Genomic DNA, 56,575 nt, shown 5'->3' on the forward strand with positions numbered 1-56,575 from the left:
AATCGTGCTGGGAGCCCGGTGCAATGCCTTTGCAATGGCCCTGGCACTCTCTCCCTGCTGTTTCATTGCCATGATGAACCCGCGTTCTTCGGCACTGAGGTGCTCATAAGTTCTTTGCATGCAACAACTTAACCTTTAATTGGTTGGTGTTGCACTTAGCTCTTGAAACCGCCGTACTTTCTTTTTTGGCGAAGCAAAAGAAAGTACCTCGCCGGCGGGGCGAGACCCGCGAAGTTGTATTTGTCTTTGCTTTTCGATGGTTTTCTTGATGCACAAAGGACAAACATCCGCTCACGCGGATGATAAGAACACCTGTCGGAGCTGCCATAGGCTGCACACCCGCCTCCCCAGCAAAAAGCCCCGACCAGAGCCAGGGCTTTCAAAGGTGCGCTACCGATTAAATCAGTGACCCAGTGCCTTGTTCACCGCAGCCAGGCCAGGCTTGCCATCCAGCGTGGTGACACCAGCCAGCCAGGTTTTCAGGATGTCCGGGTTCTTCTTCAGGTAATCACGCGCAGCGGTTTCCGGCTTCACCTTGTCCATGATCGGACCCATCACGCGGTTTTCGATGCTGGTGGTGAAGTGCAGGTTATGCAGCAGCTTGCCCACATTCGGACAGCGGGTTTCGTAATCCGGGCTGATGGCGGTGAACACCTTGGCTTCACCCAGGTTGGGGCCGAATACATCGTCGCCGCCGGTCAGGTAGGCCATCTTGTATTTCACGTTCATCGGGTGCGGTTCCCAGCCCAGGAACACCACCCACTTTTTCTGGCGGATGGAGCGTTCCACTTCGGCCAGCATGCCGGCCTCACTGGATTCCACCATCTTGAAACCAGCCAGGTTGAACTGGTTTTTCTTGATCATGCCGTCGATCAGCAGATTGCCGTCATTACCCGGTTCGATGCCGTAGATCTTGCCATCCAGCTTGTCCTTGAACTTGGCAATGTCCTTGAAATCCTTCAGGCCACCGGCAGCCACGTAGTCCGGCACTGCCAGCGTGTACTTGGCGCCCACCAGGTTGGGGGTATCCAGCACCTTGATCTGGCCGGCCTTGACGAAGGGCTCGATCACCGGGGTCATGGACGGGTTCCAGTAGCCCAGAAACACGTCGATCTGCTTGCTCTTGATGCCGGAAAAGGTAATGGGCACCGAGGCAATGGTGGTGGTCGGCTTGTAGCCCAGGCCTTCCAGCACCACGCTGGCCATGCCGGTGGTGGCGGCGATATCGGTCCAGCCGACATCGGCGAAACGGACATTGCGGCATTGCGCCGGGTCATTGGCCAGCGCACTGCCACAGGCAGCCAGCAAGAGCGAACCCAGCATCAGCTTGCGAATTTTCATTACACCACTCCCGTATAAATGTTTTGATCAACCCGGTGACAGGATTGCCGTGCCAACACAAGGGTGTTGGTCGCGGAGAACAGGTGGAAAACCAAGGTCTTACACAGGGTCAAGATTGCCATGTGCGACAAGGACTAGTTGCGCCAGCACGACCGCCACTTGCATCAATGCGCCGTAGAAAAAAAACCAGCCCTGCAAGGAGTAACAGAGCTGGCTGTGCGCACAAGCTGCCGGTTTTGCCGCCCGGCGGCTCAGGCAATGACGGCGGAGTCCACCAGATACTGCTGGCGCTCGCGGCTGGGCGGGTAGCCGAACAGGCCGCGGTAGGATTTGGAAAAGTGCGAGGACGACAGGAAACCACAGGCCACGGTGACTTCCATCACGCTCATATTGGTTTGCAGCAACAGCTCGCGCGCGCGGCGCAGGCGCAGGTCCAGGTAGTACTGCGCCGGGGTGGTGTTGAGATAACGCTTGAACAGGCGCTCCAGGTGACGCAGCGACACGCCCAGTTCATCCGCCAGATTCTCTAGCGAGCGCGGGTTTTCGATATTGCTTTCCATCGACAGCGCAGCGTCCACCAGCGTTTCGTGGCCGGTGCCGATACGCGCCAGCAGCGGAATGTGCTGGCGGTCGCCATTGTCGCGCAGGCGGTCGACGATGAACTGCTCGGACACGTCCGCCGCCAGGCTCTTGCCGCCCTTGTGGCGGATCAGGTGACACATGAAGTCCAGCGGCGCGGTGCCGCCACTACAGGTAAAGCGGTCGCGGTCCAGCACGAACAGATCGGAAGTGAACTTGGTTTTGGGGAATTCCTCGCTGATGGACAGCAGGTTTTCCCAGTGGATGGCACAGCGGTAGCCATTGAGCACCCCGGCCTTGGCCAGGGCGAAGGTGCCGGTGCAGATGGCACCCAGCGGCACACCCTGGGCGGCAAAACGGCGGATGACGGAAATGGTTTTGTCGTCCACCGCTTCGCGCACCTGCCAACCGCCACAGACAATCAGCATGTCGTATTGCTGCGGGGCTTCGGGTGCGGTGATGGGAGAGAGTTCCAGACCATTGCTGGCGGCGACCGGCTGGCCATCGGCCGACAGCAGGCTCCAGCGATACAACTTCTTGCGTGACAGATAATTGGCCATGCGCAGCGGCTCCACGGCATTGGAGAAGGCGATCATGGAAAATCTGTCGAGCAAGAGGAAACCAATATGCGACAACGATGCGATTTGTTGCGGACCCATGGTGACCTCGGCATGTGATGTGTGTTGATCTGTTTTTGTATGAAGGTGGCCGCAGCGGTGTGGCCGCGGCCCGGCGGGTGGCTCAACTGCCACTAGCTGCCCTGCTCGGCCGCCCGTGTGGTGGGCGTATGGCCGAAACTCTCGGTAATGCGGTCCAGGATGATGGCAAGCAACACCACCGCCAGGCCGCTTTCAAAACCCAGGCCCACATCCAGCCGCTGGATACTGGCCAGTACGTCGTTGCCCAGGCCGCCCGCTCCCACCATGGAGGCAATGATCACCATGGACAGCGCCATCATGATGGTCTGGTTGACCCCGGCCATGATGGAGGGCAGCGCGATGGGCAGCTGCACCTTGAACAAGAGCTGCCAGGAGGTACAGCCAAAGGCATGGCCGGCTTCCACCTGCTCCTTGTTCACCATGCGGATGCCCAGGCTGGTCAGGCGCACGGCCGGCGGTACGGCAAACACCACGGTGGCCAGAATCCCCGGCACCCGGCCCAGGCCAAAGAACATGGCGGCCGGAATCAGGTAGACAAAGGCCGGCATGGTCTGCATGAAGTCCAGTACCGGGCGTACCAGCATGCCCACCAGCTTGTTGCGCGCACACCAGATCCCCACCGGCACCCCCAGCAGCAGGCTGACACAGGTGGCGGACAGGGTCAGCGCCAGCGTGGCGATGGTCTGGCCCCAGAAGCCGGTGGCCCAGATCAGGCCCAGTGCGGCACAGACAAACAGCGCGAACTTCCAGCCCAGCCGCCAGAAACCGACGGCGGCGAAAATCGCCCCCATCACCAGCGGCGGAATGCCCAGCAACAGGAATTCCACCATGGTGGCAAACCAGTCGATGGTGTTGCCGATGGCGTCGAAGGCCCCGGCGTTGTGGTCCAGCATGAAATGAATGACCTTGTTGACCCAGTCGCCAATCGGCAACATGTCTTGCGTGCTGATATCAGCCATGACGGCGTACTCCTTCGCTGCGGCTCACACACCATCCCGGCACGGGGATGGCAGGGTGCGCCTGTTGTCCTGTTCAGTGGGTGGCGGTGCTTTGCAGGCGGTGCTGGGAAATCTTGCTCAGCACGCTGCTGGGCGTGATCAGCCCCAGGCACTGGCCCTGATCGTCGCGTACCTGCAAGGGTTCGCTCTGCCCCAGCAGCTGTTGCAACACATCAGGCAGGCTGCAGGACGGCGGCACATGCAGGCCGGGCCGGCCGGCGTGCGGCGGATTGGCCACTTCGATCAGGTCCTTGGCTTGCAGGTAGCGCGAGGTGTCCACGCTCTTGAAGAAGTTGCGCACGTAGTCGTCGGCCGGGTTTTCGATGATTTGCTGCGGCGTGCCCACCTGCACCAGGCGGCCGCCTTCCATGATGGCGATGCGGGTGCCGATGCGCAGGGCCTCTTCCAGATCATGCGACACAAAGAAAATGGTGCGGCGCTGTTCGCGCTGCAGGTCGAGCAGGATGTCCTGCATTTCCGCCCGTTTGAGCGGATCCAGCGCCGAAAACGCCTCGTCCATCAGCATCAGCGAGGGGTTGACCGCCAGTGCACGCACCAGGCCCACCCGCTGCTGCATGCCGCCGGACAACTCGTGCGGATACTTGTGGGCAAACGGGGCCAGGCCCACTTGCTCCAGCACCTCCATGCCACGCGCTTCGCGGGTTTTGCGGTCCACGCCGGAAATCTCCAGGCCGAAAGCCGCGTTGTCCAGCACCGAGCGGTGCGGCATCAGGGCAAAGCTCTGGAACACCATGCTCATGTCGCGGCGGCGCAGTTCCACCAGTTGCTTGTAATTGAACTTGGTGATGTCCTGGCCATCCAGGATGATCTGGCCGTCGGTCGGGTCCATCAGGCGGTTGATCAGGCGGATCAGGGTGGACTTGCCGGAGCCGGACAGGCCCATCAGCACGAAGATCTCGCCCTCTTCCACTGCAAACGACACGTCGTTGACCCCCACGACGCTGCCGGTTTTCTTGAAAATATCATCCTTGTGCTCGCCGGACTTCAGCATGCGCATGACGTCCGCGGACTTCCCTCCGAATACCTTGTAGAGGTTCTTCACCACTATCTTGGCCGACTGCATTGTCTCTTCTCCTTCGTAGCGATCGCACGCTGGCCCTGTCCTGCTGCCTGCTCCATTCACCGCTGTCCGGGGTACTGGAATCTTGTGCAACAGGAAGTCATCCATCGTGTCCGGCACGGCAGCGCTGCTGCCGGCCAGTACTGTGGTCTACCCGGATGCGTCGTGCCTTGCTCCGGGCCATCTCATACATGCGTGCCAGGCTGGCCTGGCAGACCGGTGTGGGCCGCAGCGTGCTTGCTGCGCGCTGTCTGCGGCCCATCCGGCCTGTCGTCTATTCCCCATGGCCGTCACCCGTGCGACAGGTGCTGCCGCGAGCGGGTGCAACGCGGCAAGCAGATACCTGGCAACAGCCAGCCGGGCATCTTTTGCGCAGCAGACGATTTCGAAGAATATTTAATGTAAATCAAGGCTCACCTTAGGGAGTTAGTGGTATTCAAAATAACCGCATTCCGACATCAAGCTGTCTTGAAACGACATCAGGTCGAAAAATGACAATTCTTTATCCCCGCTAGCAAAATCAAGCCCTTGGCCGCCCACAGATAGGCATCAAGTAGCGCTGATAGCTGTCGTAAAAAAACAGCAACATTGCTGTTTCCGCCAGCCGCCCGCCGGTGAATGGCACTGACGCAATGCAGCAAATCGCCCGCCCAGAGCAGGCTGCGCAGCTAAAAGGTGATTAGCAAGAAAAATGCCTGCTATCGCAATGACAGACAGGCATCAAGGGAGCCACACGGCGGACCTGCCGGGGGAGCAGGCCCAGGGGAAAATCAACGATCCACCACCAGATCACTCAGTGGTTTACTACAGCACGGCAGGAAATAGCCCTGATCCACCTCGCGCTGGCGGATGCCACCTTCGTGCTGCATGTCCACCTTGCCTTCCAGCAATCTGGTCTTGCAGGTGCCGCACACGCCACGGGTGCAGGACGCCGGCAGGCGCATGCCCTTGGCCAGCGCCGCCGCCAATACCGTTTGCCCAGGGGCGACTGACAAGTCATCCCCCATCTTGGCAAAGTGCACATTAAAGCCGCCGCCCTCGCAGCTGGCGGAGATTTCGTCTACGGCTGCATCCGGCGGCGCGGCATTCAGCTCGGCAAAATTGAAGCTCTCTTCGTGGTAGTGCTGCATGTCAAAACCACAGTCCTGCAGCAGCTGCCGTACCGAGGCCATATAGGGCGCCGGGCCGCAGCAGAACACCTGGCGCGCCATCAGGTCCGGCACCATGTGCAGCAGGCGCGCGGCGTCCAGCCGGCCGGTAAAGCCCGGCCATTCCGGCTCGCCCTGGCGGTTTTCACAGACAATGGCCTGGCTGAAGGTGGGATGGCTGCTGGCCAGCTGCGCCAGTTCCTTGCGGAAAATGATGTCGCGCGGCGAGCGCGCACTGTGGACAAACACGATGTCCGCGCCGCTGGCCAGGTCGGTCAGCGCCCGGCTCATCGACATCAGCGGGGTGATGCCGCTACCGGCCGACAGGAACAGATACGGCGTGCTGGCATGGCGTACATAGGTGAATTCGCCGGACGGCCCCAGCACATCCAGCTGCATGCCGGGACGCAGGGTGTCATGCAACCAGCCGGACACCACGCCACCGGGTATGCGCTTGACGGTGATGCTGACCCGGTCTGGCCGCGTGGGGCTGGAGGACAGGGTGTAGCAGCGGTTGACGCTCTCCCCGTTGATGTCCAGCTCCAGCGTGATGAACTGGCCGGGCTGGTAATGAAAGCGGCGTGGCGGTTCGGCCCGGAACACAAAGGTTTTGACGTCGTGGGTTTCCTCACGCACCTGCACGCATTGCAGCGTGCTGTCTTCGCCCGGCTGCCACCACGGCAGGTCGGCGGCTTGCGGGTGGGTATCCGGATGTGTGTTGACGCTGCTCATGGCGATTCCTTTGCTGACTGGCTGATCGCCCGTTGGCGGGCTGTTGCTGTAAGACCCGATAACAAAACCCCCGCGCCCCGGGTTCTCTACGCGGTTTTGTTAGCGGTTCTATGAGTGGCAGGCCGCGCCAGGCAGCCCGCCGTTTGCTACAAGTCTGATGCAAATAACGGGATCAACCCTGCTCCAGCCCAGCCCCCAGGCGGCCGATATACCAGTTGGTGAATTTCTCCACCAGCTCTTCGGTATACGGCGAATACGGGCCGGGGCGGTAGGCGCTGCTGTTGACGCCCACTTGCGACTCTTCCACCAGATGGCGGTCCTGGCCGTTGGTGGCATTCCATACGCGGGTGAGGTTGGCCACGTCGTAATCCACGCCTTCCACTGCGTCCTTGTGCACCAGCCACTTGGTGCGCACCAGGGTGGTGTCCGGAGTCAGCGGCAGCACGGTGAAGGTGACGATGTGGTCGGCCATGAAGTGGTGCCAGGAGTTGGGCTGCGTCCAGAAGGACAGGCCACCGGAGTCGGCATCCTTGATGTCGCCCAGCAGCTTCTTGCAGGCTGCGCCGGTGTCCATGGTTTGCGACTGGCCCTTGCGGTCCAGCGGCATGCGCATGGTGCGGAAGCCGGATACATCGGACAGCTTTTCGATTTCCGCCGACGGCAGGCCACAGGCCTCCCAGCGCGCATGGCTGTCCTTGACGATTTTTTCATAGTTGGCCAGGCCCGCGGCCAGTTCGGCCTTGGGCGCAAAGCCGTAGCTGTAGGCATACAGCGAGATGGTCAGCTCGGGATGGTTGCCGGTGCAGTGGTAGCACTCGCGGTTGTTTTCCATCGTCAGCTTCCAGTTGCCCGCCTCGATGATGTCGATCTGGGCGGCCACCTTGGTGTTTTCAATCTGGTGCGGGGCGATATAGGGGCCCATCTGCTCCAGCATCTGGTCGATGTCGGCCGGCGGCTCGTCGGCCAGGCAGACAAACAGCAGGCCCTCCAGATTCTTCAGATGCACCGGTTTCAGGCTGTGATGCGACAGGTCGAAGCCTTCGGGCATGTGGTCGGCAAAAATCAGCTTGCCGGCCAGGTTGTAGGTCCACTGGTGATAAGGACAGACCAGATTGCCCACCGAACCTTTTTCATCGGCGCACAGGCGCGAGCCACGGTGGCGGCAGACATTGTGGAAAGCCTTGATCTGCATGTCGTCGTCACGCAGGATCAGGATGGGTTCCTTGCCGATTTCCACGGTGACATAGTCGCCCGGTTCGGGGATTTCCGCCGCCACCGCCACATAGATCCAGTGACGCTGGAAGATGTATTTGAGGTCGGCCTCGAACACTTCCTGCGAATTGTAAAACGGCGCTTCCAGGCTGTGGCCCGGCTGGCGGCGGGCGACCAGCTCGCGCAGTTTGTGCACCGGCTGGAAGGTAATGGCGCTTTCTTGCATTTCACTCATCTCCAAACAAGTCTTGGTTGGCATCCTGCTAGCCGGTGGGTGGGGTGCTGGTCGGATGCGGCGGGGTTGTTGTCAGAAATCGACGAGTTGATGTTGCCTGAGGTAATCCAGCACAACTTGCGCTTTCTCGACAGAATCACCCTGTTTTACGACCACGCCGGCAGCCTTGGCATCGCCCCCGGCAATGGCACCTTGCATGCGGGCATGACCACTGACCTTGCTGGCGGCCACCAGCGCGCGCGCACGGCGGGAAGGCTCCAGCACCACCGGGGCCAAAGCCGCGCCAGTAGCGGCTTTGCGGCGGATTTTCCCCTGTTGCAGCCGCGCATAACTCCAGCCCGGCGCAGTGGCGGCACGCGGGTTGACGCTGGCCACCAGCGGCAGGCTGGCCTGCAAGGTGCGCCGCACGCCCTTGGGCAGCGCCTGCACCGCCCGCCATTGCCGGTCGGATTTGGACAAGTCCAGCACATCCGGCAGCAAGGCTGCGCCCAGTTGCTCGGCCAATTGGTAAGGCAGCAGGCCGGAACCATCACCACCTCCGGAACGGGCACCACACAACACCATGTCGACACCCTGCAAGGCCGAGCCCAGCGCAGACAGCACATCGCTGTCCGGGCTCAGGTTCAGGCTGTGGATCGTGCCGGCACCGCGCGCCAGATAATCGGCCAGCGCGGCATCGTCGGCAGCACCGGCATACCAGACTTGCAGCTCACCGGGCAGGCGCTGTGCCAGGGCCAGGGCGGCCAGATCGGCCTCGCCGGCACAGGGACGGCCGCTGACCGGATGCACGGCGGGGGAAACCAGGACGGCTATTTTCATACTTGCTTCTCCTTGCGCTCACGCCGCACCAGTTGTTCAAACGCACTGATGAAGGACTGGCAGTCGTCGATGATGCTGAGGTCGGCCCGCTTGATCATGGGGGCGGCGGCATCCAGGTTCACCGCAATCACATGGCGGCAGGACTTGATGCCCTGCAGATGCTGTACCGCCCCGGAGATGCCCAGCGCGATATAGGCACTGGCCTGCACCGTCTTGCCGGTGGCACCCACCTGCTTGTCGCGGGTGAAACGGCCATCGTCCACCGCCACGCGCGAGGCGCCCACCGCCGCGCCCAGCGCTTCGGCCAGCGCCAGAAAGCCCGGCACATTGCTGACGCCATTCCCGGCGGACACGATCAGGTCGGCCTCTTCCAGTGCCAGCTCGGAGGCCGGACTGGCGGCACTGCCCAGGTCCTGCACCTGTTCGCTGACGGCTGGCAAGGCAGCGCTTTGCAGCCGCTCGCCCTTGCCGACAAAAGGCAGTTTGGCTTCGGCCACGCCACGCGCCAGCAACAGCAGCTGGGCACGTTCACGCAGGCTGAAACCGGCACCGGGCTGGCGACGGCGCACACCATCGGCGGCGATTTCCACCACATCGGTCACCACCGACAGCCGGGCGCGACAGGCCAGACGGCGGCCCAGGTCGGCATCTTCGCCACGGTCGGCAAACAGCACGGTATGCGGGCTTTCCTGCTGCAACAGTTGTTGCAGCAAGGCCAGTTTCTGTTCCGGCGCATAGCCGGGGTCGGCCACGGTCAGGGCGCGGTCTACCGCCAGCTCGGCCAGTGCTTCCGGCGCAGCATCTTCCATGCCGTACAGCAAGGCCAGCACTTCACCGTCCTTGCCCGCCAGAATGGCGGCGGCGGCAATGGCTTCGCGCGCGGCATCATCCAGCTGGCCGCGCTCGGCATGGGCTACCACCAGCAGACGCTGGTTGAACGGCCCGTTACTGCGCAGCGGCTTGTGGGCCGGGCCGTGAGCCAGCATGGCGGCGTCGCGGCTGCCGCTGTCATCGCCCAGCACAATGCGCTTGAGGCCGCTGGGCCCCAGCACCCACGGGCGACGCGGGTCGATGCGCGGAATGGCCTGGGTAGAAAAATCCATCACTTTCTCCTTGTAAGCAGCAGCGGACGGGGCAAAGTCTGTGCTTCGGCCCCGGCTCGCCTCAGGCCAGGCGTTCGGCCACCAGTTCGGCCAGTTCGATCACGTCTGCCCGCTCACCCACCACGCCTTCCAGCATGGCCGTGCAATTGGGGCAGGCCACCGCCACCCGGCCGGTGCCGGTTTCGCGGATGTCATCCATGCGCATGTCGGGAATACGACGCTGGCCGGGAATATCGGTAAAGGCCGCGCCACCACCCCAGCCGCAGCAGCGGGCATCGCGCCCGGAGCGCTGCATGTCCACCACTTTGATGCCAATGCCCTTGAGTACATTGCGCGGCGCATTGAAGCCATCGTTGTAACGGCCCAGATAGCAGGGGTCGTGGAAGGTGAGCGGCGGCAGCGGCGTGGCATCGGCCTTCAGCGGAATGGCACGGCGCGCCAGCAGGTGTTCCAGCAGCTTGCTGTGGTGCCACACCTCGAACTGGCCACCGAAGGCCGGATATTCATTGGCCAGGCAGTGGAATACATGCGGGTCCGGCGTGACGATGCGGTCAAAACGGTATTGCGCCAGCGTGGCGATATTGGCCTTGGCCAGCCGCTGGAAACCGGCTTCGTCGCCCAGACGGCGCGCCACGTCGCCGCAGTCGCGCTCGGCTGCGCCCAGCACCGCCACTTTCACGCCAGCGGCTTTCAGTACTTTCACCAGCGCGCGCAATGCACGCTGGTAACGCATGTCGAAAGCGCCCTCACCGGCCAGCAGCAGCCATTCGGTTTGATCGCCCGGCTGCAGCACCGGCAGGTCCAGATCAATCGCCCAGTGGTAACGCACCGCCAGCGGGTAGCCGCCCACGGTGTCGGTATTGCGCAGATTGGCCAGCGCCTCGCTGCCCTTGCCCGGCACTTCGCCACGGCTGAGGGTGACGTGACGACGCAGGTTGACCACGGTGTCCACGTGCTCGATCAGCATCGGACAGTTTTCCACGCAGGCCCGGCAGGTGGTGCAGGACCACAGCGTTTCTGCCGCCAGCACGCTGCCGACGATGTCCTCGCCCGGCTTCACCACCACAGCCGCCTCGCGGCCCGGATGCGGGTTGCCGGCGTAGGCCGGGTCGGTGCCACGGCTTTGCGCTGCCACCATGTCCTGGATCAGCTTTTTCGGGTTGAGCGGCTGACCGGCGGCATAGGCCGGACAGGCGGCCTCGCACTTGCCGCACTGCACACAGGCGTCAAAGGACAGCAGACGGTTCCAGGCGAAGTCCTCCACCTTGGCCACACCCAGCTCGCCCGCGGCCAGATTCAACGGCTTGAGGTCGGAGGATTTGCCGGCAAAGCGTTCGGCACGCGGATGGAAAGCCAGATGCAGCAGGCCGGCCACCGCATGTTTCATCGGCCAGCCCAGGCCAATGCCCAGCGCCAGCTCGGCACCGCCCAAGGCCAGCATCAGCAGCGCCGCAACAGCAATCAGCTGCCCGGCCATGCCCATCTGCGGCCCGGCAAACAGCAGGCCGGCGGCCAGCAAGCTGCCCAGCGCAAACAGGCGCAGGCGGGCGGGCAAGACTTGCCAGCGGCCTTGCGACAGCCGTGGCGGGGCTTGCAGGCGTCGCGCCTGCATCATGCGCGCCCCCAGCAGCATCACCGCGGCCATCAGCACCAGCAGCACGTCCAGCCAGCCCTGGTACAGCATCAGGCCGTAGTTGAGCGCCGACAGCAGCAGGATGGCCACGCCACCACCGGCTGCCGCCACGTGGGCACGGGCCACGGCGGGCTCGCGCGCCACCACGTGGTGGATATCGACAAAATAGCGTTTGGGCATGGCCAGAAGGCCAAGCCAGGACACACTGGCGCTGTGCCCCTGCTGCCACAGGCTGGCGCGTCTGGCCAGGCCACCCAGTAGCAGGAGCGCACCCAGCCAGAACAGTCCGGTCAGGGCATGGGCAAGGGAGAAGCTCATGTCAGAAATCCTTCACCAGACGCAGGGCGTCGTAGATGGCACCGTGGATGTTGTGCATGGAAATGCAGTCACCCACGCGGAACAGCAAAAACTCACCCGCCGCCAGCGGCTGCGACAGGGAAGGCTGCGGCTGCGAAGCAAACAGGGTGTGGACATCGGTCTGGCCCTGGTTCTTCGACAGCTCCTTCATGTCCCAGTACAGGCTGTCATTGGGCAGGATGCCGTTTTCGATCACCACCTGATCCACCGCCCGTTCTTCCAGCGCCTCGGTGTATTCGTTGCGCAGCACGGCGATTTTCTTGTCGCCCTCGGCATACACCTTGTCCAGCCAGAAATTGGGGGTGGGGATGATGCCTTGTGCATACAGGCGACGGTAGAAAATGGGGAAAGTGGTACCGCCGGTGTCGTCGCCCACTTTTACGTCCGGGGTGACGATTTCCACCGTGCTGCCACGGCTGGACAGGAAGTCGGCCACCCCGAAACCGGCCTGGGTGCTGACGGCGTCATACACCAGCACGTTTTTGCCCGGTTCCACCTTGCCGGACAGGATGTCCCAGCTGCTGACCGCCACGCCCTCTTCCACGCCCCAGTCCGGCACCTGGCTGGTATAGGGAATACCGCCGGTGGCCAGCACCACGATGTCCGGTTTTTCCGCCAGAATCATCGCCTTGTCGGCGGCCACGCCCAGACGGCGATCCACCCCCAGACGCTGGGTTTCCATGTCCAGCCAGCGCACGATGCCGGCCATCTGTTCGCGCTGCGGGGCCTTGGCGGCGAGTACGATCTGCCCGCCTACCTGCGGCTGTTTCTCGAACAGCACCACTTCATGGCCACGCTCGCGCGCCACGCGGGCGGCTTCCAGCCCGGCCGGGCCGGCACCCACTACCACCACCTTGCGCAGCTTGTCGGCCTTGGCAATATCGTGTGGCATGGTGGCTTCGCGGCTGGTGGCGGCATTCTGGATGCACAGCACATCCTGGCCGTGATACTGGCGGTCGATGCAGTAGTTGGCCCCCACGCACTGGCGGATCTGGTCTTCCTTGCCATCGCGGATCTTGATCACCAGATGCGGGTCGGCAATATGGGCGCGGGTCATGCCCACCATGTCCACCATGCCGCTGGCCAGAATGCGCTCGGCCTGCACCGGGTCGCGAATGCTTTGCGCGTGCATCACCGGCACCTTGGACACCGACTTGATGCCGGCAGCCAGATGCACAAACGGCTCTGGTGGCAAGGCCATCGGCGGCATGCAGTTGGCCAGGGTGTTGTGGGTGTCGGCCCCGGACCCCACTACCGACAGGTAGTCGATCAGCCCGGTTTCCGACATCGCTGCGGCAATGTCCTTCAGCATGTCGTGGCTGAGGCCGTCTTCGTGGAATTCGTCGCCGCACATGCGCAGGCCGACGCAGAAATCCGGGCCCACTTCGGCCCGCACCGCATTGAGCACCTCCACGCCAAAGCGCAGGCGGTTTTCAAAGCTGCCGCCCCATTCGTCGGTGCGGAAGTTGGTGCGCGGGCTCCAGAACTGGTCGATCAGGTGCTGGTGGGCGGCGGAAATCTCGATGCCGTCCATGCCGGCGGCCTTTACCCGGCGCGCAGCCTGGGCAAAGTCGGCAATGATGCGGCGGATTTCATGCTGCTCGATCACCTTGGCATTGCCACGGTGCACCGGCTCGCGAATGCCGGACGGGCTGACCAGATGCGGCCAGTGCTCGCCGTAATAGCTGGAGCGGCGGCCCATGTGGGTGGCCTGGATCATGATCTTGGCGCCGTGGCGGTGCATGGCCTCGGCCAGGCGTGCCAGCGGGTCGATGATGGCGTCGGTGGCCAGGTTCACCGATTTCCACCAGCTTTGCGGGCTGTCGATGGACACCGGGCTGGAACCGCCACAAATGGCCAGGCCCAGGCCGCCCTTGGCCTTTTCTTCGTAATAGCGGATGTAACGGTCGCCGGGCAGGCCGCCCGGCTCGGCATACACCTCGGCATGCGCGGTGCTCACCACGCGGTTGCGCAGCGTGAGCTTGTTAAGGGTAATGGGCGCAAACAGGTGCGGATAGCGCATGGGGCGACTCCCGGCTTACAAGGGATGAACGGTGAAAATGCAGTAGTCGGCCCCCAGGCCGGCACACTGGCTTTCGCGGCTGACGGTGCGGTAGTCATGGCCCAGGTTTTCGCCCACCCAGTCCATGGCACCGGCAAACCAGCCGGCAAACAGGTAGCAGGCCATGTGTTCGCTCTGCGGTGCACCGGCCACGCCCTGCGCCAGCACGAAACAGGAGTTGTCCAGGCGGATGCTGGCATTGCCGGTGCTTTCATCGGCCTCGATAAAGCTGAACTGACCCCAGCCACGCTGCGACAGGCGGGACAGATAGTGTTCGAACACCGCCATGCCGGTCAGGCCGTGGGTTTGCGCCTCGCTGCCGCACCAGAAATGGGCGGAGCGATAACCGGCTTCGTACAGCGAATCGGCATACACCCGGCGGCCCAGTGCCGCCTCGATGGCCAGATGATTGTTGATGAAGAAATGGCGCGGCACATACAGCATGGGCAGGCCGTTGGTGGTCCAGACGCCGGTGTCGGCATCGACGTCGATGGGAAGTTGAGGTTGCATGCCACTCTCCTGAGCAAGATGGGCGAGTCTGTCCGCCATTGCCTTGCATGGTGCCGGAGGGCATGCGGCGGCGATTCAGCGCTTGCGACAGGTATTTGCCCCATACCGACCAGCCGGTCGCTCCCGGACAAGCCGCGACCGTCAGCCTTGGCCGTGGCAAGCGCTCTTGCTCTAACAAAGAACAGGAAACCGCCAAACAGCGCCGGACACGGCTTGCCGGCATCCGGACAAAAGCTGAAAGTTGCCAAGCATCTTGCACAGGCCGCGGCACCAGCCCGCTCGGCCATGCCGCCACTTTTACCTTTCCCCTGCAACAAGCGCCCGCCATGGGCCCGACAACACGCTTGCGCTATGTCATTGCCGCCACCGCGGCCACCATCCCCCCTGGCCCGACCATGCTGCTGGCACTGCATAACGGTGCCGCCACCCTGGCCAGTCTGGCCAGTGCCCTGAGTCTGTATCGCCGCAGTTCTGCGCAATAAGCGGGTGACTGGGGCCAACGCCAGCAAATTCGGCCAGTCCAAGCCGGCCAGCAATCCGGGCATATTCAACGGTCATGAACCAGCCCGGCCTTGCCGGCTCCTTGCACCCCTACACCTGGTCCAGCCCATGCATACCATTACCGACGACGGCACCCGCTTGTTCATCAGCCGGATAGGCGACCGTGATTGCCCTCCCCTCATCCTGTCGCACGGCACCTTTTCCAATCAGCGCAGCTGTACCCCGCTGGCCCGCCATCTGGCGGCGCTTGGCTGGCAATGCTGGCTGTTTGACTGGCGCGGCCACGGCAGCAGCGCCATGCCACGCCATCCCTATAATTTTGAAACCATTGCCGGGCAGGACGTGGTTGCCATCCTGCGGGCCGTAGAGGAAGAATGCGCCCCGCAACGGCCATTCTGGTTGGGTCATTCCGGCGGAGGGCTGATCGCCAGCCTGTGGCTGGCGCGCCAGGGAGCCGACTGCAGCCGGCTGGCAGGATTGTTATTGCTGGCGGCACAGGCCAGCAGCACCGGCCGGCCCTGGTGGCCGCAATGGCAGATCAGGCTGATGTCCATGCTGCTGCCCTTGCGGCAGCAGATTTCACCGCGCTGGGCCACGGTGGCCAGCGAGGCGGAAAGCAGCCTGCTGTTGCGGCAGTGGTGTCGCTGGAATCTACGCGGTGCAATACGCAGCGCGGATGGTTTCGACTACCAGGCGGCACTGGGCCAGCAAAGCCTGCCGGTACTGGCCCTGGCCGGCGGTGGCGATTGCTTCATCTCGCCGCCTGACGGATGCCGGCACTTGCTGCAAAGCTTTGCCAGCCACGATAAACGCTTTGTGCTGTGCGACCGCGCACATGGCTTTCTGGAAGATTACAGCCACGACCGGCTCTTGCTCTCCAAGAATGCCAAAAACGAAATCTGGCCCTTGCTGGCCAACTGGCTGGAACAGCATGCCGCGCTGTCCCGTGCGCCAGCGCAAGCCGCCGCACGGCAGCACCAGGCCGGCGAACAAGCCACTCGGCCTGGCAGCCGTTTGCTGAGCAATTTCGACAGTGGCTAGCCGGCAGTGGCCGGCCGCCTGCCATCAATACGCGTCAATGCGTCCACTCGTTTACCTTGGCCGGATTGGCCTTGACCCAGCCATCAGCGGCGGCCGCCGGTTTGGCACCGTTTTCCACATCCAGCATCACCTTGCCGATTTCTTCCGGCTTCCAGCGGAATTTCTTCAGGAAGGCCACCACTTCCGGTGCCTTGGTGCTAAGGCCGGGATGGACCACGCTGTCGACATGCTCGGCCTCGCCATAGACTTTCTGCGGGTCATCCAGGAAGCGCAGCTTCCACTTGGCAAACATCCAGTGCGGAATCCAGCCGGTGACGGCAATGGCCTTCTTGCTGTTGATGGAGCGGGCCAGTTCGGCCGCCATGCCGGTACCGGAGCTGGGCAGCAGGGTGTAGTCCAGCTGGTATTTCTTGATGGCTTCTTCGGTTTTCTTCATCACGCCGGCACCGGCATCGATGCCGACGATACGCCCCTGGAAGGCGGCCTTGTTGGCGTTGAGGTCGGCAATGGAATGGGCGGGCACATAATCAGGCACGATCAGGCCGATCCTGGCGCCCGGATAGTTGACGGCAACGTCCACCACCTTGTCCTTGAACTGGCTGTAATACGCCTCGTGGGTGGTGGGCAGCCAGGCCGACAGCGTGGCATCCAGGTCGCCACGCGCCACGCCCTGCCACATGATGCCGGCGGCTACCGGCACCATTTCCACCGGATAGCCCAGCTTGTTGCGAATGATGTTGGCCGCCACATTGGTGGTGGCCACACTATCCGACCAGCCTTCCACATAGCCGATCTTGATGGTGGGCTTGTCAGCCGCCTGGCTACAGAATGGCAGGGCCAGACCAGCCAGCAACAGGGCAAGAAAGTGTCGTTTCAGCATTACGTTCTCCACAGATAGACAGGTTGAATCAAGGATGAACTGCACAGGGCTGCCAGATATGGCGGGCACCTGTTGTTGCGACTGCATGCCCGCTGCCTTGCGGCGCAGGGTTCTTGTGATGGCTTGCTGATAGCGGGCGGCCAGGGAGGGCCGTGGGGCGAAAAAAAGCGGGGCCTTGCGACCCCGCTCAAACACTAACGCCCCCAGACATCTGCAAAGACACGAAGCCAGTTTTCACCCAGGACCTTGCGGATCTTGCCCTCGGACCAGCCGGCCTTTTCCATGGCAGCGGTCAGATTGGGCGTTTCGCCAATGGTGCGGATGCCTTCCGGATTCAGGATGGTGCCAAAGTTGGTCAGGCGGCGATGACGGCCCTTGTCGTGGGTGATCCAGTCAAAGAAGCCCTTGTCATAGCCCTGGGTGAAGTCGGTGCCGTAGCCCACGCAGTCCTCACCCACCAGGTTGATGATGTAGTCCATAGCTTCGACATAGTCGTCCACCGTGGCTTCGATACCGCGCTTGAGGAAGGGCGGGAACATGGTGACACCGATGAAGCCGCCATGGTCGGCGATGAAGCGCAGTTCTTCATCGCTCTTGTTACGCGGGTGTTCCTTCAGGCCGGACGGCAGGCAGTGCGAGTAGCACACCGGCTTTTTGGATTCCAGAATGGCCTCGCGCGAGGTGTTGCCGCCCACATGCGACAGATCCACCATGATGCCCACCCGGTTCATCTCGTTGATCACTTCGCGGCCAAAGCCGGACAGGCCGCCATCGCGCTCGTAGCAGCCGGTGCCCACCAGGTTTTGCGTGTTGTAGCACAGCTGCACCACGCGCACGCCCATGTCGGCAAAGGCTTCGATATAACCCAGATTGTCTTCAAAGGCGTGGGCGTTCTGGAAACCCAGGATGATGCCGGTCTTGCCCTCGGCCTTGGCGCGGCGCACGTCCTCCGTGGTCCGCACCAGGGTGAGGATGTCGCTGTAGTCGCGAATCTGCTTTTTCATCTCCGCGATATTGGCCACGGTGTCCTGAAAGCCTTCCCACACCGACACGGTACAGTTGGCCGCCGACAGGCCGCCACGGCGCATGTCGTCGAATACCTCGCGGCTCCATTTGGCAATGATCAGCCCGTCAATCACCAGCGCGTCCTGATGTAGCGTCGTCATACACGTACTCCCCAACAGCAATGGTTGAAACAGCGGCCGCGGCGGACTGCCCGGCGCGCCGCCGGTAAAAGAATGTGCAGCAGCCATCCATCGGGACGACTGCTGCGAGGGGTCAAGCCAGAATCAGACTGGGCCTGGGCGCGGCCAGCTGGGCAAACAGCGGGTGATCGCTACGCGCTTCCAGCTGGCACACGGCAAAGCCGTAGGGCTGGGCGGCGCGGCGCAGCAGGCGCCACACATAGTCGGCAAAGCTGCGGCGGAACAGCACGAACACGCCGTCGCTATCCAGGCGGATCACCTGCACCGTCGCCTTGCCCAGTATGGTGCTCACCATATGGCCCAGCGGGATGGATTCAAAGTCGTACACCCCCAGGTGGCGCAGCACGGTGATGTGCTCGGTGCCGGAGAGCCAGGCCAGGGTGAGGCCGCCGCTGGAATCCACCGTCTGGGCAAACAGCTGTTGCGCGGCAAAACCGGCATCCAGCTGCGCCGTCCAGTCGGCCAGGCGCTGGCGATGGCTGACCAGCAGCCATTCGTCCGGCGAGGTCCACATCAGCACGCCTTGCGGGCCCTGGCTGACCGCCCCGGCTTTCAACGGCAGGGCGAGGCCGGTGACTTGCTGCACCAGCTGGGCAAAACCGGCTTCGGCGGTGTCTCCGCGCAGCACGGCATAGCCCAGGTGCGGCAGTTCGTTACACCAGATGCGGCCATCGGCACGGCGCGGTTGCGCCTCGGCATCCAGCTTGAAGTGATGGAGCGGCGACTCCATGAATGGTTGGAAACCTTGCTTAGGCATGTTGACGCACCCCTTCCTTGTCCACGAACACCGACGACACCACCTGCGCCGGCACACTCTTGCCATGCGCCCAGACGAACACCGTGTCGCCCTCACGCTTGCTGCCATCCTTCAGCACGGCCATGGCAATGGAGCGGCCAAGGAAGGCACTGTGATAACTGGAGGTGACATGGCCCTGCATGGCAGCCGGCACCGTGTCATCGGTATTGCTGAGAATCTGCGCGCCTTCGGCCAGTACCACTTTCGGGTCCAGCGGCAGCAGGCCCACCAGCTGTTTGCGGCCTGCACCTGCGGTGTGCGAGCGCAGCAGCGAACGCTTGCCGAGGAAGCTGAACGGCTTTTTCATGCCCACCGCCCAGCTCATGGCCAGATCATTCGGGCTCATCGAGCCGTCGGTATCCTGACCGACGATGATGAAGCCCTTCTCGGCCCGCAGTACGTGCATGGTTTCGGTGCCGTAGGGGGTGATGTCGAACTCGGCCCCCGCCTTCATCACTTCTTCCCACATATAGCGGCCGTAGTTGGCATCCACGTTGATTTCATAGGCCAGTTCACCGGAGAAGCTGATGCGGAACACCCGCGCCGGCAGCCCGGCCACGGTGCCGCTGCGGCCATCCATGAACTTGAAGGCGTCCTTGTCGAAGTCGATGTCCGTGCACAGCTTTTGCAGCACCTTGCGGCTGTTCGGGCCCACCACGGCCACGGTGGCCCAGTGGTCGGTGGTGGTGGTGAAGCGTACTTTCAGCTCCGGCCATTCAGTCTGGTGCCAGCGTTCCAGCCAGCTATAGACACGGGCAGCACCGCCGGTGGTGGTGGTCATGTGGAAGTGGTCGTCTGCCAGGCAGGCGGTCACACCGTCGTCCATCACCATGCCGTTTTCGTCCAGCATCAGGCCGTAGCGGCATTTGCCGGGGTCCAGCTTGCTCCAGGCATTGCTGTAGATGCGGTTGAGGAATTCACGCGCATCCGGACCCTTGACGTCGATCTTGCCCAGGGTGGAGGCATCCATCACCCCCACACTGTTACGGGTGGCTAGGCATTCGCGGTTGACCGCAGCGTGCAGGTCTTCACCCGGCTTGGGGAAGTACCAGGGGCGCAGCCACTGGCCCACCACTTCGTACTCGGCCTTGCGCGCATCATGGCTGGCATGCATGGCGGTGTAGCGGCGTGCATCGAAGGTTTCACCCACGTGCGGGCCTGCCAGCGCACCAAAAGTCACCGGGGTGTAGGACGGCCGGTAAGTAGTGGTGCCCACTTCGGCAATGGGTTTGCCCAGCGCCTCGGCGGCAATGGCAAAGCCGTTGATATTGGACAGCTTGCCCTGATCCGTACCAAAGCCCAGCGCGGTATAGCGCTTGACGTGTTCGATGGAGCGGTAGTTTTCGCGCACTGCCGTGTGGATATCGGCGGCGGCCACATCGTTCTGGTAATCGACAAAGGCCTTGGCACCATGACCTTCCGGCTTGCCGTCCGGCAGGCGGAAGATGGCACGCGGCGCAGCCACTTCTTCGCTGGCGACTGCCGGGGCCTTGCCGGTGCTGCCACGACCATGGCCCAGCAACAGGGCGGCCACGGTGGCGTGGGTCTGATCCAGTGCGTCGGACAATTCCCAGCGGCCGGTGATGGCACCGACGCAGGCAATGTTTTCGCGGCCTTCGTCCGGGCAGACAAAGGATAGCTGCTGCTGATTCCACAGCGGGCGGCCACCGTTGTGGCAGAACAGGTGGACAGTAGAGGTGAGGCCGCCAGAAGACAGCACGGTATCCACGCTCAAGCGCGGGCCGGAACCAATCACCTGATTGTTGCGGGCATCCAGCTTCACCAGCTGTGCACCGCTGACGCTCTTGTCGCCCAGCACCTTGGCAATGCCGTGGCCCAGCAGCAATTCGGCACCGGCATTTTTCAGGGCTTGCTGACGCCATGCCGCCGCCCCGCCCTGCCGGGCATCAGCCAGCGTCACCTTGACGCCGGACAGCGCCAGGTCCAGCGCGGCTTCGTAAGCGGCATCGTTCTGGGTTTGCACCAGCACTTCGCGGCCCACCGCCACGCCGTAACGGTTGAGGTAGCTGTGACCGGCGGCGGCAGTCATTACGCCCGGCACGTCGTTGTAACCGAACACCAGCGGGCGTTCGATGGCACCGCTGGCCAGAATCACCTGATGAGCGCGAATCTTGTGCAGACGCTGGCGCGGCAGCGCGGCATTGCGCTCGGTCAGCGGCAGGTGGTCTTGCAGCAGTTCCACCGCCTGTACCAGGTTGAGGTCGTGCAGGGCAAAGGCGGTAGTGCGCGGCAGCACGCTGACATTGGGCAGGCTGGCCAGTTCGGCCAGGCGCTGGTTTACCCAGTCCATGCCGGACAGGCCGTCGATGCGGCTGCGGCGTTCGGTCAGCAGCCAGCCGCCCATTTCGGCCTGCTCGTCCACCAGCAGGGTTTTCAGACCGGCACGACCGGCCAGCGTGGCCGCCCACAGGCCGGCAGCGCCGCCGCCCACCACCAGCACATCAATATGATGGTGCAGATGGTCGTAGCTTTCCGGGTCGGCTTCGGTCGGCGCACGGCCATAACCAGCGGCCTTGCGGATGAATTTTTCATAGAAGGGCCAGGCTTTCACCGGCTCCATGAAGGTCTTGTAGTAGAAGCCGGGCGGCATGAAGCGGCCAAACTTGCCCAACAGGCCCTTGAGGTCGAAGTCCAGCGAGGGGTAGCCGGTGGTGCTGCCGGCCAGCAGGCCCTGGTACAGCTCCACTTGTGTGGCTTTGAGGTCGGGCACGGTATGGGCGCCGGTTTCCAGCTGGATCAGCGCATTGGGTTCTTCGGCACCAAAGCCGACGATGCCGCGCGGCCGGCCATACTTGAAGCTGCGGCCGATCAGGCGCACGCCGTTGGCCAGCAGGGCCGAGGCCAGGGTGTCGCCGGAAAAGGCTTTGTACTGCACATTGTCGAAGACAAAGCTCAGCGGCTTCTGGCGATTGATGCGCTCGCCGGGGCGATGGATGCGATAGCCGCTCATGCTTGTTCCTCCTCATACAATGCCTTGCCGTCGGCCAGCGTCCAGCTGCCGGCAATTTCATAGCTGACGGTGTGGCGCTTGACTGCAAACACCTTGCGACAGCCGGCCACGTGCTGCCATTGCTCCCAGTGCCAGCCACGCGGGTTCTTGCGGTGGAACACGTAGTCGCCCCAGGTGGCGTCGTCCACTTCTTCGGGCACTGCCGGGCGGGCGATATAGGCTTCACCGGCGTAGCTGAACTCTTCTTCTTCCCTTGCCTCTTGGCAGTACGGGCAGGTAATCACCAACATAAGCCTCTCCCTAGTGAGCCACGGCCGCTGCGCCGTGCTCGTCGATCAGATGTCCGGTGGCAAAACGGTCCAGCGAGAACGCGCTATTGAGCGGGTGCGGATCGTCATGGGCGATGGTGTGGGCAAACACATTGCCCGAGCCCGGCGTGGCCTTGAAGCCGCCAGTCCCCCAGCCACAGTTGAAATACAGGCCCTTGATGCGGGTTTTGCTGATGATGGGGCAGGCGTCCGGTGACACATCCACAATGCCACCCCACTGGCGGTTCATGCGCACGCGGGAGAAGGACGGGAACATCTCGATGATGGCGGCGGCGGTGTGTTCGATCACATGCGGGCTGCCGCGCTGGCCATAGCCCAGATAGCTGTCGATACCGGCACCAATCACCAGCTCGCCCTTGTCGGACTGGCTGACATAGCCATGCACGGCGTTGGACATCACCACGGTGTCGATACAGGGCTTCATGGATTCGGACACAAAGGCCTGCAAGGGGTGGCTTTCCAGCGGCAGGCGCAGCCCGGCCATTTTGGCCAGTACCGAAGAATTACCCGCCGCCACACAGCCCACACGGTCGGCCATGATGTCGCCACGGCTGGTATTCACCCCCTTGATACGGCCGCCTTCGATGATCAGGCCGGTGACTTCGCACTGCTCGATGATGTCCACGCCCAGTTCGGACGCGCCACGGGCAAAGCCCCAGGCCACCGCATCGTGCCGTGCCACGCCGCCACGCGGCTGGAAGCTGGCCCCCATGATGGGGTAGCGGGTGCGGTGGCTGATGTCGATCAGCGGCACCATGTCCTTGATTTCCTGCGGGGTCATCACCACCGCGTCCACGCCATTGAGCAGGTTGGCATTGGCGCGGCGTTCGATGTCGCGCATGTCCTGCAGGGTGTGGCCCACGTTCATCACGCCGCGCTGGCTGAACATCACGTTGAAGTTGAGGTCCTGCGACAGGCCCTCCCACAACTTCAGGCCGTGTTCGTACAAGTGCGCCGCCTCGTCCCACAGATAATTGGAACGGATGATGGTGGTATTCCGTGCGGTATTGCCGCCGCCCAGATAGCCCTTCTCCAGCACGGCCACATTCTTGATGCCGTGTTCCTTGGCCAGGTAGTAGGCCGTGGCCAGGCCGTGGCCGCCACCGCCGACGATGATCACGTCGTACTGTTTCTTCGGCTGCGGGCTTTTCCAGGCCGGCTGCCAGCTTTCATGATGCTTGAGCCCGTTCTTGATCAGGCTCCACAGGGAGTATCGGTTTGCCATCTGCGGCTCCAGCGGGGTGGATGTATTCGGACAAGGCCCATTCTCCCGGCCTGGCCCCTGCCCCGTTTGGCTGAAAAGGACAAGCACTTGCCCACAGCCGACACCGCACGACATGTCTGAAATCGACGCAAATCCGGCGTTTGCAAGCCAGCACCGCGACCAGACAGGCCTTAGGGTTAGCGCACACACCGCAGGCAACACGCCTGTACTACAAGGGAAGACCAGCCATGATTGCCACCACCCCGTCTTATGTCTTGAGCTTTACCTGCCATAGCGCCTCCGGCCAGGTTGCCCGCTTCTCTGCCCTGCTGGAGTCGCAGGGCTGTTATATCGACGAGCTGGCGGTATTCGACGACCCCAGCAGCCAGCGCTTTTTCGTGCGCTGCGTCTTCCACCCGCAAGCGGAAAGTTTCGACCAGTCACGGCTGGCGGCCGGCATGGCCGAGATGAACCAGCACTATCAGGATTTGCGCTGGCAGTTGCACGACCGCCGCGAGCGGGCGCGGGTACTGATCATGGTGTCCAAGCTGGACCACTGCCTGAACGACCTGCTGTACCGCCAGAAAATGGGCGATCTGGAGATGACCGTGACCGCCATTGTTTCCAATCACCGCGACCTGGCCCCGATTGCCGAAGCCTACGGCCTGCCCTTCCATCACCTGCCGGTCAGCCCGGCCAACAAGGCCGAGCAGGAAGCCGCCGTGCTGGCACTGATCAAGGAAACCGGCTCCGAGCTGGTGATCCTGGCGCGCTACATGCAGGTGCTATCCAGCGCCACCAGCGCCTTGCTGGCCGGCCGCGCCATCAACATCCACCACTCCTTCCTGCCCGGCTTCAAGGGGGCCCGCCCCTACTGGCAGGCGCATGAGCGCGGGGTCAAGCTGATTGGCGCCACCGCCCACTACATTACCGACGACCTGGACGAAGGCCCGATCATCGAACAGGTGGTGGACCGGGTAGACCACGCCTGCACCCCGGAAGACCTGCAGGCCACCGGCCGCGACATGGAATGCCAGGCGCTGGCCCGCGCCGTGCGCTACCACCTGGAACGGCGGGTATTCCTCAATGACAACCGCACGGTGGTGCTGCGCTAGAAGTGCTGCCGGAGCGGCTTGCAACAGCCAGGACCCGGACACCAGCAGCCGGCTCCGGGCCCGATGCGACAAGGCGCTGCGCCGCAGCGGCTGCACCAGTCATGACATCGTGTTAAATTGGGCGTTTCGGCGCGCAGCATCGCTGGCGACAGCGGCGATGCTGCGCGCCTTCATCTTGCTCAAGCGGACCTGTATGGCAGCCATCTGGAAAACATATGCCCGGCTCACCCTGCTCGCTGCAGCCCTGTACACAGGTGGCATGGCCCATGCGGCAACACCGCTCAGCCCGCCACTGGCCATCACGGTAAGGTTTGATTTCTATCCCGCCGACAGTACCCGCATTCACCAGCTGGAACAGCGGCTGCAACGGGCACTACAGCATGCCCGGGTAGGCGAACTCGGCGAAAGCGAATTTCATCTGGATGGCAACGAAGGCTTTTTCTACCTGTTCGGCCCCGACCCTCAACGGCTGTTTGCCGTAGCCGGCCCCATCCTGCAATCATCCGCCCTGATGCAGCATGCCGAAGTGGAAGAGCGCGATGGCCAGCACAGGAAAACCTTCTTGCTGCAGCCGGAGGCATCGCGATGAGGGTGCCCACGACAGGGAAAAACAGCATGATTCACCACCGCCCCCGGCGGCAGGACATGCCAATGCAGACCTGCCAGCCACAACGCCAGGAGTGGTAAACCATGCCGACAAAAATCAGCCTGCTTGCTTTATCCGCCATGCTGCTCTTACTGAGCGCAGCGGCATACGCCGACATCAGTAACGGGAAAAACCTATACCAGAGCCGCTGTGCCATCTGCCATGGCGCGCAGGCCAATGGCAGCGGGCCATTGGCGGCCAAAAGCAGCCCACCCACCCCGGACCTGACCACGGCAGCTTTCAAAAAACGCCTCACAGACTATCCCGGTGTGATTGTTTCATCCATCATCCTGCGCCCCAATGGCGATCTGATCCCGAAAACCCTCAGGGACAATGGCATCAAGCTGGCACCCCATCACTGGACGGTGCAGGACTTGCGTGATGTCAATGACTACATGCGCAGCATCATCGGCAAGTGACCAGACATGCCAGCGGCAGATAATCCAGCACCATGCCTGATGGAGAAGACCATGCATACACTGACCGGAGCCTGCCATTGCGGCAACATCCACATTGCCATTGCGTTGACACAGTCGCCTGACCGCTATGCACCCAGGGCATGTGATTGCGATTTTTGTCGCAAGCATGGCGCATCCTATCTCTCCGACCCGCATGGCAGCATGCAGCTGGAGGTGCGCGATGCAGACTTCATGGTGAAATACCGGCACGGCAGCCAGCTGGCAGACTTCCTGCTGTGTAGCCGCTGCGGAGTGTTGATTGGCGTGTTGTATCAGGACGGCAACCGCCGGTATGGCACGGTGAATTGTGCAGCACTGCAACAGACCGCAGCGCTGGGCATACCGGTATCCGTGTCGCCCAGGCTATTGGCGGGCAGCGAGAAAACCGCCCGCTGGAGCGCGCTGTGGTTTCCGGATGTTGTCATCACAACCGCCAAGCCCTAAGCCTGGACGCCAGACTGCTGGAAAACGCGGTTTCATGCTGCTATGGGCGGCGGTCAGATCGGGTAAAACCTTGCCGGAAGCATTTTTCAAAGATGACCGCTGGAAGCCCAGCCGCAGCAGCGTGCTGGATGGCATGGTGCATGTGTGCTTGCTCGAAAGACCAGCAGAGCATCCTGAGCACATCGGCTACAGATGCAGGCAGGACCAGAGAGCAGCGTGTTCTTGCTACATTAAGGTCACTGCGTTCAGTACGCTGATAAGTTAAATGTATTTTGCCCACAATACAGCAGCTGAATAAGTCAGGGTACTGTTTCCATTCGTGGTTGTGGAACCAAGACCCGTTGACGCTTGCGAGCTACTAACATTCGACGTATCAACTACCAGCCCGCCTTGGGATACTGTCATTGTTGATTTCGCATTCTGGCCTTCATACAAGCCCCCATAAATGGTATCGGTTCCCCCGGCGGTGGAAACAGTGGTTCCGCTAATCACATTTCCATAGATTGTCCAGCCATTTGCCGACAAAGCCGCCTGAGAGATGATGGCATCATTAGCCAATGCAGTCGTCCCGAGTGCCGTTGTCGAACTGCACACATTAGTCGGCCAGAAATTCCCGCCACATACCAATGCTGCAGTTGAGTAATTTGGCGCATGCAAGATAAGGTTTGATCCGCTATTGGTAAGGGTAAGGGCACCATTCACCACCAGTGAATTGATCAAACCATTTAGACTACCGCTAAGGCCATCAATTTTCAGGTTACCATCAAAATACACGATACCTGGCGGCCATTTATATATACCCGATAGTACCCAGCCGCTTGCATTGGCATTAGCTGTTGAAAAACAACTAGCATTATACCACTGACATTGAAACAGATCGAAGCCCTTCAAGGTCTGCAAAGGATCTGTTGTCAGATCATAAGTCCCAGAAACATCAATACCGGTACTGGTCTTTACATTGAGAATGGTCACCATTGGATGACTATTATTACTGTTAATATAGAATGTATAGTTTGCCTTATTTTTGTAATCGCTAACATTGTAGCTAGTCGTCGTGACTGCACAGGATGGCAAACCGGGAAGACCAGGAGCATTGCTTGCCGCGACACCAGTCGTCAAATTGGCAATCGCAGATGAATTACCACCGGTATTTGTATATTTCCCTACCAGCTTCCCACTAGTCATCGTAGGTAAATTATAGGATGACACCGTCAGATTACCCCCACCAATAAAGGTGGAAATAGCATTTTGTACCATACTGATATCACTATTGGAATACAGTTTGGTATAGTTGCCATACCAGCCAGTAAGAGTTATTTGATTCCCCCACATTGTTCCGACTGTCGCTTTGGAAAACTTGACGACCCCACCATATACACTGTTATACCCTAGTGTTATCGTATGGCCATTATAGGTAGGATAGCTATATGTAGCACTGGCACCAGAAACAAGGGTTACATTAATACTGTTACTATTGGGTATGACTGAACTTCCAGATAAAGTCCCACCTACATATGCAGTACCAACCAGGCTTCCATCTGAATATACATTTACCAGATAGGCACCAGCCTTGATGGCAGTGTAAGTCCCATCATCTTGGGTGATGGTGATATTTCTTGCAGCCAGAGATGTATTAGTGGGCGACGACATATTGGAAATGGTGATATCACCCAGTGCATTCAGACTGGCTCCATTTGCAATACCACCACCGGATAATGAAATATCACCCGTAGCACATCCTGAAATATAAGCAGTTGCCCCGTTACCAATCGTGATATTTCCATTAACAATGACATTGGCCAAACTGGAGCCATTAACCAAAGACAAAGACCCTCCGGAATAATTCAAATCGCCATTAATTGTCACCGCTGCACCTGCTTGACTGGAACCGCCAGGACTTCCGGATTGACTGAGCTGATAAACAAGCTGGACAGTGGATGTGGCAGGCCCGCTTGTTCCGGTGACCGTGGCGGTTAGCTGCATATTGCTAATGCTGCATGATATCGTTGCAATCGAAACGCCACTTAATCCGATAGAGAAGCTTGGGCAGGAACCATTACTGACTTGGGCATAAATAGACGGTGCAACACTTGCATTATTCAAAACCTGAGTCAGCGCCTGTACCCCCTCCCATGCTTTAATTTCTGCCTGGGTGGAGGCGTGCACACTCATCTGCATGTCTTGAGCACCACGAACCCGGAAGAAAATGGTCATCGCGGTAGCGGTCATTGCCATACCGACAAGCAGGACAAGCAGTATGGTTGCCATACCCTGCTGGCGCTGCCATGTATGAAAGGGCCTCAATGCTGGGCGCATACGGATATACTCAGTGGAAATTGGTCAGGCAAGTCTGATTCTGGATACTGGCGGACGCCGCATAGCCCTGGATGGTGAGCGTGGCAACATAGCCTCCACTAGCGATCACTGCGCTGCTCACCGCTGTGCCCGTGCCAAATGGCGTGCATATTGCATTGCTGATGACGATGGTGGCACTACCGGCCGCAGGCGCGTTGGGTAATGTTACCGGCACGGATGTAATGATGCCTTGGCTGGCGTTACTGCTGGCAGGCAGCGCAAGCCCGCTGCTGCAGGTATAACCGGACGAGGCCGGCCCATAAAAGATCAGGTTGTTTCCGTTGGCTACCAGTGCCTGACATGTGGTGGCACCACTTTTCCATACCAACGCATTGCCTGCCGTTCCTGTGCTAACGGTGGAAGACGCAAGATAAACCTGCAAGGTGGAACCATAAGCGTTACTGCCAGAGGCATAACCATATCCGGCACTTTGCAACAGCCGGTCGGCCATGATGATCCCGCCTGCGATCTGACCATCCATGATCGCTCCATAACCAGCCTCCGCAGTACTTTTGGATGCTGTCTTATAAAGCGATAGCATGGTCATAACGACAATCAGTCCTACGACCATGCCTACCATCAACTCAATCAAGGTAAAACCGGCCACACGTCTGATCATGGTGTAAAGGTGATGGTGCCACCCAGATTGCTTGCAGTGGCACTTGCTGTAGGCGTTGATATGGCGATGTTAGTGATGGAAAAAGTACCTGAGCTGGTGGCTGCACTGGCAGTTATTCCGGCCGTTGTTCCAAGCGTGCATGTTGCACTGGCAATCGCAATGGACGGAGTACCGCTGCAACTGGTTTGCAAGGTATAACGAATCTGCTCCACGGCGAGGCTATTAGCATTCATATAGCGTTGAGCCACGGCAATGCGGCTGCAAACATAGACTAGGCCCAAACCCAGGATTACGGTCAACACCATTGAAATCAGCCCCTCCAACAAAGACGTACCGCGTTGTTTCCCAGGGAGATTCATATTTTTTTGCATGCTTAGTAAAACTGGCCTGTCCGTGTATCACCACCGGGGGCGGATACCTGATAACTCAGGCAATTACTGTTCAGTGGTAAGCCATTACTGTCGAGACCAAGCTGATTACTACAAGATGTATTTTGCAAATTGATACTGGTGTCTGAATCAATACTACCCGTCCAGATCAACGTGCCGGAACTCCCCTGCAGAACCGACATCGTGGAGCTACTGTTAATCTGCAAGGTTGCAGCAGCCGTGGAGCTGGCTGCTGTGATGTTTCGCAAAGCCAAAGCACGAGTACGATAGAACGCTTGCCGAAGCTGGGACTCAGCGGTAGAAATATGCGCATTTGCGCCCCAGCTGCGCGATAGCGCACTGGTCAGTAGCAGAATTAGCAAAAACACTGTCATGGTGACTACAAGTTCAACCAGGGTAAATCCGGTTTGCTGCTTACCAGCTGCCAGATAAGCCGCCACAACCAGTTGCTCCACTAATGTTTCGGTTATTGGATGAGTCCAGCGTCAAGGTACAGCCATTATTTGAAGTCGAGCTGACACCGGTGGCCGTTAACGTGTAAGTGGACGATGCGGCCGTTAGCGTAAAGGTGAAAAACGCACTTTGCGATGGACTCCAAGGCTGATTTGAAGTCGAGGATGCTGCATAACTGATGGTTTGTGCCGTCGTTGTCGTTGATGAGGCGGCGTATTGCAAAGTACGCTGATAACTGTTTTCCATCACCAGCGCCAACGCGGTCAGATCACCCGCAGCAGCCTTAACATGTGATTTGGTGATATAGGTTTGATATGCAGGAACTGCGATGACAGCCAAGATGGCTAAAACAGAAACAACTATTATCATTTCAATCAGGGTAAACCCTTTAGTATCAACCATCACTGACTAGCCCAATGTCATTAATTGTATATTCTAAGGGGTTGTCTATTGCTATGCAACATTAATAAAATTTTTTTACATGGCATTTTTTTTGTGAGCGTCTGCATTGCAGCCAAAGCCGCTGAAGTGTTTCGACTGGTTTTCATAATAAGTACCGCCCCCCCACCGGCTTTGTCAAACATGCCGGCGGGTGGCGCTGCTGCGGTTTTAAGCGGCAGGCTGTTTGAGCGATTGGACCATAGCCAATCGCGAGTTCCAGCAGTGCCACAGAGTGTCAGACCCCGGAGGGCAGCCGCAGGACATGCTGATGGGGTGGACTTGGCGGTGAAGGAGAGCTTGGCCAAGCAAGCTCTCCTTCACGCCCGCCGCGCGGAAGCGGCATGCAAATCATCATCCGCGCAAGCGGATTCCTGCCCTATTTTCAACTACGTAAAACCATCAGAAACATCAACAGCAAAACCAAATCGCGGGTCCCACCCCGCCGTCGAGATCCTTTGCTCTTGGCTCTTGAAACCGCCGCCGCAAAAAAAGAGCAACCCGCAGCGCGTCGAATTCCCGCCCCAGCCATCTCGCCCAGATCGCGGCCGGAACTTGCGGCGCGCTAACGTCGCGCCGCTGTGGACAGCCGACCGCTTAAGATCCTGTGCAGCACCTCGGCGTCGGCTGGCGCGGACGGAACCGGGGCCGCTCCGACAGGTGTTCATGATCAGATAACCACCGCGCCAACGCGCCCATGGGCCCCATCAAGCATGCCCCCGTGCGGACGGGGCACTCAAATCATCATCCATGGCAGGCCAGGCGGGGAGACCTATAGAGTCTGCTGGTCAAGGGTGGTGCTTCCGGTTTACCAACCCCGCCTCGGCCTGCCACCCGCGTTTGCATGCAGATGAACCAGGTGTATCCAGCCATCAGGGCAGCGCATCCCACCACCACCGTGGCACAGGCCGACCGGCCTGCAGGTTGACACCCCGGTGCCGAACTGCCAACCTTCCCAGCCCCATTGATTAGCCATTGCCCACCATGAAAATCACCCAAGACAGCGCCGTCACCCTGCGCATGAAAGTGACCGACCGCCAAGGCCAGGTTTACGACGATGGCAAGCACCCCGTCTCCTACCTGCATGGCGATTACGACAATCTGTTCGCCAAGCTGGAAGCCGCACTGGAAGGCCAGGAAGCCGGCTTTCAGACCACGCTGGAACTGGCCAGTGAAGACTGCTTTGGCGAACGCGACGAAGCCCTGGTCACCACCATGCCCAAGGCCGAGTTCCCGCCCGGCATCAAGGTAGGCGGCCAGATCCAGCGCCTTGGCCCAGATGGCCAGCCGCGCTACTACTTTGTCACCAAGATCAAGGGCCCCACCGTCTTGCTGGACGGCAACCACCCGCTGTGCGGCAAGACCCTGCGCTTTGCCATCACCGTGCTGAATGTGCGGGCAGCCACCGCCGAGGAAATTGCCCACCAGCATGTCCATGGCGAGCATGGCCATCAGCACTGATCCTCCCCTTGCCTGACTGTCAAAGCCCTCCCGCTGCGGAGGGCTTTGTTTATGCAGCGCCGTGACAGACAGGATAGTGCGCAGACTGAACACGATGCCGCATAGCCGGCCACCATGCGGCAATCCGTCGATTTTCCACCGCACCGACACTCCTCCCCGCCTTGCCATCCACCGCCCCGCAGCGGCATGCAAATCATCAGCCGCAGGCAGGGATTACCATCCGGCCCTATCCATCAACAGCAGCATCAAAGGAAAGGACAACGCCCCTGCTGGCGCGGACCTTTGCTGCGCCGGTATGGACCGCAGAGATAGCGGGCAGGTGTGCGCTGACAGGGGCGGCCCGTCTGCGTCGGCTTGCGCTGAGGGGAATGGGTTTCGTTGGGTGATGCCTGCGCTAGCGAAAAGTGCTGAGGCGGGGGCCTGACGCAGGACAAGGGATTATGTCAATGTGTTAGCATGACTGCTGTTGGCCAGGAGCCCCCATTCCCGAGATATGAGGCCAAGGTCTCAAGCTCGGCCGAAGCGGACATAAGGTATTCACTGAACTCTCGACAGCAATCAGCTTCTTAGCAGCCATATCCTCAGTCCAGATGGGTTAGGGTAGTCTAATTATTCACACGTGCCTTGTGCTACAACCGCTCCCTAGCTGCAGAATTTTTCGCTCGCGTTACAGCTGCTTTTTGGGCTGCCCGTTTCCGCTTTTCCTCCCATTCTCGATCAGAAGCCTGTAGGGCTTGGTATGCAGACTTTGTCTCAAAGGTGGTATAGCCATCTGGCGGTAAATAGTGATAAACATCGCCGATATATTTGACTTCTCCAAATGGCTTCCAGAATGCTGTTACCAAAAATATCAATGCACAGATGGCCCAGTCCAGAATAGTTGGTCCGGCTATTGAGTCGATAAAATCAATATGAAAGAGCCACATGGGTAATTGCACCAGCCAGCCTAGATGCGGAATGAAGTGGTTATACCGGTCAACAGCATCTTCACCAAAGAACAAGCCAACACAAAAGGAGATGATCAGAAACGAAATGGCATTCCATTGCATCATCGTCCATAAGCAGGCTTTACGTTCGTAGGGGTCTTGAGCGCGCCGATAGTGTCCGGCCAGTGCGACGATGGATAGTAGCCCGACAACCAGCAGAACAGGTGCCATGCAGATGATGATGGTGTAAAAAATTGCATCCAGGATTTGTCGTAAGTCTTTGAGCATGAGGGTCTCTCAGGTGTCTTGGGGTGATGGATGGATTGCGTAGGCTAATTGGCAGACAAGCGCGAGCCGTTAACCCTGTCCCAGCCTGTCTTCACATCCTTTTTTGGCGATACGCTTGCTTAACAGCCATTTCTTTCGTACCGGCAGATACCCTTCCGCCGTGATTTCAATCCAGTGCGCCGCCAGCATGGCCTGGTGCAACTGGCAGGCCTGGCCATAACCCATGCGCAGCTGTCGCTGTACATAACTGACGCTGATTGACTGATCCTGGCGTGCCGCTGCTAACAGTTGGATAAACACTTCTTGTTGAGTGATGTCTTGCATTGCGCATGCTCCATATGTCATTTGGTTTGGCAATGCTATGATCATGAATGGACAATTATTGTCGCAATATCCGCTTAGCATGGTCCACATGCTGCACCGCATTTGGAAACACGTATGGCTGCTAATGACATTTGCAGGAATAAAAGACTGCTGAGCATTTCCCGGCACTTGGCAAACGCCGGTGACACGGGTCTGGGCATGCAAGCCCTGCTCGACAAACTGGGCCAACTGGATGACGACATGCAAAGCCGGAGCGGTCGTAAAAGTGTACTCCCATCCAAAGAGACGGACTCCCGCCGCAAGATGCTGCAACGGGACCTGCGCACGCTCATCGATCAAGGCTATGTTCGCCCCGATGGCCGTGGCCCGGCACGGCGCTATATCCGCACCCAGCAACCCATTGAGGCCGAAGTGGATGCCCTGGTGATGGACAAACTGACCTTGCTGCGCGCGCGCTGCAACGAACACAACAAACCCATCAACATGCTGCCCTTACTGCGCCAGCTGTTGGGGCCACAAGGCAGCATGACGGGAGAGTGCCTGCGTATCGAACCGGATTCATTTCAACTGATTCCAGCGCCCATCCGCCAGTCTTGCCTGGAGGTGGCTATCGCTGCGCTTCGTGATGGGCAGATGGTAAAACTGACTTACCGTAACCGCCTGGGTGAAAAGTCAGTCAATGAACTGACTCCGCTGTACATCAGAATCAAGGGGGCCGGCTTGTATTTGCGAGCGCGCAAACTGGATGGTCAGGAACGGGACTATGCCCTGCAGCGGTTTGTTGACATCCAGCAACTGGACAGACTGATCGAGGAGGCCGACCCCAGCCCCGCGTTCACTACACCAACGGCAATGATGCAGATCCGCATGAGGGTGTCCAGGGCAATGGAAGCCACCCTGCTGGATTGCAAGATCAGTCCCGATCAGCGCATTACTCCACTCGCGTCCGGTGATGACATGTCTGCCCTGGTGGAAGCCACTGTCACCGATGATGCATGCTTTTCGCGCTGGATATTGAGCTGGAGCAATGACATAGAAATAATTTCTCCTGCAAAATTGCGTGAGCAAGTAGCAGTCAAGCTTAAAACCGCACTGCAACGCTATCAAACCAACCAAGGAAACACTGATGCCACTGGTGATTGAACATATTGACGAAATAGCTCGCCGCTTGAATCGGGATGTTCTACTCATCGGCCCAGACCGAACTCATGGCGCCAAACCAGACAGCTCTTGGAAAAGCAGCGCAGAACGCAAGAGTCTGCTGGCCTGGCTGGAGGAACACCATATCGACTGGGAACCATGCGGTTGGTTATCCACACCGGGTGTTACATATGGATACGAAGGTGACATCTATCTGGACCTTCCCTATGCCCCTGACGATGTGCGCTACCAGCAACTACAGGACTTTGTGCAGGAGCAGGACGACGGGAGTACTAAGTGGCCGGGGGTGAGGATTTATCTTGTGGCCGTTGACTTCTGCCGAAACAGACAAAGACCCTCTAAAACTCAGCCGTGAATTACGACTTAATTACTCTGGCAATAATTTAAATTGCTACGCGAGAAGCGCTTCCAATCTTATTTTACATAATTTATGCCTTTAGAATATTGCTATTAATTGATCAATTCTACCTGGGATTTAATGTGCGCAAAGATCAATACCTTTCAGATTCAGATGTGATTGAATTTGTCGTCTGGTTCTCTTCAGAAATTACTGAACCAAAATTGACACATTGCTATGAAAAATCAAATGGCAGCATTGTAAAATTCAATAGCCTCATCGATGCATTAAAGCAGTACGAATGGCCATTTCGCTTCACTGGTCCAGGGAATAAGGAATTCAAAGGAAAAGGCTACAAGGAGAGCGAGCAGGCTCTTTCGTATTTGGCAAATAATCTCCGCTTAGCACTCGACGCAGGCAATGATAATGAAGCTTGTGAGTGGGCCTGCCGTATTATGAAATGGGGTGGAGTGACCAATGGTAATGCATCCTGGCTTCGTGACCATGTTAATGGCTTGGCTACTGAGATTCTAACAGTAAAAAGTGCACTCAATGCCGGTGAGGAAGGAGTGCAGGCCTTACAGTCAGTCCGTCGCTTTAATTCAGGAATGACAAAAGTATACTCCCTTCTAGTTCCCGGTTTCATTATTTATGATAGTCGAGTCGCGGCAGCTTTAGCTTGGTTTGTAAATGAGTGGTGCGAAAAAACCGATAGAAAAATAGTACCTACATTGCTAGCATTCCCGTGCATGCCAGCAAAAGAAGGAGAAAATCCCCGGATTCGAAAGTCTAGAAATCCATCCAATGGCACTCGCGAATTTCCGCAACTTAACAATCAAGCTCGCGTACATGCGCAGTGGAATATACGTGCCAGTTGGCTGCTTGATGCATGCCTTAATCACAGCAACTCCATTCAGTTCAATAATTTACGTGAACTTGAAGCAGCCCTATTCATGTGGGGCTACAACTTGAACAGCCATGAGAAAACCGAAGTAGACCGAACAAGCGATGTCGAGTTGGATGAACTAGCTGTATCTGAAGTCATTGCGCGGCAGCCCGATTGGCTACAGGATAAAACTCTAAGCAAGAAAAAGCCTTTTCAATGGATTTTTGATGTGGAGCGAGACGCACTCATTATCGATCGAGGGCTAAAAGATAGAGATATATTTACTACTACGCATATATTCATCTTGCTTCATCAGCTTTATGATGAATTCGGTCATGAATGGTTTCCATTGGCGAACAATGTACAAACCTTAGAAGATGGTAGCGAACAGCCTGGACTGGGGAAAGCTCTCTATAGTATTAAGCCGAATACAACTTACGCACAAGCTAGCTCACAACTTGCACCAATCCTCATGAGGTATGAAATTTTCGACTGGAAACGTTCTAGCAGATCAAATCAGTTCCGCCTTCAGATAACACCTCCGTCATCTATTGCTGATATGCGCATGTTGCTAGCTCAAGTCGCACATTAAATGAAAAATCAGTACTGATCTTCGGTCGAATGATGCATTTGCTGGTCTGTCCCGCCCTTCGTGGACACATCTGAGATGGCTGCTCAAGGTCGAAAGCAGAAGTCCATTCTTCATATTATGGCTTTGGCATACGAAGTCACCCACATCCCCCGGCCTTTCCTGCCGAACCGACGCCACCCACGGGCCCCGTCAAGCATGCCGACGGGTGGCCGGGGCGAGGTGTTAAGCACCTGCCCTGTCTGAGCGATTTGACGTTAGCAAATCGCGAGTTCAGGCGCGCCTCGCCGCGGTCAGGCTCCGGAGGGAAGCCGCAGGCCATGCTTGTGGGGTGGCCTTGGAGGTGAAGGAGGGCTTGGCCAGGCAAGCCCTCTTTCCCGTCCGCCGCGCGGAAGCGGCAGGTAAAACTTCATCCGCGTAGCGGATGCAAAGCCTGTTTTGACTTGGCAATGGCAACCCGACTTTCATCCTGCACCACTACGTTTAACTTCGCGGGTCTCGCCCCGCCGGCGAGGTACTTTGCTTTTGCTTCGCCACTTCGCCAACAGCAAGGACCCAAAGAAAAGGCGACCCGCAGCGCGTCGAATTCCCGCCCCAGCCATCCCGTCCAGGGCGCGGCCGGAACTTGCGGCGCTCTACCGTCGCGCCGCTGCGGACAGCCGACCGCTTAAGACCCTGAGCGGCACGCCTGTGTCGGCTCGCGCTGACGGGACCCGTTCCGCTCGACAGAGGTTTTAATGGGGAAATGAAAACAGGATGTCGGGACGATTGCCTAGTGATAAATACAAGTCGGTGTGATCTGAGAAACCACCGCACCGACGCCACCCACGGGCCCCGTCAAGCATGCCGACGGGTGGCCGGGGCGAGGTGTTAAGCGCCTGCTTTGTTTGAGCGATTTGACGTTAGCAAATCGCGAGTTCAGGCGCGCCTCGCCGCGGTCAGGCCCCGGAGGGAAGCCGCAGGCCATGCTTGTGGGGTGGCCTTGGAGGTGAAGGAGGGCTTGGCCAGGCAAGCCCTCTTTCCCGTTCGCCGCGCGGAAGCGGCAAGACAAAAAATCATCCGCGTGAGCGGATTTCTACAGTCCGAACAATTGATTTTTCGTTGTGTGCAGGGCTGGTCCGCATGACGGCGGAACGCCCCGGTAAGGCTGGAGCTTCCGCCCTACGTGCTGGCGCCAATAACGTCGCCAAACAAACCCGTCTCCCCGTCCGCCGCGCGGAAGCGGCCCTTAAACCACCATCCGCGCAGCGGATGCCAGCCCCTTACCTGCACCTCTTGCCAGTGCTTCCCGCCCCCTCTACCCTTGCTGTCCCCGGTACTGCTGATTAGCCTTGTCCCGTTGCGTTTACAAACGCAGCCAGGTTTGGCGACCTGATCAGTACTACCGGAAAAGCCGTGTCAAAGCGGCTTTTTCTGCTTGTGTCTGCCCCCTCCAATGGCAGGCCAGGCGGGGAGACCTATACGGTCTGCCGGTCAATGGTGGTGCTGCCGGTTCGCCAACCCCGCTTTGGCCTGCCACCCGCGTTTGCTTGCGTGCGTGGCAGCCTTCATCCTGCAACGGAGGGCAGAACCATGACGCATCCCGACCCCGACATCCCCCAGGCCCCGCCCCTGACGCTGTACTACCAAGGCAAGCCCGTCCGGGTGCTGCTCCACCACGGCCACTGCTGCCTGCTGGCGGACGACATCCTCGCCCTCTCCCCGCCCCGCCTGCGCCACCAGCTGCAACAGCAACTGGCCGAATACCCCGGCTGCGCCCTCACCCTGCCGCAACACGACAGCCCGCAATGCGGCTGGCCAGAAACTGCCTTGCAACGCGCACTGCAACAAAGCAAACGCCCCGCCGCCCGCCAACTGCAACACTGGCTGCAGCAACAGGTACTGCCTGCCCTGCAGCAACTGCCACCCGATGCCCCGCGCTGGGAACAGGCGCTGGCCATGGCGGCCGAGGCCGGACAGCAGATTAGCCATGCGGTACTGCAAGCCGTGCTGGAACACGGCAGCGACTGGCAACACAGCCACTGGCTGCTGACACTCAACTACACCCCCAGCCACCCGCGCCGCCATGCCCATGGCCGTCTGGTGGCACTTAACAGCAGCGCCACGTCATTGCAGGCGCTGGCGCAACATATTGCCGGGCCGGACGGCAGTGCCAGCCGCAATGGCGAGCTGCTACGCCTGGCGGCGGCTTGCCATCAACAATTGGCCAAGCGCACGGAGAAACAGGCATGGCGCGCAGAGGCGGCGGAACCAAAGAAATCAGGTCTTGGCTAATCCAGATGGCAAGCACTACCTGCCTGCTTAGTGATGCTGCTTGGCACTGCCATTGATTTAACGGTGCCAATATGTCACCATCAATAGATAAATCATTGATTTATCAGCAATCACAGCATACTCAAGCCATTGCAGGCAGGGAGGAAACACATGGCAAACAGCAAACTACAGGATGCAACGGTCTCCCCTCGGGGCCGCATTACTGCCCGTGTACCACAGCATGTGGAAAAAATACTGCAAGAGGCCGCAGAACTAGCTGGTGCAACCTTGAACCAGTTTGTGGTGCAAGCGGCTTTGGCAGCAGCCGAGCAGTTGATAGAACGCGAACGTGTCATTCATTTGTCTGGAGAAAATGCAGCTTGGCTGTGCCAACTGCTTGACCATCCACCAAGCAGCGCAGCACTGCAGGCTGCATTTCAGCAGTACCAAGCGAGAAAGGGAGAGCATGAGGGTTCTGATACAAGCCTTGAGTTCGAACCATGATCGCAAGTCATTCGACTGTGGTGTAGTCACGTTGAATAACTGGCTGGCACAGATGGCAAACCAACATCAGGCCAAAGGTTTTGCACGTACCTTTGTTGCAGTCGATAGTGCAGTGCCCGACAAAATACTGGGATATTACGCGCTCGCATCGGCACACATCATGTCCGAATCGTTAGCTGACAACCATAAACTGCCAAGAATCATTCCGGCAGTCCGTCTGGGCAGATTGGCGATAGACCGTCGCGTCCAAGGCATCGGGATGGGTGCTGCTTTACTAGTCGATGCACTCACGCGCATTCGCGATGACATCGCTCCCACGATTGGCGTGCATTCGGTATTTGTCGATGCAGTAAACGAACATGCCGCCAATTTCTACCAAAAGTTCGGTTTCACACGCTCTCCTGGTAATCCCCTGCTATTGGCACTCCCCATTGCCTCCATTCCTTTGCCTTAAGCTGTTTACCCTGAAGCAAGGCAGTGATGGAAATGGTGCGGTTAGGCATTGTTTTTCCCCAGCCCGCGTTAACATGCCCGCGCATTGACCGCGCTCGCCCTATCCATCCATCATCGATGCCACCTGTGCACAGGCGGCTGCATGTCGCCACAATCCGCCCCCGTGTCGGCTTTTGACACGCAAGCTTCCCTGCCTGATGGCTAAATCAGTGCCATCATCGGCAATCGCCTACCCAGAACACTAAGGAAGACAACGTGCAAGATGGCATCCTGAAAAGCTATATCGGCGGTCGTTATATCGATAATCCGGCCCTGCCGCTGGCCGACAACTTCAATCCCGCCACTGGCGCACTGCTGTGCCAGGTGCAGCAGGCCGGTGCCGCCGAGGCCGAGCAGGCCATTCAGAGCGCCGAAGCCGGTTTTGCCGTGTGGAGCGAAATGACCGGGGCCGAGCGTGGCCGCATCATGAACAAGGCGGTGGGCATTCTGCGGGCGCGCAATCGCGAGCTGGCCGAGCTGGAAGTGCGCGACAACGGCAAGCCGATTCAGGAAGCCGAGGCGGTGGATGTGCTGTCCGGCGCCGATTGCATCGAATACTTTGCCGGCATGGCCGCTGGTATTCACGGCGAGCATTTCCCGCTCAAGGGTGCGTTTGCCTACACCCGGCGCGAGCCCTTGGGCGTGTGCCTGGGCATAGGCGCGTGGAACTACCCCATCCAGATTGCCTGCTGGAAATCCGCCCCGGCGCTGGCCTGCGGCAATGCCATGATTTACAAGCCCTCCGGCATGACGCCGATGAGCGCCGCCCTGCTGGCGGAAATCTACAGCGAAGCCGGGGTGCCGGATGGCGTGTTCAACGTGATCCAGGGCAGCTCGTCCGTGGCACGGCAGTTGATTGCCGACGAGCGCGTGGCCAAGGTGTCGATTACCGGTTCGGTGGATACCGGCAAGGCCATCATGAAAGACGCCGCCAGCACGCTCAAGCGCGTCACCATGGAGCTGGGCGGCAAGTCGCCGCTGATCATCTTTGACGATGCCGACCTCGAACAGGCGGTGTCCGCCGCCATGCTGGCCAACTTCTATACCCAGGGCGAAATCTGCACCAACGGCACCCGCGTGTTTGTGGCGCGCAGCATTCACGCCGCCTTCATGCAGCGGCTGAAGGAGCGCACCGCGCTGTTGAAGATCGGCGACCCGATGCACCCGGACACCCAGGTGGGCGCGCAGGTATCGCCCAGCCATGCGCAAAGCGTGCTCAAGTACATCGATATCGGCCAGAGCGAAGGCGCGGTACTGGCGGCCGGTGGCCAGCGGGTGATCGTGCCCGGTTGCGAAGCCGGCTGGTTTATTGCCCCGACTATTTTCGACCAGTGCCGCGACGAAATGCGCATTGTCAGCGAGGAAATCTTTGGCCCGGTGATGTCGGTGCTGGTATTCGACGACGAGGCCGAAGTGATCCAGCGCGCCAATGCCAGCCGGCTGGGGCTGGCGGCGGGGGTGTTCACCCGCGACCTGGCGCGCGCCCACCGCGTGGTGGCCAAGCTGCAAGCCGGGGTGTGCTGGATCAACAACTACAACATCACGCCGATTGAAATGCCGTTTGGTGGCTATAAGGAATCCGGCCTGGGCTATGAAAACAGCCTCACTGCCATCGACTGCTACACCCAGCGCAAGAGCGTGTATGTGGAGCTGACCGGGGTGGCCAGTCCTTACGCCTGAGTGCTGCCAGCAGAACGCCTGTTGCAGCGTTGCGCCGCCTTGCCGTACTGCTTGTACTGTCTGCGTCGGCGCGCCTTGCACCAGGGGCTCTGCCTTATTTTGTCTGCCGCCCCCATGGCTCACCCTGTTCTCCACACCACAAGGGCAGACCGCACGGCCTGCCCTTGTCTGGCCTGAACCATCCGTCGCAAGGAGTACCCATGTCGCAACAGTTCGATTACATCATCGTCGGGGCCGGTTCCGCCGGTTGTGTGCTGGCTGCCCGCCTCACCGAAGATGCCGATGTCAGCGTGCTGCTGCTGGAAGCCGGCGGCCCGGACTGGCGGCTGGACTGGCGCACCCAGATGCCCGCCGCGCTGGCCTATCCGCTGCAAGGCACCACCTATAACTGGGCCTATACCACGCTACCGGAACCCCACATGGGCAACCGCATCATGACCCAGGGCCGCGGCATGGGGCTGGGTGGTTCGTCCTTGATCAACGGCATGGTGTACATCCGCGGCAATGCGCTGGATTTTGACGGCTGGGCGGAAAACACCGGGCTGGAAAACTGGAGCTATCTGGACTGTCTGCCCTATTTCCGCAAGGCGGAAAGCTACGACAAGGGCGCCAATGACTTCCACGGCGGCGACGGCCCGCTGCATGTCACCACGCCACGGCCAGACAACAACCCGCTATACCATGCCTTTATCGCCGCCGGCGAGCAGGCCGGTTACCCGCGCACCGACGACCTCAACGGCTACCGCCAGGAAGGCTTCGGGCCGATGGACCGCACCACCACGCCATCTGGCCGCCGTTGCAGTACCTCGCTGGCCTATCTGGACCAGGCGCGCAGCCGCGCCAACCTGACGGTGAAAACCCGCGCGCTGGCCGACCAGATCCGCTTTGCCGGCAACCGCGCCGTGGGGGTGAGCTATCTGCAAGGCGGCAGCCTGCAACAGGCCGAGGCGCGGCGCGAGGTGATTGTCTGCAACGGGGCCATTGCCAGCCCGCAGCTGTTGCAACGCTCCGGCGTGGGCCATGCCGACCAGCTCAAACAACACGGCATCAGCAGCGTGGTACACCTGCCCGGTGTGGGCGAGAACCTGCAAGACCATCTGGAAATGTATCTGCAATACCATTGCACCAAACCGGTGTCGATTTACCCGGCGCTGCAGTGGTGGAACAAGCCGCCCATCGGCGTGGAGTGGTATCTCAACGGCACCGGCCTGGGCGCCACCAACCACTTTGAAGCCGGTGGTTTCATCCGCAGCAGCAGCGAGTTTGCCTGGCCCAACCTGCAATACCACTTCATTCCGCTGGCCATGAATTACGACGGCAGCAATCCGGTGAAGGCGCACGGCTTCCAGTGCCATGTCGGCTCCATGCGCTCGCCCAGCACCGGTTTTGTGCGGCTGGCCAGCCGCGACCCGCGCGTCAAACCCTTGCTGCAGTTCAATTACATGGCGCATGCAGTGGACTGGCAGGAGTTCCGCGCAGGGGTGCGGCTGACGCGGGAAATCATCGCCCAGCAGGCGTTTGACGAATTCCGTGGCGAGGAAATCAAGCCGGGGATGAAGATTCAGAGCGATGCCGAAATCGACGCCTTCGTGCGCGAACATGCCGAAACCGCGCTGCATCCGTCCTGTACCTGCAAGATGGGCTACGACGACATGGCGGTGGTGGACAAGGACGGACTGGTGCACGGCGTGGAGGGCTTGCGCGTGGTGGATGCCTCCATCATGCCGCGCGTCACCACCGGCAACCTCAATGCGCCAGTCATCATGATGGCGGAAAAGCTGGCCGATGCCATTCGTGGCCGCACCGCATTGCCACGCTCACAGGCTGCTTACTTTACCGCTGGCACGCAGCCGGTACGGCTGATGGGCACGGCAGATTTTCCCTGGCCGACGGCCAGCGTGCCTGCCGCCCATTGATAAGCAGACAAGGTCATGCGGCGCTTGACTGCGCCGCCGCGCTTTCTACAATGCCAGTCAGCGGCTGCATGGCAGCTGCATGTCTGGAGAAGAAAATGCATACCCTGAAACCGCGTAATCCCTACGCCTGCTCGCCCTTGCTGAAAAAGGGCGGCGCCCACCGCAGCAGCCGCTCCGGCCAACGCCAGAACGCCCGTCAGGCCATGCTGGCCGAGCTGGATGAGCTGGACTGGCTCGCCCCCTCCCCGGCAACCCTGGCTGTCGAGTCCCGCAGCGAGGACGACACACCGGGCAGTTTTTCCTGCCACCCCACCATGACAAAGGCCGCTTCCCAGCGGCCTTTGCCTTGTTACCCCGGCTTCTGATCACACGGTAAAACGCCCGGCCAGCACGCTGAGGTCTTCCGACAGGTTTTTCAACTGATCCACCGTCTCCGCAGTCACCTTCATCGCCCGGCTGTTCTCTTCCGACATCTGCGCCACCTGTTCCACATTTTTTGCCAGTACCTGGCTGGTATGGCTCTGCTCGCTCAGGGAGTTCTGGATATCCGCCACCACCAGCTGCAGCTGGTCGATCTGCTGCTGGATGGTGATGATGGCCGCGCCGGCATCGCTGGCATGTTGCTGGCCGCTTTGCACGGTTTGCATGCCCACGGTCATATTGCCGGCAGCATGACGCGCCGTGCCCTGGATCTGCTGCACGATGCCGCCGATTTCCGTGGTGGACTGCGCAGTGCGCTCGGCCAGCTTGCGTACCTCATCGGCCACCACGGCAAAACCACGGCCCTGCTCACCGGCACGCGCGGCCTCGATGGCGGCATTGAGTGCCAGCAGATTGGTCTGGTCGGCCACATCGCGAATCACATCGACAATGCCGACGATGGATTCGGACTGCTTGCTCAGCACCTGGATGGTGTCCGACACGGTGGAGATTTCGCGCACGATGCTGTCCATGCTGCGCCCCGCCCCCTGGATGACCGCGGCACCGGTGCCAGACTGCTCCACCGCGCTACACGACAGCTCATGCGCTTCGACCGAACGCTCGGCGCTCACCGCCAGGCTGGTGCTCAGCTCCTCCACCGCCGCTGCCATGCTGGAGGCTGCCTCGGATTGGCGGTCACTGCTCCTGGCCACCTGGCTGGCGCCATCCGCCACATCGTGGGCCGCGCCATCCAGTTGGCGTGATGTTTCCACCAGTTGCTGCACGGTTTCGCGCAACTGGTTGCGCATCTGGCGGATGGCCGCCAGCAGGCTGGCTTCGTCCTTGTCTTGCAGATCGATACGCGTATCCAGCCGGCCAGTGGCAATCTGTTCCACCACGCTCTGCACATAAAACGGCTCCCCTCCCAGCTGGGCGGTAATCGACAGATACAGGGCAATGAACAGATAGGTAGACAGCAGGAAGGCAAAGGCGGCGCAAGCCAGATAAACATCGCGCTGCCACTGGATGCGGGCGATGCGCGCCTCCAGCAGGCTGCCCAATTGCTGCAGGGTGGCCTGCTGGAAATGCGTGGCCACATCCAGCGTGGCGGCCGGCAAGCCACTGCCTGCCACGGCCTGTCCGGCAATCGCCTTGTCCAGTGCAGCGGCATTCACGGCAGACTGCGCCGCCAGCTTCTCGTCGCTGCCGGCAAGGCTGGCCTTGACCGTGGCGTTATAGGCCACCGCCTTGGCCAGGTCATGTTGCAGGTTTTGCAGGCTGTCACTGATCAGTGGTGCCAGGCCAACCGCCTGATCACGCGCGGTGCCCACCAGTGGCTGCCCCTTGGCCTGCAGCAGCAGGGCATTGGCCTGGGTGCTGCGATTCAGCCAGTTGGGCCACTGCACGGTCACGGCATCCATCAGATAAAAAGTATCGATGTCCGGGTCCAGCGTCAGGTTGGACTGATCGCTGGCCAGGCCGATCAGATCCAGCAAGCTGTCTGCCACGGCCTGGTAGTTCGCCAGAGCCGGTGTGCCTTTCAGCTTTTGCCACGCGCCGTCCAGCGCAGTCCAGCCCTTGTCCAGCCCCAGCTGGCCATTGAGCGCCTGATGCGTCTGCTGCAGCGTGCTCCATTGCGCCTCCAGCGCGGACGACACAGCGCCCTTGTCGGCGGCGGCCCGCTGCGCCTGTTCCTGCTCCAAGGCCAGCAACAAGCTCATCGCCGGCTGCAGATACTGCACGCCGACCACTTCCTTGCTGGAGAAATCGACATTGTCCTGGTTGCTGCGATACAGACCATAGGTGAGATAAAACAGTGCGATGGCAAAAACAGCCCCTATCACCGCAAAGCGCGTGGGGTAACTCAAGCGCTGCATCCAGCGCGCGACAAGACGGAACATGGACAACTCCTCTGGAATATTGGCCTTGCCCTATATCTTTTGTATGGTGGGCAAGTCTTTCATTTATAGGCGTAAAATCTCGCCACACCGCATCCCGCCGTGGTTTTCAGCAAAATTATTCACCACCTCATACTTTTCAGCGCGCTGATGACAACACACCCTTAAAGATGTATTATTTTTACATCTTCAAGCACCACACAATCTGTCCGGCACCATGCAGTTCGCCAGAAAAGATGCATTTTTTCTACATCATAAGGAACCCTCATGTTAGACAGCGCCACCCGCCAGCAAGTGAAAGCCACTGCCCCCATCCTGAAGCAGCATGGCGTGCTGCTGACCAGCCATTTTTACCAACGCATGTTCCAGCACAACCCGGAGCTGAAAAACATCTTCAATCAGGGCCACCAGCATGCCGGCCAGCAACAGCAGGCCCTGGCCATGGCGGTGGCCGCCTATGCCGAGCACATCGATGCACCGGAAGTGCTGTTGCCGGTACTGGAGCGGGTAGCCCACAAGCACACCAGCCTGGGCATACGCGCCGAGCATTACCCGATTGTCGGCAAGCATCTGCTGGCCTCCATCCGCGAGGTGCTGGGCGAAGAGGCCGCGCCGGACAGCCTGCTGGAAGCCTGGGCCGCCGCCTATCAGCAACTGGCCGACCTGCTGATCAATCTGGAAAACAGCCTGTACCAGCGTGCCGCCACCCAGCCTGGTGGCTGGAGCGGCTGGCGGCCGTTCAAGGTGGTGAAAAAACAACCGGAGAGCAGCGAAATCACCTCCTTCTATCTGCAAGCGGCCGATGGTGGCGCCCTGCCCGCCTTCCAGCCCGGCCAGTATGTGTCGGTACAGCGCTTCATTCCGGAATGGGGCCTGAGTCAACCGCGCCAGTACAGCCTGTCCGATGCACCGGGCCAGGACTGGCTGCGCATTTCGGTGAAGCGCGAGGACGAGCGGGATGAGGCACCGGCCGGCAAGGTGTCAGGTCAATTACACACGGCATTGCAAGAGCACGACATCCTGCAGGTATCGCCGCCATTTGGTGATTTCGTGCTGCACCAGGAGCGGGACACCCCGGTGGTGCTGATCAGTGCCGGCGTCGGCCAGACCCCGCTGCTGTCCATGCTCAAGCATTTGCTGGCCAGCGGCAGCCAGCGGCCCATCCGCTACCTGCACGCTGCCCGCCATGGCCGGGTCCATGCCATGAAACAGGAAGTCGGCCAGCTGGCGGCGCAACACCCGCAGCTGAACAGCACGGTGTTTTATGAATGCCCGCAAGACACGGACCGGCTGGGCCAGGACTACCAGCGCGCCGGCCGCATCGATGCCGCGGCCATCCGCGAGCATGCCCTGCTGGCGGATGCCGACTACTACCTGTGCGGCCCGGTAGGCTTCATGCAGCAGCAGCAGCGCCAGTTGCGGGGGGCCGGGGTCGAGGCCGCGCGCATCCACATGGAAGTATTCGGCTCCAATGCCATGGCCAGCGACTGATTGCCTCTTGCAGCAGCTTTGTCCCAGCGCATTGTGAGGGTGGGCCGTGCGGAGTATCCTGCGCGGCACCGCCTTTACCCTTTTTGCCCATGCAACTGAACCGTTTCACCGATCTGGCATTGCGCGTGCTGATGTATCTGACCCACCGCGATCGCGAACAGGCCGTCACCATCAGCGAAATCGCCGAGCGCTTTGCCGTATCGCGCAACCATCTGGTCAAGGTGGTGCATTTCATGGGACAGCAAGGCTGGCTGAACAACAGCCGTGGCAAGGGTGGCGGGCTGGCGCTGGCGCAGCCGCCCGAGCATTACCGGCTGGGCGGCATCATCCGCACCCTGGAGGGCAATGCCGCGCTGATCGACTGCGCCACGCCCCCTTGCGCCTTGCGCCAGGATTGCCGTCTCAAGTCGGCGCTGGACGTCGGCCTGCAAGCCTTTTTCACGGTGCTGGATGGTTATTCCCTGCGCGATATCGTCGCCAGCCCCACCGGAGAGGCGATTATTCGGCTGCACCGCCAGCAAAATCAGCCCGTCTCGCCGGAAAGCCCGGCGGCAGACTGAGCCGGACAGCGTGATTTGTTGTAAAAAACCATCACTTTTCAAACAAAAAGCCCGCGGTCAGCGGGCTTTTTTTCAGGCTTTTTTTCAGGGTTTCCCCTTGGAAAAACAGCAATCAGCGTGGGGTCAGATGGTCCTGGAATAGCGTGCCTTGGTTTCCCGCTCGCGCAGGTGGCGGTCAAACAGCATGGCGATATTGCGAATCAGGAAGCGCCCTTTGGGTTCAACCATCAGGAAATCGCCGTCAAAAGTCAGCAGACCCAGCTTGTGATATTCGCGGATGGCCGGCAGTTCTGCAGCAAAGTATTCGGCGAAATTGATGCCGTGTACCTGCTCGACGGCCTCCACCGACAAGGAGAAGCGACACATCAGCGCCTGGATGATGCCACGGCGCAGGATGTCATCCTGATCCAGCACCATGCCACGCATCACCGGCAGACGTCCCTCGTCCAGCGCAGCGTAATAGCTGTCCAGGTCTTTTTCATTCTGGCTGTAACAGGGGCCGACCTTGCCGATGGACGAGACGCCAAGGCCGATCATGTCGCAGTCGGCATGGGTGGAATAACCCTGGAAATTGCGCTGCAGGCGGGCCTGGCGCAGGGCGATGGCCAGGTCATCTTCCGGCTTGGCAAAGTGGTCCATGCCGATGAATACATAGCCGGCATCCGCCAGGCTTTTTACCGCATCCTGCAGGATGTCCAGCTTGGTGCTGGCCGCCGGCAGGTCTGCCTCGTTGATGCGCCGCTGCGGCATGAACACCGTGGGCAGGTGGGCATAGTTGTACAGCGCCAGCCGGTCCGGGCCAATGGCAATCACCTTGTCCAGCGTGGCTTTCAGCGATTCCCGCGTCTGCAACGGCAGGCCGTAGATCAGGTCCACACTGACCGACTTGAAACCCGCCTCGCGGGCGGCATCGATCACTTCCAGCGTCTCGGCCTCGCTCTGCACGCGGTTTACCGCCTGTTGCACCTGCGGGTCGAAATCCTGGATGCCCACGCTCATGCGGTTGAAGCCCAGACGCGCCAGATGGTGCACGGTCTCGCGCCCCACCTTGCGCGGATCAATCTCAATGGAATATTCTCCCTCCGGCAAAAAATCGAAGTGAGTACGCAGCATGCCCATCAGCCGGTCCAGCTGTTCATCGGACAGGAAAGTGGGGGTACCGCCACCGAAATGCAGCTGGATCAGCTTTTCGCGGCAGCCCAGTGTGGCGGCCACCAGCTTGATTTCTTTTTCCAGGTAGTCGAGATAGCGATCGGCGCGGCTTTTGTCTTTGGTAATGATCTTGTTGCAGCCGCAGTAGTAACATACCGTGTTGCAGAACGGTATATGAACGTACAATGATATTGCGTTCTGATGCATGCCCAGGTGGCGTTGCTTCAGCCAGTGTTTATAGTCTTTCTCCCCAAAGGCCGGGGTAAAGCGGTCGGCAGTCGGGTAAGAAGTGTATCTTGGGCCAGAGCCATCAAGACGTTCGATCAATGCTCGGTCGAACTCACAGTGGGTGGGCGAAAACGGATGGGTGGTGTGCATGTCGTCGGGTATTGATAGTCAAACGTCAGGTGGACTGGTAAATTTGCGGAAAACGTGTGAATTCCGCTTTGACAAGGGTCAAGCTTCTTTACAGGGTTGTACAAAACACTCGATGTCTGACCAAAACCAACACACTATTCACGCACTGAAGGTGTCCTGCTCCAACTGCAGCCTGCGCGAACTCTGTCTGCCCATCGGACTGAACCGCGACGAAATGACGCAGCTGGACGCCGTGATCCGTCAGAGCCGCCGCCTCAAGCGCGGCGAATACCTGTTCCGCAGCGGCGAGGGCTTCAAGTCCCTGTTCGCGGTGCGTACCGGTTTCTTCAAAACCAGCGTCGCCAGCCAGGACGGTCGCGAACAGGTCACCGGCTTTCTGATGTCCGGCGAGCTGATGGGCCTGGATGGCATTTCTTCCAATGTGCATGGCTGCGATGCCATTGCACTGGAAGACAGCGAAGTCTGCGAACTGCCCTTCAACCGCATGGAAAGCCTGGGGCGCGACATTCCCAGCCTGCAGCACCACTTTTTCCGGCTGATGAGCCGCGAAATCGTGCGCGACCAGAACGTCATGCTGCTGCTGGGCAACATGAAGGCGGAAGAACGCCTGGCCGCCTTCTTGCTGAACCTGTCGCAGCGCCTGTCCACCCGCGGTTTTGCCGCCAATGATTTCATCCTGCGCATGAGCCGTGAGGAAATCGGCAGTTTCCTCGGCCTGAAACTGGAAACCGTCAGCCGTACGCTGTCCAAGTTCCAGCAGCAAGGCTGGCTGAGTGTCGATCACAAGCACATCCAGCTGATCAAGGCCGATGCCCTCAAGGACCTGATCGCCGGCTGCACCCACGCCAACGGCGTCTGACGCTAGCACTCATCCGGCACACCGCAGCCCTGCTTGCCAGCAGCCTGCGGTGTTTTTGCATAGTGCGCAGTACTGGCGTGGCCGACCATTCGTCTGAAGACCTAGTCCGGGCGACCTAGCCGCCCGCCCAGCCCTACCAGCGCCCCACCAGCATGCCTGCAGCCAGCAGCTCGCCCAACTCCATGGCGCGCTCCCGGTGTTGCGGCAAAACCTCACCCTGCGCCAGCAAGGGCGGCAGTACCTCCTTCCAGCCATAGCCACAGGCAATGCGCCGCATGGCCTGTAGCGCGCCCAGTCCGTCATTGCCGGCCGACACCAGCATCAGATAGGGCAGCCCCTCGGTCTTTCCCTGCGCCGGGTAATAGGTGCGATCAAAAAAATCTTTCACTTTCCCCGCCATATAACCGAAGTTCTCCGGCGTAGCCAGCACGATGGCATCTGCAGCCAGCAAGTCATCCAGCCCGGCCTCAGCCGCGGGCAGACGGTGGATGTGCAGTTCCGCGCACAGCGGCAACAAGGGCAGACACAAGGCGTCGACCAGTTGCAGGGTGTGGCCGGTCTGGCTGGCATACACAATCAGCAGTTGCTTCATCGGTGGAGTGTCCGGTCTATGCTGGCCAGCAAATCCTGCAGCCGCTGCTGCTGCGGCCAGCCCGGCGGCACCACAAAGCCGCGCGCCACTTCCTCCCAGCAGCCATCCCCCACCGGCAGCAATTCGGCCACCAGCTGCGGCACCGCAGCCTGCAGCAGTTCCTGGCGCAGGCTGTCCTGCTCGCGCACCCCCTCCTCCGCCAGCCGCGCCGGAGCCAGCCAACCCAGCCGTGACAGCCACACCCAGCGCGATCCTGCGCTTGTGCTTGGCCAGGGCTGCTGCAGCGGGCTGAGCCAGCCTTGCAGCTGATCTGCGCTCAGCGGTGCGGCCGGGATGGGCGGCCGGTCGGCATAGAAGAACCAGCCGGCCAGGCGCGCCGCGCTGGCACAGCCGGCAAAGCCCGGCGGCAGGACACGGGCGGCGGCAGGGTGGCTGGCCAGTTGCAGTTGTTCCTGCAGTTTGGCGGCCTTGAGCACCCAGGCATCGCGCAGGCTGGGGCCGACCAGCGTGTCCGCGCCATGCCCCAGTTGCAGATAGAATTTGCTGGCGGTTTCCACATGTAGCGGCACGCCGTGCAGCCGGATCAGAAAATCGAATTCGCCGATGGTGCGGCCTGCGGCATCGCGCACCGGCACATTGGCCGCCACCAGTTCGATATGCGGCGCCAGCCGGAACCAGAAAGCCAGCAGGCGCTCGGCATAATGGCCAAGCCGCTGGCATGGCTGTTGCGCCAGCCAGTGCTCAAGTGGGCCTGGATCCTGCTGCAAGGCTTGCAGCAGATCCTCCCCCTGCTCCCCCAGCAACTGCGCGGGTGACAGATTGCTGCCACTCTCCCAGGGCGCAGGCGAGGTGAGCAGGAAAGCCAGATCACGCAGCGCCGGCTGCGTGTAAGGCAGATGAAAGCTGCGTTCAGGCCGTGCCGTCGTGCTCATGGCCATCTGCCACGCGCTGGATCTGTTTCATCAGGCCACGCAGGATGTCGACTTCATCGCGCAGCATGCCGGACCGGTTGAACAGGGCGCGCATGCGGCGCATCAGCCGTTCGCTGTTGCGGCGGCGGTAATAGCCGATGGCTTCCATGGTCTGGTCCAGATGCTGGCAGAAGCCTTCCACCTCGCCCAGGCTGGCGGTTTCGCTTTCCGGGCGCAGGTATTCCACGTCTACCCCGGTATGGCTGAACAGCTCGTAGGTCATCACCTGTACCGCCATCGCCAGGTTGAGCGAGAAGTAATCCGGATTGCCGGGGATGGTGACCAGGCGGTTGCACTGCTCCACTTCCTCGATGGACAGGCCGAAGGTTTCATTGCCGAATACCAGCGCCACCTGCTCGCCATCACGGGCGCGGGCTACCAGTTCCGGCGTGGTTTCGCGCGGGGTGGACAGCGGGGTGGTCAGCTCGCGGCGACGGCTGGTCAGCGCGCAGGCCACGGTGACGTCGCTGAGCGCTTCCGCCAGGCTCGCCACCACGGTGGCGCTCTCCAGCACATCCACCGCGCCGGAGGCCAGCGCATTGGCCTCATCGCTGGGAAACACCTTGGGTTCCACCAGGTACAGCCGGGTCAGACCCATGGTTTTCATGGCGCGTGCGGCCGAGCCGATATTGCCCGGATGGTTGGGCCGGGCCAACACGATGCGAATGTTTTTCAGAAAATCAGGTACTTGGGGTTTATTCATCAGCGGTTTCACATTAAAATAGCGGGCATATCAAAAAGCCCGCGCACTCGCGTCGGCTTTTTTTGTTCCTTAACCCAGATTGTTACCGTCAGATGTCGAGCCGTGTTGGCTGACATCTGCTATCCGTTCTAGAGGCCGTCAATGCATCCGATGCTCAATATCGCGGTTAAAGCCGCTCGCCGTGCTGGCAGTGTTGTCCAGCGCGCGTCGCTTAACCTCGATACCATTCGCGTAGAAAAGAAAAAGCACAATGACTTTGTGACCGATGTGGACCGCGCTGCCGAGCAGGCCATCGTCGACATGATTCTTGAGGCGTACCCCAAGCACGCCATTCTAGCAGAAGAGTCCGGCGCCAAAGGCGTGGGCTCCTCCGAATACGAGTGGATCATCGACCCCATCGACGGCACCACCAACTTCCTGCACGGCCATCAGCAATACGCCATTTCCATCGCCCTGGCACACAAGGGCCAGGTACAGCAGGCCGTGGTGTACGACCCCAGCCGTAACGATCTGTTTACCGCCTCGCGCGGTGTTGGCGCCTTCCTCAACGACCGCCGCATCCGTGTTTCCAAGCGCTTCATGATGAATGAATGCGTGATCGCCACCGGTTTCCCGGTATCCGACCAAAGCTATATCGACCAGTACCTGGGCATGCTCAAGGATGTACTGGGCAAGACCGCCGGCGTACGTCGCGAAGGCGCTGCCTCGCTCGACCTGTGCAATGTGGCTTGCGGCCGTGTGGACGGTTTCTGGGAACTGAACCTGAAGCCGTGGGACATCGCTGCCGGCAGCCTGATCGTGCAGGAAGCCGGTGGCATCGTCACCGACCTGAGCGGCGAACAGGAATGGCTGGAATCCGGCGACATCGTGGCCGCCAACCCCAAGGTACTGGCCCAGCTGCTGGCCACCATTGCGCCGCACCTGAACAAGTAATCGCCTGAATGCAGGCAGCAAAACGGCGACCCTCAGGTCGCCGTTTTTTATTGCCCACTCGCCGCCGGCTATTCGTGCATCACCACTTCCACCGCGGGCGCATCCGCAGCGGCCTTGCGTGGCCGCAGCAGCAACAACAAGGGCAGCATGGCCAGAAAGCTGTAGGTAATCAGCCAGTAGACATCGACAATCGACACCATCAGCGCCTGACGCTGCAACTCGGCCGCCAGCTGAGTGGCGGTTGCGCCATCCACCACCGTCTTGCCCATGCGCGCCAGATAATCGCTCAGCCAGGGATTGTAGAGATTGAACTGTCCCACCATGGCATTCCAGGCCGACTGCTCGCCGCGCGAATAAGCGGTGCTGACAATGGCAATGCCCACCGAGGACCCCATGGTGCGCAACAGGCTGAACAGCCCGGCGGCCTCGGCCGACAGCCGTGCCGGCAGGGTGGACATGGCCATGGCCGATAGCGGCACGTAAATCATGCCCAGGCCAAAGCCCTGCAACAGCACCGGCCAGGCAAACCAGAAGGGACTGGTGTCCAGGTTGTAGTGGGTGCACACCCAGGTGCCACAGGCGCCAATCACCAGCCCGCTGCCGATCAGGTAGCGCGAGTCCACCCGGCCAATCAGCTTGCCGACGATCATCATGCTCACCAGGCTGGCCAGGCCGCGCGGCGCCATGATCAGGCCGGTATCCAGCGTGGGGTAGTGAAACAGCCCTTCCAGCATGATGGGCTGGATCACCATCGCCCCGTACATCGACAGGCCCAGCGCGGCGATGACGATGCTGGCGGCCACAAAGTTGCGGTCCTTGAACATGTGCAGGTCAAACAAGGGGTGGGCCGCGCTGGACAGCCCGCGCCAGATGAAACCCACCGCGCCGACCATGGCCAGCACGGCCGCCGTGACAATGCCCTTGCTGGCGAACCAGTCATCGCCATTGCCACGGTCCAGTACATACTGGATACCGCCAATGGTCAGTGAAATCAGCAACAGGCCTAGCCAGTCGATATCACGCTCGCGCCGTGGCGTGTCCGGCACCTGGCGTGCCAGCAACAGCGACAGCAGCCCCACCGGCAGATTGATGAAGAAGGTCCAGCGCCAGTCGAACATATCGGTCAGCCAGCCGCCCAGCGTGGGCCCGGCAATCGGCCCCACCATCACCCCCATGCCCCAGATGGCCATGGCCTTGCCACGCTGTTCGCGCGGGTAGTTGTCCACCATGATGGCCTGCGACAAGGGCACCAGCGCTGCGCCAAACACCCCTTGCAGCAGGCGAAACGCCACCAGCTGCCCCAGGTTCAGCGCCACGCCGCACAGCATGGAGGCCAGCACAAAACCGCTGATCGACAATAGCAGATAGCGCCGCCGGCCCAGCCGGTCGGTCAGAAAGCCGGTCAACGGCATGCAGATGGCGCTGGCTACCAGATAGCTGGTCAGCACCCAGCTGATCTGGTCCGATGTGGCACCCAGCTCGCCCTGCATCTGCGGCAGGGCGACGTTGACAATGGTGGTGTCCAGCACCTGCATCACCGTGGCCGCCATCACCGCCACGGTCACCAGCAGCCGCTTGCTCACGCGCCTGGCTCCTGTGCCTGTTCGGCAGCGGCACGGATTTGTGCCAGCACCTTGATGCAGATTTGCAATTCCTGCGCATCCAGCCCGCCCAGCAGCTCGGCCTTGAGTGCATCCGCCACCTGCAGCAGCTCGCCGGACAGCTGCTGCGCCTTGGCCGTCAGGCAAATCCGCTTGGCACGCCGGTCCTGTTCATCCGGTTGGCGGACAATCCAGCCATCGGCCTGCAACACATCCAGCAGCCTCACCAGCGAGGCCGGTTCGATGCCGACACGGCCGGCAAGTTCGTTTTGCAGCAAGGGCTCGCCCGCACGGCCCAGCTTGAGCAAGACCTGCCAGGTGGCCTGGGAAAAGCCATACGGCCGCAGCCGCTGGTCCAGCAGCGCCCGCCAGGCTTTGGGAACCGCGCCCAGCAACTCGGCCACTTCCTGATGCGACTGACTCATGTCCTGATCCATCAAATAATTAGCTTGCTAATTATAATGAAGCAAATAATACCCGGCAATCCACCTTGACCTGTCAGCAGACACCTGGACACTCCCGGCTCGGCCGGCGTAACGTGGCTGCATTCGTCATCTGCTATCCTGACAGTTGAAACAGTTCGCGGAGCCTTGCATGTCCCCTCATTTCCTGCGCCTGGCCCTTGGCCTGCTGCTCTGCCTGCCGCCACTGGTGCAGGCTGCCGGCCCGGATTGCAGCCGCAGCTATACCCTGGCCCTGCACGAACATGGCTTGTTATATAACGCCAGCAGCCGCAGCGGCATCGACAAGGACGTGGCGGACGAGCTGATCCGCCGCAGCGGCTGCCATGTGGAAATCAGCCTGCTGCCACGCTCGCGCATCTGGAAATTGCTGGAAACCGGCAATCTGGACTTCAGCCTGTCCGGCATCACCAACGAGGAACGCGAGCGTTTTGCTGCTTTTGCCTGGTATTTCGCCGACAAATACAGCCTGATCGTGCGCAAGGATGCCGCCGTACAGAATCTGGCAGATTTTCAAACCCGCAGTGATCTCAAGCTGGGGGGAATTCTCAGCTTTCGCTACAGCGACACCATCAACCAGCTGGTAGACGCGCTGGATCACCAGGGGCGGCTGATCGGCAGCTACGACTACGACACCCTGTACCAGAACCTGCGCCAGGGGCGCACCCAGGCCATCATCATCGAGCCGTTTGATTATTCTGACCTGGACAAATACCAGGTCAGCAAGCTGGTGCACATCATGGAAACCAACGACCAGCCCACCCCGCACGGGCTGATCATGTCGCGCAAGACCATTGCGCCGGAACAGCAGGAACGCTGGCGCGAAATCATCAACAGCATGCGCCGCGATGGCAGCATGCTGAAGATATTCCGCAAGTATTTCAGCCGCGAAGAAGCGCAGCAGATGATGAATTTCTGATCGGCCGCAAAGCCCGGCTTAGCAGGCGGGGGCCAACAGATCCAGCCGGTCGGTACAGACACTGTCCACACCCCAGGCCATGATTTCCCGCGCCCGCTCCGGATCATTCACCGTGTAGCACAATAGCTGGTAACCGGCGGCCTTGATGGCGGCGGCCTGCGCGCGCGTCAGGCTGCGGTGATCGCAATGCAGGGCAATGCAGTCCATTTCCTGCAGCATGGCCTGCCAGTTGGCCGGCACCTCTTCCACCAGCCAGGCGCGTGGCAGCGCCTGTTCCGCATGCTGTGCCGCGCGCAGGGCTTCGGCACTGAATGATGACAATAGCGGCGGCACCGCCGCACCAGCCCACAGGCGTGCCGCCTCCTGCGCCACCAGCCGGCCGGTTTCGTCCTCACGTCCCGGACAGGGTTTGATTTCCACATTCAGCAGCATGCCCTGTGCACGGCAATAGGCAGCCACATTGGCGAAAGTGGGCAGAGGCTCACCGGCAAAAGCCGCGCCCTTCCA

General features: G+C 60.3%; 56 protein-coding genes (1 of these 56 cut by a window edge). 22 read left to right on the forward strand and 34 right to left on the reverse strand.

The features are described from left to right. The 12 genes from DFR38_RS21915 to DFR38_RS16855 form a co-directional block, all read right to left on the reverse strand. Positions 1 to 120 (reverse strand): helix-turn-helix domain-containing protein (locus DFR38_RS21915; protein ID WP_146215901.1); only part of this gene is annotated, 120 nt, incomplete at its 3' end. A 282-nt stretch (positions 121 to 402) separates the two neighbouring features. Continuing rightward, positions 403 to 1,341 carry a choline ABC transporter substrate-binding protein gene (locus tag DFR38_RS16805; RefSeq protein ID WP_059287099.1) on the reverse strand — a complete coding sequence of 313 codons (939 nt, stop codon included), beginning with the start codon at positions 1,339 to 1,341 and terminating at the stop codon, positions 403 to 405. A gap of 251 nt (positions 1,342 to 1,592) precedes the next feature. Continuing rightward, positions 1,593 to 2,579, reverse strand: coding sequence for a GlxA family transcriptional regulator (locus DFR38_RS16810; protein WP_059287098.1), 987 nt, complete (start codon positions 2,577 to 2,579; stop codon positions 1,593 to 1,595). Between the two features lie 92 nt (positions 2,580 to 2,671). Beyond that, positions 2,672 to 3,538: an ABC transporter permease gene (locus DFR38_RS16815; RefSeq protein ID WP_233170570.1), complete on the reverse strand. Its 867-nt coding sequence runs from the start codon at positions 3,536 to 3,538 to the stop codon at positions 2,672 to 2,674. Positions 3,539 to 3,611: 73 nt separating this feature from the next. Continuing rightward, on the reverse strand, positions 3,612 to 4,661 hold the full coding sequence (locus DFR38_RS16820; protein WP_059287097.1) for a quaternary amine ABC transporter ATP-binding protein: 1,050 nt from the start codon (positions 4,659 to 4,661) through the stop codon (positions 3,612 to 3,614). A 767-nt stretch (positions 4,662 to 5,428) separates the two neighbouring features. After that, complete coding sequence (locus tag DFR38_RS16825) at positions 5,429 to 6,538, reverse strand: FAD-binding oxidoreductase (protein WP_059287096.1); 1,110 nt, start codon at positions 6,536 to 6,538, stop codon at positions 5,429 to 5,431. A gap of 172 nt (positions 6,539 to 6,710) precedes the next feature. After that, positions 6,711 to 7,976 (reverse strand): aromatic ring-hydroxylating oxygenase subunit alpha, encoded by a 1,266-nt coding sequence (locus DFR38_RS16830; protein WP_059287100.1) that lies wholly within the window; start codon positions 7,974 to 7,976, stop codon positions 6,711 to 6,713. An 81-nt stretch (positions 7,977 to 8,057) separates the two neighbouring features. Next, positions 8,058 to 8,804 carry an electron transfer flavoprotein subunit beta gene (locus DFR38_RS16835; RefSeq protein WP_110313655.1) on the reverse strand — a complete coding sequence of 249 codons (747 nt, stop codon included), beginning with the start codon at positions 8,802 to 8,804 and terminating at the stop codon, positions 8,058 to 8,060. Next, a complete protein-coding gene (locus DFR38_RS16840; protein ID WP_110313656.1) occupies positions 8,801 to 9,907 on the reverse strand; it encodes an FAD-binding protein in 1,107 nt (368 codons plus the stop codon). The genes DFR38_RS16835 and DFR38_RS16840 overlap by 4 nt, the downstream gene beginning before the upstream one ends. 61 nt (positions 9,908 to 9,968) lie before the next feature. Further along, entirely contained in the window at positions 9,969 to 11,858 is a 1,890-nt protein-coding gene (locus DFR38_RS16845; protein ID WP_110313657.1) for a DUF3483 domain-containing protein, read from the reverse strand. Position 11,859: 1 nt separating this feature from the next. After that, a complete protein-coding gene (locus DFR38_RS16850) occupies positions 11,860 to 13,920 on the reverse strand; it encodes an NADH:flavin oxidoreductase (protein WP_110313658.1) in 2,061 nt (686 codons plus the stop codon). Positions 13,921 to 13,935: 15 nt separating this feature from the next. Then, on the reverse strand, positions 13,936 to 14,469 hold the full coding sequence (locus DFR38_RS16855; RefSeq protein ID WP_059285251.1) for a DUF5943 domain-containing protein: 534 nt from the start codon (positions 14,467 to 14,469) through the stop codon (positions 13,936 to 13,938). Positions 14,470 to 14,795: 326 nt separating this feature from the next. Here DFR38_RS16855 and DFR38_RS21455 point away from each other — a divergent pair, with 326 nt between their 5' ends. Beyond that, the gene (locus DFR38_RS21455) at positions 14,796 to 14,951 is read left to right on the forward strand and encodes a hypothetical protein (RefSeq protein ID WP_193394271.1); all 156 of its coding nucleotides are present in this window, start codon (positions 14,796 to 14,798) and stop codon (positions 14,949 to 14,951) included. 127 nt (positions 14,952 to 15,078) lie between these two features. Further along, positions 15,079 to 16,011, forward strand: coding sequence for an alpha/beta hydrolase (locus DFR38_RS16865; RefSeq protein ID WP_146215999.1), 933 nt, complete (start codon positions 15,079 to 15,081; stop codon positions 16,009 to 16,011). 34 nt (positions 16,012 to 16,045) lie between these two features. On the opposite strand, the gene DFR38_RS16870 is transcribed toward DFR38_RS16865, so the two are convergent. From DFR38_RS16870 to DFR38_RS16895, 6 genes are all read right to left on the reverse strand, one after another. Next, the gene (locus DFR38_RS16870) at positions 16,046 to 16,891 is read right to left on the reverse strand and encodes a glycine betaine ABC transporter substrate-binding protein (protein ID WP_059285249.1); all 846 of its coding nucleotides are present in this window, start codon (positions 16,889 to 16,891) and stop codon (positions 16,046 to 16,048) included. A gap of 194 nt (positions 16,892 to 17,085) precedes the next feature. Beyond that, entirely contained in the window at positions 17,086 to 18,057 is a 972-nt protein-coding gene (locus tag DFR38_RS16875) for a dipeptidase (RefSeq protein WP_059285248.1), read from the reverse strand. A 112-nt stretch (positions 18,058 to 18,169) separates the two neighbouring features. Beyond that, positions 18,170 to 18,826, reverse strand: coding sequence for a sarcosine oxidase subunit gamma (locus tag DFR38_RS16880; protein WP_059285247.1), 657 nt, complete (start codon positions 18,824 to 18,826; stop codon positions 18,170 to 18,172). 19 nt (positions 18,827 to 18,845) lie between these two features. Then, positions 18,846 to 21,863, reverse strand: coding sequence for a sarcosine oxidase subunit alpha family protein (locus DFR38_RS16885; RefSeq protein ID WP_059285246.1), 3,018 nt, complete (start codon positions 21,861 to 21,863; stop codon positions 18,846 to 18,848). Beyond that, positions 21,860 to 22,153 (reverse strand): sarcosine oxidase subunit delta, encoded by a 294-nt coding sequence (locus DFR38_RS16890; protein WP_059285245.1) that lies wholly within the window; start codon positions 22,151 to 22,153, stop codon positions 21,860 to 21,862. The genes DFR38_RS16885 and DFR38_RS16890 overlap by 4 nt, the downstream gene beginning before the upstream one ends. A 10-nt stretch (positions 22,154 to 22,163) precedes the next feature. Next, positions 22,164 to 23,417 (reverse strand): sarcosine oxidase subunit beta family protein, encoded by a 1,254-nt coding sequence (locus tag DFR38_RS16895; protein WP_059285244.1) that lies wholly within the window; start codon positions 23,415 to 23,417, stop codon positions 22,164 to 22,166. A 227-nt stretch (positions 23,418 to 23,644) separates the two neighbouring features. On the opposite strand from DFR38_RS16895, the gene purU reads away from it, so the two are divergent. From purU to DFR38_RS16915, 4 genes are all read left to right on the forward strand, one after another. Then, on the forward strand, positions 23,645 to 24,511 hold the full coding sequence (gene purU, locus DFR38_RS16900; protein WP_059285243.1) for a formyltetrahydrofolate deformylase: 867 nt from the start codon (positions 23,645 to 23,647) through the stop codon (positions 24,509 to 24,511). A 193-nt stretch (positions 24,512 to 24,704) separates the two neighbouring features. After that, positions 24,705 to 25,100 (forward strand): hypothetical protein, encoded by a 396-nt coding sequence (locus DFR38_RS16905; RefSeq protein WP_199053041.1) that lies wholly within the window; start codon positions 24,705 to 24,707, stop codon positions 25,098 to 25,100. A gap of 101 nt (positions 25,101 to 25,201) precedes the next feature. Continuing rightward, positions 25,202 to 25,576 (forward strand): c-type cytochrome, encoded by a 375-nt coding sequence (locus tag DFR38_RS16910; protein ID WP_059285241.1) that lies wholly within the window; start codon positions 25,202 to 25,204, stop codon positions 25,574 to 25,576. A 51-nt stretch (positions 25,577 to 25,627) separates the two neighbouring features. Further along, a complete protein-coding gene (locus DFR38_RS16915) occupies positions 25,628 to 26,059 on the forward strand; it encodes a GFA family protein (RefSeq protein WP_110313660.1) in 432 nt (143 codons plus the stop codon). 261 nt (positions 26,060 to 26,320) lie between these two features. Here DFR38_RS16915 and DFR38_RS21090 read toward each other — a convergent pair whose 3' ends face one another. The 6 genes from DFR38_RS21090 to DFR38_RS21100 are packed head-to-tail and all read right to left on the reverse strand — an operon-like array spanning position 26,321 to position 30,621. Continuing rightward, complete coding sequence (locus DFR38_RS21090) at positions 26,321 to 28,375, reverse strand: DUF342 domain-containing protein (RefSeq protein WP_146216000.1); 2,055 nt, start codon at positions 28,373 to 28,375, stop codon at positions 26,321 to 26,323. A gap of 10 nt (positions 28,376 to 28,385) precedes the next feature. Next, positions 28,386 to 29,033, reverse strand: a complete 648-nt coding sequence (locus DFR38_RS16925) for a PilW family protein (RefSeq protein WP_059285239.1) — start codon at positions 29,031 to 29,033, stop codon at positions 28,386 to 28,388. Further along, entirely contained in the window at positions 29,030 to 29,404 is a 375-nt protein-coding gene (locus tag DFR38_RS21095; RefSeq protein ID WP_146216001.1) for a hypothetical protein, read from the reverse strand. Before DFR38_RS21095 ends, DFR38_RS16925 begins: the two co-directional genes overlap by 4 nt. 2 nt (positions 29,405 to 29,406) lie before the next feature. Beyond that, a complete protein-coding gene (locus DFR38_RS16930) occupies positions 29,407 to 29,877 on the reverse strand; it encodes a pilus assembly FimT family protein (RefSeq protein WP_158527753.1) in 471 nt (156 codons plus the stop codon). Next, a complete protein-coding gene (locus DFR38_RS16935) occupies positions 29,837 to 30,277 on the reverse strand; it encodes a type IV pilin protein (RefSeq protein WP_082693327.1) in 441 nt (146 codons plus the stop codon). The genes DFR38_RS16930 and DFR38_RS16935 overlap by 41 nt, the downstream gene beginning before the upstream one ends. A gap of 20 nt (positions 30,278 to 30,297) precedes the next feature. Next, a complete protein-coding gene (locus DFR38_RS21100; protein ID WP_146216002.1) occupies positions 30,298 to 30,621 on the reverse strand; it encodes a hypothetical protein in 324 nt (107 codons plus the stop codon). Between the two features lie 36 nt (positions 30,622 to 30,657). Here DFR38_RS21100 and DFR38_RS21105 point away from each other — a divergent pair, with 36 nt between their 5' ends. Both DFR38_RS21105 and DFR38_RS16940 read left to right on the forward strand, forming a co-directional pair. Continuing rightward, on the forward strand, positions 30,658 to 30,882 hold the full coding sequence (locus DFR38_RS21105; RefSeq protein WP_146216003.1) for a hypothetical protein: 225 nt from the start codon (positions 30,658 to 30,660) through the stop codon (positions 30,880 to 30,882). A gap of 415 nt (positions 30,883 to 31,297) precedes the next feature. Then, positions 31,298 to 31,774, forward strand: a complete 477-nt coding sequence (locus tag DFR38_RS16940) for an FKBP-type peptidyl-prolyl cis-trans isomerase (RefSeq protein ID WP_059285238.1) — start codon at positions 31,298 to 31,300, stop codon at positions 31,772 to 31,774. 629 nt (positions 31,775 to 32,403) lie between these two features. Here DFR38_RS16940 and DFR38_RS16945 read toward each other — a convergent pair. Next, positions 32,404 to 32,988: a hypothetical protein gene (locus DFR38_RS16945; RefSeq protein ID WP_059285237.1), complete on the reverse strand. Its 585-nt coding sequence runs from the start codon at positions 32,986 to 32,988 to the stop codon at positions 32,404 to 32,406. Positions 32,989 to 33,057: 69 nt separating this feature from the next. Next, on the reverse strand, positions 33,058 to 33,357 hold the full coding sequence (locus DFR38_RS16950) for a DNA translocase FtsK (protein ID WP_161968914.1): 300 nt from the start codon (positions 33,355 to 33,357) through the stop codon (positions 33,058 to 33,060). Between the two features lie 69 nt (positions 33,358 to 33,426). Between DFR38_RS16950 and DFR38_RS16955 the strand changes: the two genes are divergently transcribed. The 9 genes from DFR38_RS16955 (at position 33,427) to DFR38_RS16995 (ending at position 43,495) form a co-directional block, all read left to right on the forward strand. Beyond that, the gene (locus DFR38_RS16955) at positions 33,427 to 34,455 is read left to right on the forward strand and encodes a helix-turn-helix transcriptional regulator (protein ID WP_082693326.1); all 1,029 of its coding nucleotides are present in this window, start codon (positions 33,427 to 33,429) and stop codon (positions 34,453 to 34,455) included. Next, complete coding sequence (locus tag DFR38_RS16960; RefSeq protein WP_059285234.1) at positions 34,439 to 34,828, forward strand: hypothetical protein; 390 nt, start codon at positions 34,439 to 34,441, stop codon at positions 34,826 to 34,828. The genes DFR38_RS16955 and DFR38_RS16960 overlap by 17 nt, the downstream gene beginning before the upstream one ends. Positions 34,829 to 34,953: 125 nt before the next feature. Continuing rightward, positions 34,954 to 36,288 carry a hypothetical protein gene (locus DFR38_RS21110; protein ID WP_146216004.1) on the forward strand — a complete coding sequence of 445 codons (1,335 nt, stop codon included), beginning with the start codon at positions 34,954 to 34,956 and terminating at the stop codon, positions 36,286 to 36,288. A gap of 1,569 nt (positions 36,289 to 37,857) precedes the next feature. Further along, positions 37,858 to 38,559 carry a BRO-N domain-containing protein gene (locus tag DFR38_RS16970; protein ID WP_110313663.1) on the forward strand — a complete coding sequence of 234 codons (702 nt, stop codon included), beginning with the start codon at positions 37,858 to 37,860 and terminating at the stop codon, positions 38,557 to 38,559. Between the two features lie 150 nt (positions 38,560 to 38,709). After that, positions 38,710 to 39,042 (forward strand): type II toxin-antitoxin system TacA family antitoxin, encoded by a 333-nt coding sequence (locus DFR38_RS16975; RefSeq protein ID WP_082693325.1) that lies wholly within the window; start codon positions 38,710 to 38,712, stop codon positions 39,040 to 39,042. Between the two features lie 31 nt (positions 39,043 to 39,073). Further along, positions 39,074 to 39,496, forward strand: coding sequence for a GNAT family N-acetyltransferase (locus DFR38_RS16980; RefSeq protein ID WP_204377430.1), 423 nt, complete (start codon positions 39,074 to 39,076; stop codon positions 39,494 to 39,496). Positions 39,497 to 39,750: 254 nt separating this feature from the next. Further along, positions 39,751 to 41,214, forward strand: coding sequence for a betaine-aldehyde dehydrogenase (gene betB, locus DFR38_RS16985; protein WP_059285231.1), 1,464 nt, complete (start codon positions 39,751 to 39,753; stop codon positions 41,212 to 41,214). Between the two features lie 200 nt (positions 41,215 to 41,414). Then, entirely contained in the window at positions 41,415 to 43,130 is a 1,716-nt protein-coding gene (gene betA, locus DFR38_RS16990; RefSeq protein WP_059285230.1) for a choline dehydrogenase, read from the forward strand. 95 nt (positions 43,131 to 43,225) lie between these two features. Beyond that, a complete protein-coding gene (locus DFR38_RS16995) occupies positions 43,226 to 43,495 on the forward strand; it encodes a hypothetical protein (protein ID WP_110313664.1) in 270 nt (89 codons plus the stop codon). Here DFR38_RS16995 and DFR38_RS17000 read toward each other — a convergent pair whose 3' ends face one another. Next, positions 43,496 to 45,451: a methyl-accepting chemotaxis protein gene (locus DFR38_RS17000; RefSeq protein ID WP_110313665.1), complete on the reverse strand. Its 1,956-nt coding sequence runs from the start codon at positions 45,449 to 45,451 to the stop codon at positions 43,496 to 43,498. A 264-nt stretch (positions 45,452 to 45,715) separates the two neighbouring features. Here DFR38_RS17000 and hmpA point away from each other — a divergent pair, with 264 nt between their 5' ends. Beyond that, on the forward strand, positions 45,716 to 46,939 hold the full coding sequence (gene hmpA / locus DFR38_RS17005) for an NO-inducible flavohemoprotein (protein WP_110313666.1): 1,224 nt from the start codon (positions 45,716 to 45,718) through the stop codon (positions 46,937 to 46,939). An 89-nt stretch (positions 46,940 to 47,028) separates the two neighbouring features. Next, a complete protein-coding gene (locus DFR38_RS17010; RefSeq protein WP_059285226.1) occupies positions 47,029 to 47,499 on the forward strand; it encodes an RrF2 family transcriptional regulator in 471 nt (156 codons plus the stop codon). Positions 47,500 to 47,622: 123 nt separating this feature from the next. Here DFR38_RS17010 and hemN read toward each other — a convergent pair whose 3' ends face one another. Next, positions 47,623 to 49,029 carry an oxygen-independent coproporphyrinogen III oxidase gene (gene hemN / locus DFR38_RS17015; protein ID WP_110313667.1) on the reverse strand — a complete coding sequence of 469 codons (1,407 nt, stop codon included), beginning with the start codon at positions 49,027 to 49,029 and terminating at the stop codon, positions 47,623 to 47,625. 112 nt (positions 49,030 to 49,141) lie between these two features. Here hemN and fnr point away from each other — a divergent pair, with 112 nt between their 5' ends. Continuing rightward, a complete protein-coding gene (gene fnr, locus DFR38_RS17020) occupies positions 49,142 to 49,888 on the forward strand; it encodes a fumarate/nitrate reduction transcriptional regulator Fnr (RefSeq protein WP_059285224.1) in 747 nt (248 codons plus the stop codon). Positions 49,889 to 50,021: 133 nt separating this feature from the next. On the opposite strand, the gene DFR38_RS17025 is transcribed toward fnr, so the two are convergent. From DFR38_RS17025 to DFR38_RS17035, 3 genes are read right to left on the reverse strand one after another with little or no spacing between them, the layout of a single operon-like run. Then, positions 50,022 to 50,480 carry a flavodoxin family protein gene (locus tag DFR38_RS17025; RefSeq protein ID WP_059285252.1) on the reverse strand — a complete coding sequence of 153 codons (459 nt, stop codon included), beginning with the start codon at positions 50,478 to 50,480 and terminating at the stop codon, positions 50,022 to 50,024. Continuing rightward, the gene (locus DFR38_RS17030) at positions 50,477 to 51,412 is read right to left on the reverse strand and encodes a DUF1853 family protein (protein WP_110313669.1); all 936 of its coding nucleotides are present in this window, start codon (positions 51,410 to 51,412) and stop codon (positions 50,477 to 50,479) included. The genes DFR38_RS17025 and DFR38_RS17030 overlap by 4 nt, the downstream gene beginning before the upstream one ends. Beyond that, a complete protein-coding gene (locus tag DFR38_RS17035; RefSeq protein WP_059286625.1) occupies positions 51,390 to 52,154 on the reverse strand; it encodes an RNA methyltransferase in 765 nt (254 codons plus the stop codon). Before DFR38_RS17035 ends, DFR38_RS17030 begins: the two co-directional genes overlap by 23 nt. A gap of 141 nt (positions 52,155 to 52,295) precedes the next feature. Here DFR38_RS17035 and DFR38_RS17040 point away from each other — a divergent pair, with 141 nt between their 5' ends. Next, complete coding sequence (locus DFR38_RS17040) at positions 52,296 to 53,087, forward strand: inositol monophosphatase family protein (RefSeq protein ID WP_059286612.1); 792 nt, start codon at positions 52,296 to 52,298, stop codon at positions 53,085 to 53,087. A gap of 68 nt (positions 53,088 to 53,155) precedes the next feature. Here DFR38_RS17040 and DFR38_RS17045 read toward each other — a convergent pair whose 3' ends face one another. Next, the gene (locus DFR38_RS17045; RefSeq protein ID WP_204377507.1) at positions 53,156 to 54,670 is read right to left on the reverse strand and encodes a DHA2 family efflux MFS transporter permease subunit; all 1,515 of its coding nucleotides are present in this window, start codon (positions 54,668 to 54,670) and stop codon (positions 53,156 to 53,158) included. Beyond that, positions 54,667 to 55,113, reverse strand: a complete 447-nt coding sequence (locus tag DFR38_RS17050; protein ID WP_110313670.1) for a MarR family winged helix-turn-helix transcriptional regulator — start codon at positions 55,111 to 55,113, stop codon at positions 54,667 to 54,669. The genes DFR38_RS17045 and DFR38_RS17050 overlap by 4 nt, the downstream gene beginning before the upstream one ends. Before the next feature lie 169 nt (positions 55,114 to 55,282). On the opposite strand from DFR38_RS17050, the gene DFR38_RS17055 reads away from it, so the two are divergent. Continuing rightward, on the forward strand, positions 55,283 to 56,068 hold the full coding sequence (locus DFR38_RS17055; RefSeq protein ID WP_059286614.1) for a substrate-binding periplasmic protein: 786 nt from the start codon (positions 55,283 to 55,285) through the stop codon (positions 56,066 to 56,068). Positions 56,069 to 56,086: 18 nt separating this feature from the next. On the opposite strand, the gene ugpQ is transcribed toward DFR38_RS17055, so the two are convergent. Continuing rightward, positions 56,087 to 56,575, reverse strand: partial view of a glycerophosphodiester phosphodiesterase gene (gene ugpQ / locus DFR38_RS17060; RefSeq protein WP_059286615.1) — the 3' portion only. 267 nt of this gene lie beyond the right edge of the window; only the last 489 of its 756 coding nucleotides appear in the window; its start codon lies off the right edge, out of view; the stop codon is at positions 56,087 to 56,089.

Origin of the sequence: Aquitalea magnusonii, assembly GCF_003202035.1 — a bacterium.
Lineage (GTDB): Bacteria > Pseudomonadota > Gammaproteobacteria > Burkholderiales > Chromobacteriaceae > Aquitalea > Aquitalea magnusonii.

Excerpts from the sequence above, each read along its gene's own strand:
- DFR38_RS16805 (WP_059287099.1), bottom strand. The coding sequence starts at position 1,341 with ATGAAAATTCGCAAGCTGATGCTGGGTTCGCTCTTGCTGGCTGCCTGT.
- DFR38_RS16810 (WP_059287098.1), bottom strand. The coding sequence starts at position 2,579 with ATGGGTCCGCAACAAATCGCATCGTTGTCGCATATTGGTTTCCTCTTG.
- DFR38_RS16815 (WP_233170570.1), bottom strand. The coding sequence starts at position 3,538 with ATGGCTGATATCAGCACGCAAGACATGTTGCCGATTGGCGACTGGGTC.
- DFR38_RS16820 (WP_059287097.1), bottom strand. The coding sequence starts at position 4,661 with ATGCAGTCGGCCAAGATAGTGGTGAAGAACCTCTACAAGGTATTCGGA.
- DFR38_RS16825 (WP_059287096.1), bottom strand. The coding sequence starts at position 6,538 with ATGAGCAGCGTCAACACACATCCGGATACCCACCCGCAAGCCGCCGAC.
- DFR38_RS16830 (WP_059287100.1), bottom strand. The coding sequence starts at position 7,976 with ATGCAAGAAAGCGCCATTACCTTCCAGCCGGTGCACAAACTGCGCGAG.
- DFR38_RS16835 (WP_110313655.1), bottom strand. The coding sequence starts at position 8,804 with ATGAAAATAGCCGTCCTGGTTTCCCCCGCCGTGCATCCGGTCAGCGGC.
- DFR38_RS16840 (WP_110313656.1), bottom strand. The coding sequence starts at position 9,907 with ATGGATTTTTCTACCCAGGCCATTCCGCGCATCGACCCGCGTCGCCCG.
- DFR38_RS16845 (WP_110313657.1), bottom strand. The coding sequence starts at position 11,858 with ATGAGCTTCTCCCTTGCCCATGCCCTGACCGGACTGTTCTGGCTGGGT.
- DFR38_RS16850 (WP_110313658.1), bottom strand. The coding sequence starts at position 13,920 with ATGCGCTATCCGCACCTGTTTGCGCCCATTACCCTTAACAAGCTCACG.
- DFR38_RS16855 (WP_059285251.1), bottom strand. The coding sequence starts at position 14,469 with ATGCAACCTCAACTTCCCATCGACGTCGATGCCGACACCGGCGTCTGG.
- DFR38_RS21455 (WP_193394271.1), top strand. The coding sequence starts at position 14,796 with ATGGGCCCGACAACACGCTTGCGCTATGTCATTGCCGCCACCGCGGCC.
- DFR38_RS16865 (WP_146215999.1), top strand. The coding sequence starts at position 15,079 with ATGCATACCATTACCGACGACGGCACCCGCTTGTTCATCAGCCGGATA.
- DFR38_RS16870 (WP_059285249.1), bottom strand. The coding sequence starts at position 16,891 with ATGCTGAAACGACACTTTCTTGCCCTGTTGCTGGCTGGTCTGGCCCTG.
- DFR38_RS16875 (WP_059285248.1), bottom strand. The coding sequence starts at position 18,057 with ATGACGACGCTACATCAGGACGCGCTGGTGATTGACGGGCTGATCATT.
- DFR38_RS16880 (WP_059285247.1), bottom strand. The coding sequence starts at position 18,826 with ATGGAGTCGCCGCTCCATCACTTCAAGCTGGATGCCGAGGCGCAACCG.
- DFR38_RS16885 (WP_059285246.1), bottom strand. The coding sequence starts at position 21,863 with ATGAGCGGCTATCGCATCCATCGCCCCGGCGAGCGCATCAATCGCCAG.
- DFR38_RS16890 (WP_059285245.1), bottom strand. The coding sequence starts at position 22,153 with ATGTTGGTGATTACCTGCCCGTACTGCCAAGAGGCAAGGGAAGAAGAA.
- DFR38_RS16895 (WP_059285244.1), bottom strand. The coding sequence starts at position 23,417 with ATGGCAAACCGATACTCCCTGTGGAGCCTGATCAAGAACGGGCTCAAG.
- purU (WP_059285243.1), top strand. The coding sequence starts at position 23,645 with ATGATTGCCACCACCCCGTCTTATGTCTTGAGCTTTACCTGCCATAGC.
- DFR38_RS16905 (WP_199053041.1), top strand. The coding sequence starts at position 24,705 with ATGGCAGCCATCTGGAAAACATATGCCCGGCTCACCCTGCTCGCTGCA.
- DFR38_RS16910 (WP_059285241.1), top strand. The coding sequence starts at position 25,202 with ATGCCGACAAAAATCAGCCTGCTTGCTTTATCCGCCATGCTGCTCTTA.
- DFR38_RS16915 (WP_110313660.1), top strand. The coding sequence starts at position 25,628 with ATGCATACACTGACCGGAGCCTGCCATTGCGGCAACATCCACATTGCC.
- DFR38_RS21090 (WP_146216000.1), bottom strand. The coding sequence starts at position 28,375 with ATGCGCCCAGCATTGAGGCCCTTTCATACATGGCAGCGCCAGCAGGGT.
- DFR38_RS16925 (WP_059285239.1), bottom strand. The coding sequence starts at position 29,033 with ATGATCAGACGTGTGGCCGGTTTTACCTTGATTGAGTTGATGGTAGGC.
- DFR38_RS21095 (WP_146216001.1), bottom strand. The coding sequence starts at position 29,404 with ATGCAAAAAAATATGAATCTCCCTGGGAAACAACGCGGTACGTCTTTG.
- DFR38_RS16935 (WP_082693327.1), bottom strand. The coding sequence starts at position 30,277 with ATGGTTGATACTAAAGGGTTTACCCTGATTGAAATGATAATAGTTGTT.
- DFR38_RS21105 (WP_146216003.1), top strand. The coding sequence starts at position 30,658 with ATGCAAATCATCATCCGCGCAAGCGGATTCCTGCCCTATTTTCAACTA.
- DFR38_RS16940 (WP_059285238.1), top strand. The coding sequence starts at position 31,298 with ATGAAAATCACCCAAGACAGCGCCGTCACCCTGCGCATGAAAGTGACC.
- DFR38_RS16945 (WP_059285237.1), bottom strand. The coding sequence starts at position 32,988 with ATGCTCAAAGACTTACGACAAATCCTGGATGCAATTTTTTACACCATC.
- DFR38_RS16950 (WP_161968914.1), bottom strand. The coding sequence starts at position 33,357 with ATGATCATAGCATTGCCAAACCAAATGACATATGGAGCATGCGCAATG.
- DFR38_RS16955 (WP_082693326.1), top strand. The coding sequence starts at position 33,427 with ATGGCTGCTAATGACATTTGCAGGAATAAAAGACTGCTGAGCATTTCC.
- DFR38_RS16960 (WP_059285234.1), top strand. The coding sequence starts at position 34,439 with ATGCCACTGGTGATTGAACATATTGACGAAATAGCTCGCCGCTTGAAT.
- DFR38_RS16970 (WP_110313663.1), top strand. The coding sequence starts at position 37,858 with ATGACGCATCCCGACCCCGACATCCCCCAGGCCCCGCCCCTGACGCTG.
- DFR38_RS16975 (WP_082693325.1), top strand. The coding sequence starts at position 38,710 with ATGGCAAACAGCAAACTACAGGATGCAACGGTCTCCCCTCGGGGCCGC.
- betA (WP_059285230.1), top strand. The coding sequence starts at position 41,415 with ATGTCGCAACAGTTCGATTACATCATCGTCGGGGCCGGTTCCGCCGGT.
- DFR38_RS16995 (WP_110313664.1), top strand. The coding sequence starts at position 43,226 with ATGCATACCCTGAAACCGCGTAATCCCTACGCCTGCTCGCCCTTGCTG.
- DFR38_RS17000 (WP_110313665.1), bottom strand. The coding sequence starts at position 45,451 with ATGTTCCGTCTTGTCGCGCGCTGGATGCAGCGCTTGAGTTACCCCACG.
- hmpA (WP_110313666.1), top strand. The coding sequence starts at position 45,716 with ATGTTAGACAGCGCCACCCGCCAGCAAGTGAAAGCCACTGCCCCCATC.
- DFR38_RS17010 (WP_059285226.1), top strand. The coding sequence starts at position 47,029 with ATGCAACTGAACCGTTTCACCGATCTGGCATTGCGCGTGCTGATGTAT.
- hemN (WP_110313667.1), bottom strand. The coding sequence starts at position 49,029 with ATGCACACCACCCATCCGTTTTCGCCCACCCACTGTGAGTTCGACCGA.
- fnr (WP_059285224.1), top strand. The coding sequence starts at position 49,142 with ATGTCTGACCAAAACCAACACACTATTCACGCACTGAAGGTGTCCTGC.
- DFR38_RS17025 (WP_059285252.1), bottom strand. The coding sequence starts at position 50,480 with ATGAAGCAACTGCTGATTGTGTATGCCAGCCAGACCGGCCACACCCTG.
- DFR38_RS17030 (WP_110313669.1), bottom strand. The coding sequence starts at position 51,412 with ATGAGCACGACGGCACGGCCTGAACGCAGCTTTCATCTGCCTTACACG.
- DFR38_RS17035 (WP_059286625.1), bottom strand. The coding sequence starts at position 52,154 with ATGAATAAACCCCAAGTACCTGATTTTCTGAAAAACATTCGCATCGTG.
- DFR38_RS17040 (WP_059286612.1), top strand. The coding sequence starts at position 52,296 with ATGCATCCGATGCTCAATATCGCGGTTAAAGCCGCTCGCCGTGCTGGC.
- DFR38_RS17050 (WP_110313670.1), bottom strand. The coding sequence starts at position 55,113 with ATGAGTCAGTCGCATCAGGAAGTGGCCGAGTTGCTGGGCGCGGTTCCC.
- DFR38_RS17055 (WP_059286614.1), top strand. The coding sequence starts at position 55,283 with ATGTCCCCTCATTTCCTGCGCCTGGCCCTTGGCCTGCTGCTCTGCCTG.